Here is a 57,671-nt window from a genome sequence, read left to right as displayed (position 1 = left end):
AGGCCGCCGAGCCGCTTACCCGGGCACTCGATCGATCCGAGCGCTTCGAGGCGCTCGCACGATTGAGAGAACACTGGCCGGAAGATCCCCAGCTTCCGATCGAGAGCGAAGCCTATCTTAGAGACCTCAGGGTCCATTACGCATCCAGTCTTTCGCTCAAACTTAAGACACTCACACCTGACCGAACCGAATTCGATCCGGTGCTCTTCAGTGCGCGATCGGTTTCCGAGGCTGACGAAAGCGGCAAGGCGCTCGACGAGGAGGCCGACAGCATCCTCGCGCCAGCCGCGCAGCGTCTCTTTGCCCAGGACCGCTTTCGCAGGGAAGCTGCGGCGCGCCCCGTCTATGTGCTTCAGAACGGCGAGTACCTTTTCATCGATCCGGACCTTCGTCCGGCGCTCGATGTCGTGCGCAAGGTTCAGGATGCCCCCGAAGAGCAGCGGCGATCATTCATCCTCAATCCGCGCAAGGTCATGCGCGAAGTGCTTGGAGATAGGCAGGCCGAAGCAATAGATCTCGAAAATCTGTTCATCGACACGGAGCAGTTTTCCGAGCGGGTTGCCGGGGTCGATGTCTGGCGCGCACCCGTACTTCCCTGGATCGTTCCTTCGCAGAAGAACAAATGGATACCCGAGAAGTTCGGTCTGCGGATCGGCGAAGACTATTTCGCCCTCCCCGCAAAGAACGTCGAGGAAGTCACAAGACGTGTCGAGAGCGCTGCCGAAGCCGGTGAGCGCGATACGGACGTCGAGGGACTGCTTGAGCCTGCCGAAGAGGACGGCCCAGCGCCGCCCACGCGAATTCCCGTCAACGATCAGAGCCGTGCGGCCCTCGCGAACTTCGCGCCGTTCGCTCAAGCGGGAGACCAGACAACAGAAGCCAAGTATCCCGAAAATGAAGATACCTGGGATGCAGCGACTCAGGGGAAGCTGTTTCTTGTCGTGCACGACAATTTCGAGGAGGTGGCGTACGCGCCGCTCGGGATAACCGAAACGGTTGAAGAAGAGGCTCTACCCCCTGTCGAGCCCCCTGACCTGCTCCAGTCCACGCTGAAGTCGCATCAGAAAGAGGGTCTGACCTGGTTGGGGCACAGCGCGCTTGCCGGTCGTCCGGGAGCCCTTCTCGCCGACGACATGGGGCTCGGAAAGACCATCCAGGCGATAGCCTTCATGGCATGGCTGCAGGAGGAGGCTCGCGCCTCAAGGCGCCAGCGCGCACCCTTCCTGATTGTAGCGCCAACCGGCCTTCTCGGCACCTGGCGCACGGAAATCGAGAAGCATCTGCACGACCCGCAACTGGGCCTTCTGGTCCCCGCATTCGGCAGCAATCTTAAACTGCTGCGCGACGAAGACAGCTTCGGATCGAGGGATATCGAGACAGGCAAGGCCTCACTCGATGCAGCCAACTGGCGTGACGCCGGGGTGGTTCTCACAACCTACGAAACCCTCCGCGATTACCACTTCAGCTTCGCCCGTACGCGCTTTGGCCTCATCATCTATGACGAGATTCAGAAGCTGAAGAATCCCGGCAGTCAGGTGACGCGGGCGGCCAAAGCTCTGAATGCGGAGTTCACGCTGGGGATGACCGGTACCCCAGTCGAAAACCGCCTTCAGGACCTTTGGTCCATCATGGATGTCGTCGCCCCGGGGTTTCTTGGCGCCAGCCGAGACTTCGAGAAGAGGCATCCCACGGACAATCCCGAGGCACTGGCAAGGCTCAAGTCGCAGCTGACCGATCCAATCAGAGGGCGGCCACCCTACATGCTGCGGCGGCTCAAGGGCGAAGTGCTCGACGGCATGCCTACGAAGACCGTGCACGCCATCAAGATGGACATGCCTCCGGCGCAGGCAAGCGCCTATCGCGATCTGGTCATTCGCGCAGCGGCTGCGGGTGCAGCGGGCAATCTCGGCAAAGGCGGAATGCTGACCACGCTTGCTAACATGCGCGGCGTTTCGCTTCATCCACTCGATCCGCGCCAGGCACCAGATGATCTTGATGCCTATGCCCGGGATTCAGCCCGGCTCGCACAGACCCTCACGATCCTCGAGAAGATTGCCGCCGCCAATGAAAAGGCGCTCATCTTCCTCGAAGACCTCGCCATGCAGGAGCGGCTGGCCGGGCTCATTGCGGATCGCTTTGGCCTCGCGCGTCGTCCCACGCGGATAAACGGAACCGTCCCAGGGCCAAAACGCCAGGCGCTCGTCGAAGCCTTTCAGGCTCACCCGGGCACCTTCGATGTCATGATCCTTTCGCCAAGGGCCGGAGGAGTCGGACTGACGCTTACTGCCGCAAATCACGTCATTCACCTCTCGCGCTGGTGGAACCCGGCCGTCGAAGACCAGGCAACCGACCGGGTATTCCGCATCGGGCAGACACGCGACGTCCATGTGTATCTTCCCATGGCGGTTCATCCCGATCCCGATCTCGCGCCATCCAGTTTTGATCTTCGCCTCAACGCGCTCATCGAACGCAAGCGCAAGCTGACCCGCGATCTGTTCTTCCCGCCCGATGCCAGCGATGGCGAGCTGGGAGATCTTTTCCGCGAAGTTTCGCTCGAACGCGAAGTGACGGAAGAGGCGCCGAGTAAGGAGAACTTGTCCGACGCGCCGACGTCAGATGGCTCTGCTTCCGTTCCAACGCTAGCTACTAAGGAAGCCGAGAACGGACAGGAAGAGGTGCCGACAGAAATCAAGGCGGCTACGGAATCCGAGAGCGAGCCCGACGAAGGCCAACTTGCCGCAATCGAACACGATCAGGGCGCTTCGGAGCGACGTACCCTATCCCTTCCTCGACCAATCGCAGACGCTCAGATCAGGCTGTGGCGCAGGGGCCCGGGAGAGGAACGTCCGACCGAGGAGATCCTTACACTTTTCAGCGGGCTCCACATCGCGAAGGTCACGATCCGTGACCCTTACGCCCTGGCAACCTATTCCGCGCGGCGCTCGCAGATCGAGTTCCTGCGATCGCTGCGCAGCACGGCTGGCGCGCTCGAAAGCATCATGATCGAATATGCTCCCGAGGCCGAAGGTGACCTCGGCGACGTCCGCAGCCGCACCCAATTTGGCTCCGATTATGCAACCAGCTTTGGCGGCTCTGCTCCCAGGCTTGCCCTAGTGCGGCGAAGCAAAAGGGCGCGCGATGATGATTTCCACGATCGCTTCATCGAGGTGGATGTCCGTCATGCCGGTGGAGCCATCAAGCGGCACGAGCTGACCATCGGGCGCGGGGTCGAAGCTCTCTACAATGACCGCAGGCAATGCACCGTGACCTATGCGCCGCCCGGAACGGCCTAGAGGCAGTCATGATGAAATCGCTTTCCCGTCAGTCTGTCCCGACCCGCTGCAGGAGCGCTCTTGCTGACGGGTATCTTCAAACAAATCCGGGCGTAGTCCTGGGAGCAGATAGCTATCTGTCGGACTATCGGGAAGCCCTCATCCCGGGAGTTCATCCCGATGCCTTCGTGGCTGACCTCATGGCAGGCGCCGGCAATGAGCTTGAAGGGAAGTTCCGTGCACCGCACTCCTCGTCTGCCCTCGCCGTCAATGCCTTCGGCTGGTTCGCCGGAAAGGCGGGTCTCGCAAGTTTGGCGGGGCATGAAGGGCTTGAACTTGTCGGCTTCGAGAAGAAGTTTTCGACTGGGCTAACGCGAGCCCAACCACCGAACCTCGACGTCGTTCTCCAGGGCCCCTCTGGACTTGTAGCCGTCGAATCCAAATGCATTGAGTATCTCTCCCCAAAGGAAGCCAAGTTCTCGCCAAGGTATCGCGACGAGATCGTGGACGAACGCCGGAATAGCCCCTGGTTCGCCGAGATGATCCGCCTGATGGAGGAAGAGCGATCGTCCTACCGTCATCTCGACGTCGCACAGCTCATCAAGCACGCCCTGGGGCTGAGCTATCGGCAGGAGCGCGATGTGACGCTCGTCTACGTTTGGTGGGAACCCGCCAATGCTGATGAATTCCCGGTCTTTGCCGCGCATCGCGAGGAGGTCAGGCAGTTTGCAGCAAGGATCAGCGGCGGCGCACTGGCCTTTGCTGCAGTTTCCTATCCGGAACTCTGGGCGCAATGGGCTATGTCATCCGACGAGACCTTGCAGAAGCACAGCGCAAATCTTCAAAGGCGATATGCCCGGCCAATCTGAGTGGTCGAACGGGGAGCCATGGGGCAGGCGGACCGGATCATCTTGCGCGCAGATAGAGGCTGTTTGGCGCGACTGATGCCCTTCAGACCTCCGACAAATCAGTAGTACTGGCACACATACCGGTATGCACGTTCAAACAGCTCGGTATCCTGGTGAAGCTTGTACTTGAACAGGGTCTGGCGAAGCGCCTTCTTGACCTCACGTTCCCCGGCATGGGTATCCTGCCAGCCGTCGAAACGGACGGCCCGGACGATGTCGTCAATGTCGTCGACCACGCGCTTGATCATGATCGGGGTCTCGCCCGTCTGCACCTCTTCGAAGAGCTCGGTCAGCGCAGCCTTGCCCCGATCAACATCCTCTTCGGCAGGCGTCTCGCGCTCAGCCTGAACCACATCCTTGGCCAGTTCGAGCAGGGCCTTCAAGAATTCGATACTGAGCAGCAGGCCCTGCTGATGTCGCTCCTTCAGATCCTCAAGCCGCTGGCTCAACGCCTTGAAGGCGGGATTGACTGCATGCTTGCGCAAACGCGCAGTCAGCTTGACCGAGATCTCCTTGCTCTTCTTGTCCGGGTCCGGCGATCCCACCACGGCTTCGAGCAGCTCTGCGTCGAGCACCAGCGTCTCGAGGTCATCACGCACCGTATCGACATGTACGTGCTCGTGGATGAGCTCGATCGTCTTGGCGCCAAGCTTGTGCCACAGCAAGCGTCCCGTCCCCGTCGAAGGCTTGAGTGATTCATAGACCTGAGCGAGCCAGCGATAGTCCTTCTGAAACGCAGATAAGGTAGGATCGGGCGACAGCGCTTCCCAGATACGCGCGAGCAGGCTGAATTCGGCAGCGAACGCGTCGCGCAGATCATTGTTGGGCAGGCAGTCCTGGGCAGCAATGAGGCCTTCATAGCCTTCGAGGTCGCGGTCCACTCCCGCAAAGAAGCCAAGGCATTTCTGCACCTGGCCAGGAAGCACCGACAGCAGTTCGGCTATGTTCGAGACGGCCTTTTTCGCACTCTCCTCATCGAAGTCGAGCGCCTGCGCCACGTCATCGAAGACCCCCAGATAATCGACGATCAAACCATGGGATTTCTGGGTCCCGTAGGGCCGATTGGTGCGACAGATTGCCTGCAGCAGCGTGTGGTCGCGTAAGGGCTTGTCGAGATACATGGTCTGGAGGATCGGCGCATCGAAGCCCGTCAGGAGTTTCGAGGTGACGATGATGATCTTGAGCGGATACTTGGGGTCGCGAAACCGGTCGAGCAGCTTTTCTTCGGCGTCACGATCGCGCTTGTAAGGCGCATACTGCTTTTCTCCGCTGTTCACCGACATGACGATGTCTGACGTTTCGGGCGGGAGCAGCTTGTCCAGCTTCTCCTTGTAGAGAACGCAGCTTTCCCGGTCGAAGGTGACGACCTGAGCGCCAAATCCATTGGGCTCAACCTTTGCCTGGTAGTGCCTGACGATGTCAGCGCAAATGGCACTTACGCGCTCCGGCGCCTTGACCAGGATGGCCATCTTGGCCGCCTCCTTGCCGAGACGATCACGATCATCATCGGTGAGCCCGGCTGTCAGCTCGGCATAGGCCTCTTCGATCGCCTCCTGATCGATATGCAGGTCAACCAGGCGCGGCTCGAAATGAAGCTCCTTTGTCGCGCCGTCACGAATGGAATCGTTGAGGCCGTAGCGGCTCATGTAGCCGCCTTCATCCTCATCGGCGCCAAAGGCGTAGAACGTATTCTTGTCGCTGCGATTGATCGGCGTGCCGGTCAGACCGAACAGGAAGGCATTGGGCAATGCTTCGCGCATCTTGCGCCCCATGTCGCCCTCCTGCGTCCTGTGTGCTTCATCGACCATAACGATGATGTTGTGACGATCATTGAGGACGCCTTCAGCCTCGGCGAACTTGTGAATGGTGGTGATGATGACCTTGCGGGCATCGCGCTCAAGCAGGCTCTCGAGCTCCTTGCGACTGTCAGTCCGCACGAGATTGGCCATGTCGGCTGCGTAAAAGGTGCCCGAGATCTGGCTGTCGAGATCGATCCGATCGACAACAATCACGACCGTCGGGTTCTTGAGCGCGGGATGAAGCCTCAGCTTCTGCGAGGCAAACAGCATGAGCAGCGATTTGCCCGACCCCTGGAAGTGCCAGATCAATCCCTTGCGGGGATGACCCGCAATTACGCGCTCGACGATCCCGTTGACGCCCTCGACCTGCTGATAGCGGGCGATGATCTTGATCCGCTGCTTGCCCTTCTGCGTCGCGAAGGCGGTAAAGTTCGCCAGCAAGTCGAGAACCATAGCCGGGCGCAGCATGGAACTGACAGCCTTCTCGACTTCGGTCAGCGATTGCGGTCCGTCCTCGGCCAGCCGCCAGGGCCCCCAGATGTCGACCGGCATGCGGACTGAACCATAGCGGTATTCCTTGCCCTCAGTTGCTACCGAGAAGACATTGGGCACGAAGAGCTCCGGGATGTTCTTTTCGTAGTCCTCGTTGACCTGAAGCGCGGCGTCGAGCCAGCTCTGGCTGGAGCGCACTGGCGTCTTCGCCTCGATCAGGACTAACGGCAGTCCGTTGACCAGCAGCACCAGATCGGCGCGCTTTTCTGTCTTCCCCGCGCGAAAGGTGAATTGCTGAGTGACGACAAAGCTGTTCTGCTCGATGTCCTCGAAATCGATCAGGCGGACGGTGACATGTTCGCCATTGTGCCCAAACGGCATGGAGCGCTCGCCAAGCATCCAGGAAGCGAACTCCTCATTGGCCTTCACCAACCCGTCTGAGCGAGCTCCCATGACGATCGCGCGCAACCGGTAGAGGACGTCGTCCACGCGCGAAGGTTGTGCGGCAATGTCGGGATTCAGGCGGATCAGGGCGTCGCGAAGATAGGGCTCAACTAGCGCTTCCTGCGGCTGACGCGGTAGGTCGGAGGGGCCAACAAAATGCCAGCCCAAGCCGGGAATTGTATCATTCTGCCGAGCAAGACCAACCAACACCGTGATAGGACCAGCGCTGCCCGCGAGGCGATCGCGAACAAATGCTTCGACAGTGTTGGCCTCGTTGAAGGTCATTCGCCTGCAATCTCTTCGCTGAGAACCTTTGTCACGAAGGCTTTCAGCATTTGATAGCGATCTTCAATATTCTGCCGCTCCCGCTCAATTTGAGCGAGCTTCCTGCACCAATGCTCTTGCTCGAGCATCGCTGGAACAGGCACTTCGAGAGCGCCAAGCGCATTCAAATTTAGTGTTTTTCGAGCAGACTCAAATGCCTCGTTTATTAAGGTTTCTTGGTAAGCGGGAGCTTTCAAAACATAACCTAGGAATGAGGGCGAAACCTGGTTGTTAGTTCGAATGCGAGCGACCGCTCTAGCAATATTTGATCCGTCGTCTTCCTTTGTTGCGATGTATATACGTCCAATCGTGCCAACAATCGAAACAAGCACATCACCGGCCGCTATCTGAGAACGCTTATATTCGTTGTGTATCTTTGGAGAAATCCGCTTCAACTCAGTTCGGTTGATTTGATCCGTTTCAATGTCGCAGACCCTAATCAGGGGCACGCCATTTGCCACGTTGTCCCCTGGTTGTACCACTCCGTAACAAAGTGGCGCTCCATCGGCACATGCCGCTGAAATAGCCAATGGTCTTGCGTCGGAAAGTTGCTCAATCATCTCGTCAAGTAGCGAGAGGAATAGCTTTCGTGCGGTTTCACTTGCTTGCAGCATCGCCTCTGCTGCATCTTCTACAGCTCTCAAAGTTCCGACCAACCGAGCCTGTTCCTGAATCGGCGGCAGCACGAATTCGAACGCTTCAAGATCCGAAAAATTGATGTAAGGGTTCACCGAACCTTTTGAGTGCTCGATTGAATATTCGTGAAACTCCTCGGTCCGCATCAAAAATGGCAGCAGCTCTGGCATCAGTTGGGTCGGATCTTTCGATTCGAGTACGAATGTCGTGTTCGCCGTGATCCCCTCGAAGTCTGCTACCGCCACCTTACGTAGATACGTTCGACGCGAACCATAAAGCACCTGTCCAGGCCGAAAGTGCATATGAAATGCAGGTCCAAGATAGTCGTCACCAATCAGCCCCCATCGGCGGATGCGCAGGTCGTCGGTGTCCATGTGCTCCCCGGCGACATAGCGCTCCAGCCCGGACTCCCACGGGTCTACCTTGTCACTGACCTTGCGCACGACATCCCCGAAAGCGACGCGCGGCCATCCTGCTTTGTGTACGGTGACCCGTTCATGCATCGTCGTTATCCTCAACGTCGACTTCCTCGAGCATATCGACCAGCGCGTCCATACCGGACCAGAACTCGCGTCCTCTTGCGTCGAAGGTCTGCCAGACTGCGGTTAGGTTGGAATCGTCGACCGCGGCGGTCTTACACAATGGCTTCTTCACATGGCGGGCGATGGAGAGATTGCCTTCGACGCCCAAGACATCAGTTGTCTTGACTACAGCGGCAAAACCGGGATCGTCTTCGAACGCCTGATAAGCAGCAAGAATGCGTGCCTGATGCGCTGCGCGGAGAAAGCTTTGCGCCCGCTCGCGCGCAATTTCGGCGGCCGCTTCGATGAATAGAATTCGGCCCCGCCTTTCAGGAGCTTTCCTCGCCCGGCAAATCACAACACAGGCTTCCATCGGCGAGTTGTAGAACAGCCCCGGCCCAAGCCCGAGCACGCATTCGACCAGATCCGCCTCGATCAGCTTTCGCCGCATCTCGGCCTCTTCGTTGCGGAAGAGTACACCGTGCGGGAACAGGACGGCACAGCGTCCGGTCTTCGGATCCATGCTCTTCAGGATATGCTGAAAGAATGCGTAATCGGCGCGGCCCTGGGGTGGAGTTCCCAGGAAATTGCGCCCCCAGGCATCCGTCTCCCACGCACTGCGGTTCCACTTCTTGATCGAATAGGGAGGGTTTGCGAGCACAACATCGAATGTGCGCAGCTTGTCGCCTTCCACAAAGGATGGCGCAGCCAGCGTATTTCCGCTCGCAACATGGAAGTCGGAGACGCCGTGGATCACCAGATTCATTCGGGCGATGGCCGCCGTGATTGTGATAATCTCCTGCCCGAACAGACCCATTGTCCGGGTCTCGCCGCCGCGCCGTTGAACCTCGGCCAGACAAGAAATGAGCATCCCGCCCGTGCCGCATGTCGGATCATAGATGTCCTCGCCCGATTGCGGCTCAAGCATCTGGGCCATGAGGTGGACCAGCGTCCGGTTCGTGTAGAATTCCTGCGCCGTATGCCCGCTGTCATCGGCAAACTTCTTGATCAGATACTCATAGGCATTGCCGAGCTCGTCCTCCGGCACCGCGACAAGCGTCAGCGTGTGCTTTGAAAAATGCTCGATCAGGTTCTTCAGCGTGGCGTCGGGCATCTGGCCCTTGTCGGTCCAGGGCGCGTTTCCGAATACGCCCTGGAGCCGTTCCGGATTGGCAGCCTCTATCGCCAGGAATGCGGATAGCAGGGCCCGGCCGACATCCTTGGGAGCGATCCGGACATCGTTCCAGTGCGCGCCTTCGGGGATGACAAAACGATCGTTCGCAGTCGCACTCGCGTATCCCTTGTCGCCGGTCTGCTCGAGCGCCTCTTCATAGTCTTCATCCCAGACGTCAGACAGCCGTTTGAAGAACATGAGGGGAAAGATGTACTGCTTGTAGTCGCTGGCATCGACCAAGCCCCGCAGCAACGTTGCGGCGCCCCAGAGATAGCTCTCGAGTTCGCGCTGGGAGATCTGCTTGCTCATTGCAGCCATCCCCCCTCGGCAAGAACTTCGCGGAGACGATCCTCCGCAGCTCGTGCCTCGCCGAGCGCCGTCTTGAAGGCATGGATTGTTTCAGGCAGCCGCGGAATGTCTTCTCCGATTGGGGGAAGGACATAGCGAGAGATATTGAGGGTCCACCCCTCCTTCTTGATCTCATCAAGAGTCGCAACCTTGGCCCGATCTTCGACGTCCTCGAACGCCTTGTACCAGGACAGGATCTGATCGCTGTGTTCCTTGTCGAGGAAATTCTGCGCACGCCCTTTCCGGAACAGACTGGAAGCGTCGATAATCATTACCTTGTTCTTCCGCTCCGCGGATTTCTTGCGGCGAAGAACCACCACACAGCCAGCCAGCTGCGTGCCGTAAAAGAGATTGGGCGCGAGCCCGATGACGGCCTCGATAAGATCATCTTTCAGCAATTGCGTGCGGATTGTACCCTCGGCCGACTTTCGAAAGAGAGCGCCCTGAGGAAGGACAACTGCCATCCGGCTGTTTCCCGCAGAAGCCATGGACGCGATCATGTGCTGAACGAAGGCGTAGTCACCGTAGCTTTCAGGTGGCAGGCCATAGGCGGCCCGCCCCCAAGGGTCCGCTTCCCAGAGATCTCGGCCCCATTCCTTGAGCGAGAAGGGAGGATTGGCGATTACGCAATCGAAGGTGGCGAGTCCCCCGGTGCTCGCGTCCGTGAATGCCGGGCTTCTCAGCGTATCTTCGCGGGCAATTTCGAAATCCTCGATGCCGTGGAGCACCAGGTTCATGCGCGCGATGGCTGCTGTTGTGAGGTTCTTCTCCTGACCGAAGATCTTCCCGTAGAAGGTTCTCGGGTCTCCGCCTTTCCGCTCGACATGCTCGATCGCGCCCAGAAGCATGCCGCCCGTGCCGCAAGCCGGATCGTAGATGCTTTCACCCTCCTGAGGATCCAACAGCTCGACCATCATCCGCACCACACTGCGTGGCGTGTAGAATTCTCCCGCCTTGTTGCGACGCGTAACATCAGCGAACTTGCCGACGAGGTATTCGTAGGCATCGCCCAATACGTCGGTATCGACCTGCGAATTCCCGAGCTCGATCTCGGAGAACCCCTCGATCAGATCCTTCAAAAGCTCATCGGAGAACTTCTCCTTGTTGCCCCAGTCGGCGGTGCCGAAGACGCGGAAGAGTGTATCGGGATTGGCGCGCTCGATTTCGCGCATTGCGTGCAGCAGCACGGCGCCAACATTGGACGAAGCCTCGCGGACATCACTCCAGTGGCAACCTTCAGGCACCTGAAATCTGTGTATCTCCGGAAAATGCGACGGGTCGGCTTCGCCGTAGAGCTCGCCCGCCTCTGCAGTCTCCTCATCCCAGACGTCCGAGATCCGCTTGAAGAAGAGCAGCGGAAGAATGTACGCCTTCCAATCTGTGCGATCGACAGCGGAACCGCGAAGCGTGTCGGCGGCATTCCACAAGGCCGACTTGATGTCCCGCTCGCCGCTCAAACTGGCTTTCCCATTTCAGTCATTTGCAACACGCTTCCAGTCTTCCTTAAGTTTGCGGGGCAACTCAAGCCCAGTAGCAAGCACCTTCTTGTCTGTCTTGCGGCGACCGGTGGGGCGGGCTGAGCCGTCCCAGCCCGCTGGCGTAGGGTAGCCCCCCATGTGCAAATTACAATCAGTAATTGACATTTGGATTATATTCTATACTTCTGTGATGAAGGAGATAGTCGGCATGGGAGCTGCAAAAGCCGTCACCGCGTCAAAGCGCAAGGACCTGACCGGTCCAGCCTTGCGAACCTTTTTCCGTATTGCTGATGCCTGGGGTCTCAAAGAGTCGGAACAGATGAGCCTGCTTGGGCTCGACACCCGCTCGACTTTTCAGTCGTGGAAGCGCGGCGCGGTGGCATCCATCCCAAAGGATGCCCTGGAGCGGATTTCTTACGTCATGGGAATCTACAAGGCACTGCAGATCCTGCTACCTAAGACTGCCGATCAGTGGGTCCGCAAGCCAAACAAAGCTGTCCTTTTTGGTGGGCGACCTGCCATCGAGCGAATGACCTCGGGAAATGTCGCCGATCTCTTCGTCGTACGCCAGTATCTTGATGCGCAGCGCGGTTGATCGGTGACCGTTCCAACCAGCGAGATCGACTGGCAACCCTGCTACCGCATCATCCCCAGCCGATTCCCGCCGATAGGTCTATTCGAGGACGTCGCTGATCCAGCCGACCTTGATGCTGTCTTCGAGATCGAAGCCATGACCAATGACCGGCTGCGTGAAGAGGTGGGCGATCTGCAGCTGGTTCCGGCAGAGGACCGGGTGGCAGGCCCCGGCACCTCGCCAATCATGGCTGCCTTCACGCATCTCAACCCCTCGGGCGATCGCTTCACTGATGGCAGTTATGGCGTCTTTTATGCATCGCTCGCTCTCAAAACAGCGATTGCCGAGACCACCTACCATTGCGCACTGTTCATGGAAGCTACCGACGAACCTGCCCAAGAGCTCGACATGCGGGTCTATGCGGTCGATCTGACAGCAACCTTGCATGACCTTCGCGGGATGCGCGAGAGCCATCCCGAATACTATCACCCGACTAGCTACGGCGTGTCCCAAAACCTCGCCCGCGATCTCCGGGAAGGGGCATCCGACGGCATCGCCTATCAAAGCGTTCGCCACGAAGGCGGGGAGTGTGCAGCCGTTTTCCGACCGTGCCTACTCTCAAACTGCCGTCAGGAGCGACACATATGTTATGTTTGGGACGGAAGGTCGATCACCGACATCTATGAAAAAAGGGAACTGACCACTTCGCGCAATTAATCCTGACCGTAGCCACCTGGAACCCTGAATGTGTCCGGATCAATCGGCCAGAAGGCGAGTGATGCGCGAGCGCCACAATGCCTGCAATGCCCAGGTTAATTGTGCGACTGAACCTCATACAAAGAATTTGCCCGATGGCGGCGACATGCTCGAAAGCGACGCTGCGTATGGCTGCCCGCTGCGCACTAGACAGGTGCACATAAGTGTAGCACAAAGCGCGAGCTAACTCTTGGAATCCGCGGAAAACTGTCAATTTTCGCGAGCGCTATTTTGGTCTAGAATCCTCTCTCCCCGACCATTTTTCCTATGCCGCTTCATTGCCGAGCCCGTCTCAAAGACGGGTTACGGCGATTGACGGGCAAACATCCGGATATCGTGCCAGGCTTGCGCGATGGCCGATCGCGCGAAACCGGACCCCGGCTTTCGCCGGGGCACCGCCCCAGTCCTCAGGCGTGGGTTTCCTTGGCTTCGAGTGCCTTCAGCAGAGCTTCTGCGGTCGGGGCGCTCGAAGGCGGGTTCTGGCCGGTGATCAGAAGGCCGTCGGCGACGACGTGCGGCTCGAAAACGCCGCCTTCGCTCCAATGCGCGCCCTGTTCCTTGAGTACGTCCTCGAGGAGGAACGGCACGACCTTGGTAAGGCCGACCTTTTCTTCCTCCTCGTTGGTGAAACCGGTGACCTTGCGGTTCTTGACCAACGGGCTGCCGTCCTCGCTCTCCACCTGTTTGAGGATCGCGGGCGCGTGGCAGACAAGCCCGACCGGCTTACCCGAGCGCAGGGTCGTCTCGATGATCCGCTTGGCATCGGCATCCGCTGCCAGATCCCAAAGCGGTCCATGGCCGCCGGGAAAGAACACCGCGTCGAAATTGTCCGTGCGCATGTCGGCAAGCTGCTTGGTCGTGTCGAGCGCCATCTGGGCTTCGGGATCGTCCTTGAACCGGCGGGTGGCGTCGGTCTGGCTGTCCTCGTTGTCCGAGCGGGGGTCGAGCGGTGGCTTTCCGCCCTTGGGGCTGGCGAGGGTCAGCGAGTGGCCCGCATCTTTGAGCGTGTAATAGGGGGCGGCCAATTCTTCGAGCCAGAAGCCCGTTTTCTCGCCGGTATCGCCGAGTTCGTCGTGGCTGGTGAGGACGATGAGGATGCGCATGGAAGGGGCCTTTCGGTTGGTTGGCGCGGCAGGTGACGCGCCCGTCTCGTTCGGCTACCCAACGGCTCATGACCAAGGCTGTTTCCCTCATCGTCGAAAAGCGTTTCCAGGGGCCCGAGGGAATGGGCAACGGCGGCTATGTTTCGGGACTGGTCGCCGAAGCGGTGGGCGGGCCCGCGAAGATCCGATTGCTCGCCCCGACCCCGCTCGATCGGGAATTGCGCCTGGTGCGCGACGCGCAGGTCGTCCGGCTGCTCGACGGCGATACTGTCCTTGTCGAGGGCGAAATGCTGGGAAAACCCCTCGACCTCGATCCGATCCCGGCACCGCCCGGAGAAGAGGCCATCCGGACAGCGCGCGCGAACTTTCCCACCCGCGCGCAGCACATGGCGGTCAACTGCTTCGTCTGCGGTCCCGACCGCGATCCCGCCGAGGCATTACGATTGTTGACGGGACGGCATTCCCAAACGCATCTCGCTGCCGACCACTGGGTGCCCAATGGCGGTTTGGCCGATACGGACGGCCTGGTCGCGACCCGCTACGTCTGGGCGGCGCTCGACTGTCCGTCCTATTTCGCGACCGGGCTGGTCGATACGCCCGCGCTCCTGGCGGGGATTGCGGGACAGGTGCTGCGGCGCCCGGCGCCGGGCGAGCGATTGACCGTGACCGGCTGGCCGCTGGAGCGAGACGCTCGCAAATATCATTCGGGCAGCGTCATCCACGACGCCGAGGGACGTGCGATCGCGATGGCGCGCGCGCTGTGGATCGAGCCCAAGGGCGGGCTCTAGGTCGCGAATCCCGGATCGAGCCGGTGCGCACGGCGCAGCAACGCGGGCCAGGCAAGCATCTTGGCGATGACCCCGAGGCCTTCCTGACCCTGCTCCGCGGTCGTCTCGGGCGCACCCTGAGGCGGCGTGTTGAGGTTGGCCTCTCCCGCCGCGAGCGCGAGGTTTTGCATCTCGCAGGCGCGCTCGAGATAGTAGAGCTTGATAAAGCATTCGCCGACGCTCGCGCCGGTAGCGAGCGTGCCGTGGTTGCGCAGGATCATCATCGACTTGTCGCCAAGGTCGGCGACCAGCCGTTCGCGCTCGTCCATGTCCACCGCGACGCCCTCATAATCGTGAAAACCGATGTCCTTGCCGAGCAGCATGGCGTGCTGGGTCAGCGGAAGCAGCCCGTCCTTGTGCGCGCTGACCGCGACGCCGTTGGGGGTGTGGAGGTGCATGACCGCCTGCGCATCCTCGCGCGCCATATGCAGCGCGGAATGGATGACGAACCCGGCAGGGTTGGTCATGAAGGGCGTCTCGTCGACGGCGTGGCCGTGCTCGTCGACCTTGACGAGGCTGGAGGCAGTGACCTCGTCGAACATGAGATTGTAGGGATTGAGCAGGAAGTGATGCTCGGGCCCCGGCACGCGCGCCGAGAGGTGGGTGAAGATGAGGTCGTCCCAACCGAAGTGCGCGACGAGCCGGTACGCGGCGGCGAGATCGACGCGGGCGGCCCATTCCTCGTCCGACACCTTGCCCTTGAGGCTCGGAATGTCGGCGCTGTCGATGGGGGCGCTACCGGTCATTCCGGCGGTCATCTTGTCGGCGCGGTTCATTGGGGCTGCTCCTGCTTGTCCGGGTGTGCGGCGGCGAAGGCGGGGTGGGCGCTGGCATTCTCGTCAGCCTGTCGAAGATGCGGATAATCCTCGATCGGGACCGAAAAGCGCCGGGCATTGTAGAGTTGCGGCACGAGGCAGATGTCGGCGAGCGTGGGTTCGTCACCGAACAGAAAAGCGCCGGCGCGCGGCGCAGCGAGTGCTTCCAGTGCATTGAAGCCTTCGCGGACCCAGTGGCGATACCATTCGTCCTTGGCATCCTCATCGCAGCCCAGCGGACTCTTCAGATATTTGAGCACTCGCAGATTGTTGAGCGGGTGGATGTCGCAGGCAACGAGCGTGGCGAGCGCGAGCACGTGCGCGCGGTCGGCGTCGTTCGACGGCATGAAGGGCGGGTCGCCGTACGTCGCGTCGAGATAGTCCAGGATGGCGAGGCTCTGCGTCAGCCGGTGGCCGTCGATTTCGAGCATCGGCACGAAGCCCTGCGGATTGAGCTGTTTGTAGCGCTCGTCCTTCTGGGCACCGCCCGCCAGATCGACCTTGATCTGGTCGTAGTCCACGCCCTTCAGGTTGAGGCCGATCCGCACCCGATAGCTGGCCGAGCTGCGATAATAATCATGGAGAACTGGCTTCGTCATGCGCGGAAGACTGCGCGTGTCGGGCGATGACGTCAATCGGCGAGCCCGAGAAAGGGTTCGACATGTTCGGGGCGTATGCGCGCCGGGCGGCCCGCCTCGCGGTCGATCATCGCCCAACTCGTGACGGCGCGGACCATGAGCTTTCCGTCCTTCGAAAATTCCATGTGCCGGTCGAACCTCGCGCCGCGGGGCGCATCGCCGACCCAGGTCCGCGCGGTGACGCTTTCGCCTTCGTGCAGCGCGCGCAGATAGTCGATCTCGTGCCGCGTCACGACCCAAAGGTAACGCGCATGCATCTCGGGGTCGGCGGCGGCGAACCAGTGCGCGGTCGCGACCTCCTGGATCCACTGCACCCAGACGGCATTGTTGACGTGGCCAAGCTCGTCGATGTGCTCGGCGCGCGCTGTCAGTTCGTAGGTGAAGACGGGATGTTCGGTCATGATGCGGGCGCCTCCTCGATCATGGGCGCGTCCAGTCCGGCGGCGGCATAGAGCGCGCGAAGCCCGGGCGCGCTCGCACCTCGTTCGAAGGCGATGGTGCGCATGAGCCGCGCGGCAGCGGGACTTCCGCCGATGGCCTCGTAGTGGAGGATCCAGTCCTCGGGCGTGACTTCGCTGTCGTCGCGATTCTTGTCGATGAGCGAGCGCCAGAAGGAAAAGAAGTCGCCGCCGCGCCGGTTCGCCGCTGCCTCCGCAACGCGCGCGAACAGCAGCCCGCAGGCGTAGAAGGCCAGGCTGTCGCCACGTTCGGGTGCGCCCCGGATCGGGCCTGCGGTCGTTTCGCGAAGGCAGTCGCGCCAGGCGGTCGCTTCGGCATCGCGCAGGCGCTCCTCGGCGAACCGCGGATCGACGATCGCGCTCGCGCGAAGCGCCATGAGATCCGCCCCGCCTTCGCTGGTCCAGGCATCGCCGGGGCGCCCATAGCCGACGAGATTACCGAGCCAGAAGTGCGCGGCTTCATGGGCGATGAACTGGCGCGTGTGCGCAGCCACCGAACGCGAGGCAGCGAGAAGGCCCTCGCCCTCCAGTCGCATGACGATCTGGTTGGCGACGACACTGCCCGACAGGCTGTAGGTGCCGGGCGTCGCCCCCGCCCACTGGACGAGCAGTTCGGGCCGGCCATCCTCATGCGGCCCCAAACGATCGGCGTAGAGGTCGAGAATGGCGGGAATGTCGGCCTCGAGCGTCGCGCTCAACCATGGCGGAAGATCGGCATGAAGATAGGTCGCGATCTGCGCGTTGCCGCCCGCCTTCATCGGTCCGTCGATGACGTAACGCGCCGCTTCGATCGGCAGCGCCTTGCCTCGCAGGGCCGAGCGAACGAGCGGGTGGCCGCCTTCGTACGCGGGAAGCGTCGTCCAGTCGGCGCCGAGCTGGCGTACCGCGGCGATGCTGGCGGCCGGGCGCATCGTGAAATGATCTGTGAACAGGGCACGGCTTCCTGCTCCCAGATCGATGACCGGCTGATAGTCGCCGACGAGCATCCGGTCGAAGGGTGTGAAGGCGATGGTGATCGTACGCGGCAGATCCTTGCCGTCGGTGGCGATCAGCGCTTCGTGATGGCCGATGCGGACGAGGTCGACACCGGGCGTGAGGACCTTCCAGCTCTCCGAACGCCACCGTTCGCCGTCGCGCCGCGCGAGCGCGGAGCGCAGGAAGATCCACACGGGCGCGTCCTTGCGAAGAGCGAGCGTCAGCCGGTAGCCGCCCGACACGTCGGGATCCGGAGCGAGCGTCGCCTCCATGATCGATGGCCCGTCGCGGGCCGCTTCGAAGGGTGTCGGCCCCGCAGACGAAGCGGCGGCCGCCCCTTCGGGAGCCGCCGCCGCGAGGAAGAGGGATGCGAGACCGAGAGGGGTCATTCGCCTCCCAGCTGGTCGATCACGAAGCCGTAGGCCTCGGCGGTCTCGTAGAGCGCATTCCAGCGCCCGGACTTGCCGCCATGGCCCGCGCCCATGTTGATTTTCATGAGCAACAGATTGTCGTCGGTCTTTTCGTGGCGCAGCTTGGCGGTCCACTTGGCGGGCTCCCAATAGGTCACGCGCGGATCGTTGAGCCCGCCCGTGATCAGCATCGAGGGATAGGCCTGCGCCGTCACCTGGTCGTAGGGCGAATAGGCGAGGATGGTCTCGAAGGCGGCCTTGTCCTCGATGGGATTGCCCCACTCGTTCCACTCGCCCGGCGTCAGCGGCAATTCGGCATCGAGCATGGTGTTGAGCACGTCGACGAAGGGCACGTCGGCGACGACCGCGCCGTAGAGCTCGGGCGCCTGATTGACGATCGCGCCCATCAGTTCGCCGCCCGCGCTGCCGCCCTGCGCGGCGACATTGCCGGCCTTGGCGTAACCGGCGTCGATGAGGCCCTTCGTCACGTCGACGAAGTCGTTGAAGGTATTCTCGCGCTTGTCGAGCTTGCCATCGAGATACCACTGGTATCCCATGTCGTCGCCGCCACGAATGTGCGCGATGGCATAAGCGAAGCCGCGATCGACAAGGGACAGGCGCGCGGTCGAGAAATAGGGCGGAATGGCGCTGCCGTAGGCGCCGTAGCCGTAGACGAACAACTTGCCCGATCCGTCGAGGGCGAAGTCCTTGCGCCGTACGACCGAGACAGGAACCATCGCGCCGTCGCGCGCCTCGATCATCATCCGATCGGTGACATAGTCGTCGGCGTTATAGCCCGAAGGGATTTCCTGCACCTTGAGCGTGGTGAAGTCTCCGCTTGCGGGATCATATTCGAGCACCGTCGACGGCGTGACCATCGATGTGTAGCCGAGCCGGTAAGCGGGTGGGGCATAGTCCGCATTGCCCGAGAAGCCTGCCGAATAGGCCTCCTCGTCGAACGGCAGGCGGGTCATGTCGCCGTCCGCGTAGGAGCGAAGATAGAGCTGGTCGAGCCCGTTGAGACGGCCGGACACGAGCATGTGATCGCGATGCGCGCTGGCGTCTTCGAGGTAGAATTCGTCCGATCCCGGGATAACCGTATTCCACTTGGCAGGGTCTGCCGGGTGGGCCTCGGCAAGCCGGAAGTTGACGTGATTGTCGTTGGTCACGATCCAGAACTTCCCGTGCGCGGCGTCGACATCGTACTGGATGTCGGGGCGGCGGCGCATGATCAACGTCGGTTCGGCTTCGGGTCGGTCGGCGGGGATGAAGCGGATCTCGTTCGAGATATTCTCGCCGGTGTTGATGAAGATCATGCTCTCGTCGGTCGACTTGTCGAGACCGACGGTGAAGGCGGGGTTTTCCGTCTCCTTGTAGACCAGCCGGTCCGCCTTCGGATCGCCGCCGAGCGGATGATAGAAGGCCTCGTAGGTGCGCCAGTTCTCGTTGGCGACGGTGTAGAAGAAGCCGCTACCCGCCTTGTCCCAAACGGGCCCGCCAAGCGCGCTTTCACTGACGGTCTCGAGCGTCTTGCCGCTCGCGATATCCATGACCTCCAGCGTGTAGCGTTCCGACCCGTTGCGATCGACCTGGACGAGCGCGAGCTTTCCGTCGGGGCTCACCGAAAAGCCGCCGAGCCGGAAATAGTCGAGACCTTCGGCCTTTTCATTCTCGTCGTAGAGCAGGGTGCCGTCTTCGGGCACGTAATCCGCTTCGGTGCCGGTGTAAGGCTTGCGATACCAGAGGCGATATTGGGTGCCCGGCTTGAACTCGGACCAATAGACGAAGTCGCCGTCCTTGGTGGGGACCGACTTGTCGTCCTCCTTTACCCGCGCCTTCATTTCCTGGAAGAGCGCCTCGATCATCTCCTCGCGCGGAGCTTTCCACGCTTCGAAGTAGGCATTTTCTTCCTTCAGATAGTCGAGCACGTCCTCGTCATCGATCGTCGGATAGCTCTCGTCCTTCAGCCAGGCATAAGGGTCTTCCACGGTGATTCCGTGCAGGGTGAAGCTGCTGTCGCGCCGCTCGGCGACGGGGGGCTTGGGCATTTCGGTCATGCTCGCTTTCTGGGCATTGGCCGGGGTCGCCGCAAGGGCGGCGGCGAGGGCTATCGTGGTTGCGAGGCGCATCATCGTGGCGGCTCCTTCAAAAGTCGTGAGACGAACACTAGGTCGTGACGTGATGGCATCAAGGCCCAATCGGACGTAAGATGCAAAGCGAAATTCGACGAACGAGGATGATGAGATGAGTACCCACGAAGACCGGCTGAAGGCCCTGCGCACGCAATTGAAGGACGACAATCTGGACGGGTTCGTGGTGCCGCTGACCGATGAACATATGAGCGAATATGTCGGCAGTTATGCGCAGCGGCTGGCATGGCTGACCGGGTTCGACGGGTCGGCGGGCGCGGCGGCGGTGCTTCCCGAAGAAGCGGCGATCTTCACCGACGGGCGCTACACCATCCAGGTGCGCGAGCAGGTCGACGGCGACCTGTTCGCCTACGAAAGCGTTCCCGACACCTCGATCGCAGCATGGTTGCAGAAGCATGCTCCCGAAGGCGGGCGGATCGGTTATGATCCGTGGCTGCACACCCGCGCCTGGGTCAAGCAGGCAACAAAGAGCCTCGCCGCGCGCGGCGCCGAGCTGGTCGCGGTCGAGCGCAATCCCATCGATGCCGTATGGTCGGGACGTCCCGAACCCTCCAAGGCGCATCTCGTCAGCTATGACGACGCACTGGCCGGCAAATCGTCCGCACAGAAGCGCACCGACATCGCCGCGACACTCGAGGAGCATCATGCCGACGCCGCGGTGCTGGCAGCGCTCGATAGCATCGCCTGGACGTTCAACGTGCGCGGTGCGGACGTCGACCACACCCCCGTCGCGCTCGCCTATGCGATCGTCCACAAGGATGCCACGGCCGATCTCTTCATCGAGGGGGAGAAATTGTCGGACGAGGTCAAGCGTCACCTCGGCAACGGGGTGCGCGTCCACGAGCGCGATGCGTTCGAAGGCTTTCTCGCCAGCGCGGACATGAAGGGCAAGGCCGTGATCGTCGATCCCGAACGCTCGGTGGCGGCGATTCCTCAGGCATTGGATGCCGCGGGTGCCAAGATCATCGAGGCACGCGATCCCGCCGTGCTTCCCAAGGCCATCAAGAACGAGGCCGAGATTTCAGGACATCGCTCCGCGCAGGAGCGCGACGGGGCGGTGATCTCGAAATTCCTCAAATGGCTCGAGGAGGAAGCCCCCAAGGGCGAACAGGACGAACTGTCGGTCGCGGCCAAGCTCTATGAACTGCGCGAGGCGACGGGCAAGCTGAAGGATACCAGCTTCGACACCATCTCGGGCAGCGGCCCGCACGGCGCGCTTCCCCATTATCGTGTCAACGAAGACAGCAACCGTCGGCTGGAGAACAACGAGATCTATCTCGTGGACTCGGGCGGGCAATATCTCGACGGCACCACCGACATCACGCGGACCGTCATCGTCGGCACGCCGACCGCCGAGCAGATCGATCGCTATACGCGGGTGCTGAAGGGCCACATCGCCATCGACACCTGCCGCTGGCCGGCCGGCATCACCGGCGGCCGCCTCGACAGTTTCGCGCGGCAGTTCCTCTGGCAGGTCGGCCTCGACTATGGCCACGGCACCGGCCACGGCGTCGGCGCATTCCTCGCGGTGCACGAGGGTCCGCAGCGGATTTCCCCGCCGGGCGGTGCCTATGCGGGTACGGAAGAACCGCTCCGCGAAGGCATGATCCTTTCCAACGAGCCCGGCTACTACAAGGCGGGCGAATATGGCATGCGGATCGAGAATCTCGTGCTCGTCGTGAAGGTCGGCGAGACCGACGACGGCACCGACATCCTCGGTTTCGAGACGCTCACCTTCGCGCCGCTCGACCGCCGGCTGATCGATGTCGACATGCTCAGCCCCGCCGAGCGCCAGTGGGTCGACGACTATCATGCCAAAGTGATGGAAAAGATCGGTCCGCAGCTCGAGGGCGAGGAGCTCGACTGGCTGAAAGGCCAGTGCGCTGCCCTGTGAAGCACAAGCTTGCCGACGCGCCGATCCACCTTTCCAAGGGGGGCGGCGCGTCGGTGATGGACGCCATCTCCGGCATGGACTGGTACGAAAACTATGCGGCCCGCACCCGATCCGACGGGGTTGACGGGCGACTGGTCAGCGAGTTCGCGATGGACGGCGACTGGGACCATTGGGAGATGCACCCCGACGGGTCGGAGATCGTCTACTGCCTGTCGGGGCGCTTTCGTCTCCATCAGGAGAATGCGGGCGCCACCGACCTTGAGCCTGGCGACTATGCAGTGAACGCGGCGGGGGTGTGGCACACCGCCGACGTGATCGAGCCGGGGCGCGCCTTGTTCATTACCGTCGGGCAGGGAACGCAGCACAAACCGCGCTAGTCGCGGCGGGTTTTTTCTTCGGACTGCTCCTTCGCCTGCCCCTTGCGGCGGCGAAGGTTGGCGCGCAGCGCTTCGGCGAGGCGTTTCGCCTTTTCCTCTTTGGATTCGCTCATGGCCACGCTTCTAGTCGCTTGACAGAATCATGCGCAATGGCGATAGGCCGCGCCACTTCCGCTAGCGATGCTGCCGTAGCTCAGGGGTAGAGCACTCCCTTGGTAAGGGAGAGGCCGAGAGTTCAAATCTCTCCGGCAGCACCAGCGGGCTTCCTCATCCCTCGTCGAGATCGCCTTCTCGGATGCCGCCGATGACGGTCATGATCGTCTGGTAGACGCTCGATACGGTCATTGCGAGGCTGGCGAGCACCAATACCGTCATTCCGAACATGATGTTGAAGAGGATCCCGAACCAGTTGGTCGGGATCTCGTCATATTCGCCGATCGGAAAGACCATCAGCAGAAGCAGCAGAAGGCTAAGCATCAGCGCAAGCGTCGCGAAACGCGAAATGCGCTTCACGAGCAGGCTCAAGCGGTCGTCGAAGCTGATCGTATCCGAATTGTTGATCATGCCGAGCAGCGTCAGCATGAGTGCGAGAATGGTGGCGGAGGATCCTGCACCGGTCGAGGCGAGATAAAGCCCGCTGTCGGTCAGCGAATCGATGAGGTCGCGTGCCTGGGCGCCCGAATAGACCGCGCCGACCGCAATCCACGCTCCAATGCCCAATACGCAGAAGAAGATGAAGGTGAGCCAATTCCACGTCGTGGGCGGAACGCTGGCAATCTCGGAAATGGGTTTCATGGTCTCCCCCGCAGATCAGTCTCGTCGCAGCCGCCAACGGGTCGGGACGGTGCCGCGTTCCGATCAGATATCGTCGCTGGGGGTGATGGCGCGGATCACGGAGCGAAGCGTGGAATAGAGGAGGACGGCAGTGGCGGAGAGCAGCGCGATCACCAGAACGGTCAGGCCGAACAATAAATCATAGAGCCGCATGAACCAGTTGGCGGGCATTTTCTCGAACTCACCGATCGGGAAGACGAGCGCGAGCAGGAGCGTGAGGCTGGCGAGCAGCGAAACGATCGAAAGCTGGGAGACGCGATCGACCGACTGCCATACCGGCTGGTCGAAGTCCGTATCGACCTTGCGGATCATCCCAGTGAGCGTCAGCATCAGGGCGATGATCGTCGCTGAGGCGGTCGCGGCGGCGGATCCCAGATACAGCCCCGAATCGGTGAGCGAATTCATCAGGTCGAGCGCCTCGCCCGTCGAATAGACGGTGCCGATCGCCCAGCGCGCAAGGACGCCCAGAAGAACGAAAACGACGAATACCGAAAGACTGGCGCGATACCGTTTGAGCATGTCAGGCATATGGACATAAGGATGTACCGAACGCCAGTGTTCCGGCCTGTCGGACTGATCGATATCAGTCCCGCCCGCGGCACGCCTTTACGGCACAGCCCCGAACCGACAAGATGCGCACTCACCCAAACGACAGGATGGTACATGGTCGGAGAAACCAAGGCGGCAGACCGCTCGAGCCACGAGCTTGCCGAGGATCGCACCGATCTTGCCGAGGATCGCACCATCATGGCGGTCGAACGCACGATGGCGAGCTGGATGGGCTCTGGCATGGGGATGATTGGCCTCGGGCTAGGTCTCCGCGCATTGTTCGGCGCCTTCGAACCAAGCTGGGTCGCCAAGGCGATGGCGACCTTCTTCATGGTCATGGCGATCATCATCGTGCAGTCGGCCAAGAACCGCATGTGCAAGGCCATCGCGCGCATGAGCCCCAGTTGGGTCGATGCGCCCAACACGCGCGGAATGATGCTGGTCGCCTACGGCATTTCCGCGGGCGCGGTGCTGGTGGGCGTGGGCATCTGGTTCTTTTTCGAATAGGGTCGACAAGATGAGCGATGACGAGATGATCGACGACGGCAGCCGCCCCGGTTTCGGGATCGCGCTCGTGATCCTGTTCGCCGCGATCTTCCTGATGGTCGTCTTCCTGTTCCGCAACGAACTGGGCATCCCCATTCCCGACGTGTCGGTTTCGCAGCCCGAGAGCATTCCCGAGGGCGCTATATCGGTTGCGGACCAGCGGGCCGCGGACAGAGCGGAGACGCCGTCCCCCCGTTGACAGGAACGCTGCCGCGTCCCACCCGTTCGCCCCCATGAACGGAGGACGCATGGGGCTCGACTATCTCACCGGCCTGGGAGGGCATTTCGAAAGCGAGGCGCGGAAAAGCGCCTTGCCGGTCGGGCGCAACAGTCCGCAGCGACCCGCATTCGGTCTCTATGCCGAACAATTGTCGGGCAGCGCCTTCACCATGCCCCGTACGGAGAACCGCCGCAGCTGGCTCTACCGGATGCGCCCAACGGCGGACCATCCGCCTTATGAGCGCTACGATGGCAATCCACGGCTGACCGCGCAGGGCTCGGACGCGCCGCTCGCCCCCAACCGCCTGCGCTGGGACCCGCCCGAACTGGCTGCGGGCAAGGACTTCATCGACGGCCTGGCGACGATGCTTTGCACACGCGACCCCGCCGATCTCGAGGGCGTGGCCATGCATCATTACCGCGCCGATGTTTCGATGACCGACCGCAGCTTCATGGATGCGGACGGGGACCTTTTGTTCCTCCCGCAGGACGGCGCGCTGCTTCTGGTCACCGAACTCGGCCGGCTCGATGTCCCGCCGGGGCATATCGCGCTGGTACCGCGGGGGATCCGCTTCCGTGTCGAAGTGCCCGAGGGCGGCGCGCGCGGCTATGTCGCGGAAAATTACGGTGCGCCCTTCCGACTGCCCGACTTGGGACCGATCGGCGCCAACGGGCTCGCCGCACCGCGCGATTTCGAGCATCCGGTCGCTGCCTTCGAGGACGTCGAGGGCGATCACCAGCTCGTCCAGAAATCCATGGGGCATCTATGGGCGACGAGGATCGACCATTCGCCTCTCGACGTGGTGGCGTGGCACGGCAATTATGCACCGTGGCGCTACGATCTGTCGCGGTTCAATACGTTGGGGACGGTCAGTTTCGACCATCCCGACCCTTCGATCTTCACCGTGCTGACCAGTCCCTCGCATATGGAAGGGCGCGCCAACGCCGATTTCGTCATCTTTCCGCCGCGCTGGATGGTGGCGGAGGATACGTTCCGGCCGCCCTGGTTCCACCGCAACGTCATGAGCGAGGCGATGGGACTGATCCACGGCGCCTACGATGCCAAGGCCGACGGTTTCTCGCCGGGCGGGCTGTCGCTCCACAATCTGATGAGTGGGCACGGGCCTGATGTCGAGACGTGGCGCAAGGCGAGCGAGGCGGAGCTCGAACCGCACAAGATCGACGGCACGCTGGCCTTCATGGTCGAGACGTGCTGGCCCTATCGACCGACCGATTTCGCGCTCTCGTGCGCGCAACCCGATTATGACGAGGCCTGGAAAGGCTTCCCCAAAGCAGAGGTACCCGATGCAGATTGACGCCACCCATTCGCCCGAACTGAAATGCTGGGTCGCGGGGGCCGACGGCCATCCCGACTGGCCCGTGCAGAACCTTCCCCTCGGCGTTTTCACGCTGCGCGATAGCGAGCCGCGCATCGGCACCGCGATCGGTGATCATATCCTCGACCTCGACGCGCTGGCGGACACCGACCTGCTCGACGAAGACTGGCGCGAAGCGCTCAAGGAGCCGACGCTCAACGCCTTCTTCGCCCTGGGTGCGGAAGCGATGCAGGGGCTACGCGAGACGCTGTCGAAACTGCTGACCGACGAGGCGCATCGTGGCGACGTCGAGCCGCATCTAATCGCGATGGCGGACGCGGAGATGCAACTTCCCGCGCACGTCGGGGACTTCACCGACTTTTACGTCGGAATTCACCACGCCAACAATGTCGGCAGCCTGTTTCGCCCCGACAATCCGTTGCTGCCCAACTACAAGCATATTCCGATCGGCTATCACGGTCGTGCCAGCTCGGTGCGCGTGTCGGGTCATCCGGTCGTGCGACCCACTGGGCAGAAGAAGCCTGCCGAAGAGGGCGGCGCGCCGACCCGCAGCCCGTCCGCCCGGCTCGATTACGAACTCGAAATGGGGATCTGGATCGGCGAGGGCAATGCGCTGGGCGACCCCATTCCTGTCGGCGAGGCGGAGCAGCATATCGCGGGCTATTGCCTGTTGAACGATTGGTCGGCGCGCGATCTGCAGGCATGGGAATATCAGCCACTGGGGCCGTTCCTCGCCAAGAGTTTTCTCAGCACGGTCAGCCCGTGGGTGGTTACACCGCAGGCACTGGCGCCATTCATGTCCAGCGACACGGCGCGCACCGAAGCCGACCCCGAACCCCTCGATTACCTCAAGGGCGGACCGGAAAAATCGGCGCTCGGGATCAAGCTCGAAGTCTTGCTGTCCACGAAAAAGATGCGCGAGGCGGGCGAGGAGCCGCACGTGCTGAGCGAAGGCGACGCGGCAAGCGCGATGTATTGGTCCTCCGCCCAGATCGTGACGCATCATGCGTCCAACGGCTGCAATCTCCAGCCGGGCGATCTCATCGGTACGGGCACGCTTTCGACCGAAGACGCCAAGGGCTACGGCTCGCTGCTCGAACTCTCGAACGGCGGCAAGCAGACGATCGAGCTTCCCAACGGCGAGACGCGCACGTTCCTCGAGGACGGCGATGATGTGACGCTGCGGGCGTGGTGCGAGGCCGAGGGCGCGGCGCGTATCTCGCTCGGCCAATGTTCGGGCCGCGTTCTGGCCGCGCGGGGATGATCCTCCTCCTTCTCCTGGCTGCCGCGGTCGGTTTCCTCACTGGCGCGCGGACGTTTGTCCCGATCGCGATTGTGGCATTCGCGGCGACCTATGGGTGGCTCGACCTCACGGGTACCGGGCTGGGATGGCTCGGGAATGTTGCCCCCGTGGCAATCCTCATCCTGCTGGCGATGGGAGAGTTGTACGGTGACAAACAACCCGACGCGGGGAACCGGACGAACCGGGTTGCCCTCGTCGGACGGATCGCGGTCGGTGCGCTGGCGGGCGCGGCGCTCGCGTTGGGCGCACAGGCAGGCGCGTCCGGTCCGGCCGCCGCGGTCGCGGGCGGTGTCGGCGCAGCAATCGGCACCTGCCTTACCTTCCGCGCTCGGGCCGGACTGATCGAGCGGCATGGGCGGATCGCGGGCGCACTCATAGAGGATGCATTCGTTACCCTGGCGACCTGCTGCATCGTCTGGGCCGTGGCCTAAAAGACGGGATGGGAATGCGGCATCGCGCTTCCCACTTGGGTATCGATGAGTAACGGGGACAAACGCGAACGCGCCGTTCCTGCGGGCCGTGCAGCCCGCATCGGCCAATTTACCAGGCTGGGCGCAGGTGTCGTCGGCGGGATGATCGGCGAGGGTGCGCGGCGTCTGTCCCGCGGCGAGGGGCTCAGCGCGCGGGACCTCATGCTGACGCCGGGAAATATTGCGCGCGTCACCGAGCGCTTGTCGCACCTTCGCGGTGCGGCAATGAAGCTGGGGCAGATGATCTCGATGGACGCGGGCGACATGCTTCCGCCCGAACTGGCGCAAATCCTTTCGCGGCTGCGTGACCAGGCGCATCGGATGCCGCCGCAGCAGTTGAATATGTTGCTGAAAGCACAATGGGGCGAGGACTGGCGGCGTCGCTTTCGCCGCTTCGAACCGACGCCGATGGCCGCCGCCTCGATCGGACAGGTGCATCGCGCGGTGCTTCCCGACGGCCGCGAGCTTGCCATCAAGATCCAGTATCCGGGGGTCGCCCAGTCGATCGACAGCGATGTCGACAATGTGGCGACGCTGCTGCGCGTGTCGGGTCTATTGCCCAAAGAGCTCGATATCGCACCGCTGCTCGACGCCGCGAAGGAGCAACTGCACGAGGAGGCAGACTACGAACGCGAGGCACGCGAACTGGTCGCCTACGCCGAGCGGTTGGCGGGAGATGCGCGCTACGTCCTTCCCGAGATGGTGTCCGAACTGACGACGCCGCAAATCCTCGCCATGACCTATGTGGAGGGCGTACCGATCGAGCGCCTTGCAGGCGAGCCGCAGGACGTGCGCGACAGCGTGATGGGAGAGCTCATCGAACTGGTGTTGCGCGAACTCTTCGAATTCGGGGTGATGCAGACGGACCCCAACTTCGCCAATTACCGCTTCCAGCCCGCAACCGGGCGGCTGGTGCTGCTCGACTTCGGCGCGACCCGCGCTCTCGGCGATTCCATCGTTTCTGCCTATGCCGACGTGCTGCGAGCGGTCCGCTCGCATGACCGGCAGGGCGTGATCCACGCGGCGCTCGCGGCGGGTTTCCTCAACGAGGCGGCGGCAACCCGCCATGCCGACCGGATCGGCGCGATGATCGATGTCATCCTGCGCGAGTTCGACGGCGAAGGACCGTTCGACTTCGGCGACCGCGCGTTCGTGGGTGGCCTGCGCGAGGATGGGATGCGCATCGCCGAGGACCGCGCGTCCTGGCATCTGCCGCCACCCGAGACACTGTTCGTCCAGCGCAAGATTTCGGGCACCGCTTTGCTCGCGGCCAATCTCAAGGCGCGGGTCGAGGTGCGCCCGATGATCGATGCTGCACTTCGGGCGCGGAGCTAGGCGAGCCCCTGGTCGAGCACCCGGGTCAGCCCGAGGATCGTGTCGATAAACGGCGTCTCGATGCCGTGCTGGCGTGCGATGGAGCGAGGCGCGGCGACGAGTGCTTTCCATTCCAGAGGGCGTCCGGCTTCGAGGTCCTGGAGCATCGAGGTCTTGAAGACGCCGAGCGTGCGCGCGACGTCGAGCCGCGCTTCGACGCTTTCGCTAATCGGGCAGCCGATCGCCTCGCCGATGGTGCGGCACTCCTCCATCGCCCCGGTGATGAGCGACACGACATCCTCGTCGGCGAGCAGCCGGTCGACCGTTTCGCGGGTCAGCGCGCTGATCGGATTGAGCGTCAGGTTGCCCCATAGCTTGTACCAAATGTCCGAGCGGATATGGTCGCTCTGCTGGGCGGGGACGCCTGCGTCTCGGAACATGCTGACCAGGTCGATGACGCGCTGCGACACCGCACCGCCTGGTTCGCCGAGCAGGAGCGTGTCGGCCTTCTTGATGCGGATCCAGTCGCCTTTGCGGTCGACGCTGGCATGGACCACGTTGCCGATCACCTGCCCGCGCGGCACCGAATGAAGCACCGAGCCGACGGGGTCGATGTCGGCGACGGGCTTGTCGCCCATGAACCAGAAGGGAACGCCATTCTGCAGCGGCAGGACGAGCGTATGATCATCGCTGTTGGCGGCGATCAGCGGCGCGACCTGCTGGAGATACATCGCCTTCACCGCGACGAGCAGAATGTCGGGCTTGGGCGCCAGTTCGGAAAGGACGGGCAGCTTGACGCGGCTTTCCTCGCCGTTCTCGACAAGGACGATGATCTCATCGTGCGTGTCGCGGCGCCTCTCTTCACGCAGGATCGCGACGTCGTGACCCGCAGCCTTCAATCGCCCGCCCAGCCAGCAGCCGATCGAACCCGCACCGATCAATCCAATATATTTCTTGTCGCTCATTCACGCCCGCCTGACTGTTCGAACATCAAAGTCAGGCGGGCGCGGGGAGTTCCGTCGAACGGCGATTAGAGCGCTGCGCCCTCCGCCGGGCGGCGGGCATACAGACCGAAGCCCGCGATGATCGCGTAGCAGACGATCGGTAGCGCCAGCGCCACGCGCAGGCTGCCCGAGGCGTCGGCAATGACCCCGAAAAGGAGCGGAACCACGGCACCGCCGAAGATGGCGATGTTGATGATGCCCGATCCGTCGGCCGCGCGGCTGCCGAGCTTTTCGCAGGCGAGGCTGAAGATCGTCGGGAACATGATCGAGTTCATCAGGCCGACGGCGAGCAGCGAATAGGCTGCGACCTCGCCGCTCGTGTTGGCCGAGATCAGGATGAGCGCGATCGCGCCCAGCGCATTGAACATCAGGATCTTGCCGGGCGAGAAGACCCGCAGCAGCCCCGAGCCGATGAAGCGGCCGACCATCGCGCCGCCCCAGTAGAGGCTGATCAGCTTTCCGGCCTCGCTCTCGGGCAGGTTGAGGACGTCGGCCTGCATCAGATAGTTGACGATGATCGAGCCGATCGCGACTTCCGCGCCCACGTAGAGGAAGATGCACAATGCACCGTAGCCGAAGCGCGTGCGCTTGATGAGGTCGAAACCCGCCAGCCCCGACGAAGGCGAATGCTGCTCGCCCTTCAGCCGGTTGCGGAACATCCACACCGCCAGCGCCACGACCGCGATCATCGCGGCGAGCCCGAGATAGCCTTTCCAGATCGCCGCGCTCTCGGCCTGGCGATATTGTTGCAGCTCGACGCCCGACAATTGATCGGCGGTTACCGTCGCAAGGCTGCCCAGGATGACGATCGCGCCCACGTAGGGGAAAACCGTCGTGCCTAGCGAGTTGAACGCCTGCGCGAAGGTGAGGCGGCTGTGCGCGGTCTTCTGCGGGCCGAGCAGGCTAATGAGCGGGTTGGCGACGACCTGTACGATGACGACCCCGCTCGCGAGCACGAATAGCGCGAACAGGAAAATGCCGTAGGTGGCGGTCTGGCTTGCGGGGATGAAGAGGAGGCAGCCGACCATCATGGTCACGAGCCCCGCCACCGCGCCGCGCATGTAGCCGATCTTCTTGACCAGCTTGGCACCCGGGATCCCGATGACGAGATAGGCGGTGAAGAAGCAGAACTGCACCAGCATCGCCTGCGTGTAGTTGAGCGTGAACAGTTCCTTCAGCTTGGGGATGATGACGTCGTTCAGCGACGTGATGCCGCCGAAGATGAAGAAGAGCGCGAAGACGAAATAGTTGAGCCCCGGCGCGTCGATGCCGGCATCGTTCTCGATCGCCGGACGCGGATCGGTGCTGCTCGCGGCATCGGGTGTCACACTGACCATCGGACATTCCTCCCCAAGAAAACGGTCTGATTAAGAGGCAGCGTGAACGATCACATCGCGCCCGTCCATCCTTTTGTGGGAGGGTCCCCGATCAGTCGATCGAGCGGATGCGGGCGACCGCGATTGCCGAAACGATCGCGGCGACAGAACCGAGCCCCAGCAGGAGCCGGAGCGACGAGCCCTCCAGCATCGTCTGGGCGAACGCGAGGGCAAGCGCGGGAGCGATGATCGCGGGAAGCGTATTGGTGAGGTTCATGAGTCCGAGCAGCGCGCCCCGGTTGGCACGCGCCGCAACGATCTGCGCAACCATGGCGCTGTCCACCGACAGGAAGGCGGTCAACCCGGCGGTGAAAAGCGCATAGGCGATAATGATGAGTGGCCAAGAGGGTGCGAGGGCGAGACAGGCGAGCGCCGCGGCAACGAGCAGCGCGGACAGGATCAGCGGTTGCCGCCTGCGCCGTATCCGGTCGCTGAGGCGCCCCGCCGCCAGTCCCGCTCCGATGGCGATCAGATTGGCGAGGAAGGTCAGCCATCCAACGGCGGACGACGTGTCGCCCGCCCCGAAGCCTGCGGCGCTCGATGCGACCGTGTCGACATAGAGGAAAAGATAACCAAGGAGGCTGGCGGCGCCCAGTTGGACGAGCAAGCGCGCTATCCACGCCATGGCAAAGTCTCCCCGCAACAGATCGAAGCGCAGGGGGGCCGCCAGGGTCTCGTTCGAGGGCGGGGCGGGCGGCCAGCGAACCAGCAGTGGCAGGAACAAGAGGGCGATCGAAACCGCAACCAGCGCGAACGGCCAGAGCGCGTCACGATTGCCGAGCCAGCCCAAGGCGCTGATCCCGAAGCCCGCGATCGGCAAGGCCATGTTGAGCCCGCCGGCGACGAGGCCCTTGCGGGCGTCGGGAACATGGTCGGCCAGCAGGACGCCCATCGGTGCGAACATGATGTTGAAGGCAAGCTGGAAGGCGATGAGCGCGACAAGGAGTGCCACTGCGCTCATCGCGGTGGCGAGCAGGACGTAGCTTGCCAGCACCGCACCGAGCCCGAGCGCGATGAGCCCGCGACGGTCGCCCGCTGCGGCGAACCAACGATCGCTCCAGTGCCCCGCCGCGATGTTGGCGAGGCTGGCAGTGACGCCGCCGACCAGCAGCAACACGGAAAGTAGGGTCAGCGGGTCGGCGGGCGCGACCGCCTCGACCCGGCGTGGAAGGAGCAGGACGAGAAGGGGAAGGAAAGCAAGGAACGCGCCGACATTGGCGAGAATGTAGCGGCGCTCGAAGCCGTTCACCGCGGAGCCGGCCCCGTCGTCTCGCGCTCGACCAATGTGAAAGGCTCGATATGCACACCCGCGATCTTCTCGCCTTCGGCGGCGTCCATCAGCAGTTCGCTGGCCTTGGCAATGAGCGCGGCGGTCGGTTGGCGAACGGCGGTCAGCGGCGGCATGGCGAAGCGCACCCCCGGCGTATCCTCGAAGCAGAGCAACGACAGCTGCGCGGGGATTTCGACGCTGTGGCGGCGCGCGGCATGCATGACCCCGAAGGCCATCTCGTCATTGTCGGCGATGATCGCGGTCGGGAAGTCGTCGCTGGCGAACCACTGGCGGGCAATCTGCTCGGCGCGGTCGAAGGCAAAGCCGCCTTCTTCGATGCGCGGCGCGATTCCCGCTTCGCTCGCGGCCGCGGCGTAGCCCTCGTTGCGCGCGACGCTCGTGCGATACCGCGGGTCGCCGGCAACGATCCCGATGTCGCGATGACCCAATGCGACGAGATGATCGATGACGGCGCGTCCCGCCGCGGCCTCGTCCATGTGGACACAGGGCGCATCGATGTGCTCGTGCGGCATGCCGATGCGTACGAACGGTCGCCCGCGCTCCTCGAGCATCCGGACGAGCGAGAGATTTTCGCTGTGCGGCTGCGTCAGGATGACACCGTCGGGGTGCAGGCTCGTCACGATGCGCTTGAGCTGCCGGACCGCCTCCTCGGTTTCGGTTTCGACGAGCTCGAACATCATGTGGAAGCCGCGCTCTTCGCAGGCGAGCATCCCGCCATAGAGCATCTGGTCGACCCAGTCGTTGCCGCGCCCCGCCGACCAGTTCTCGATCGTACGCGCGCGATCGTTGATGGCCATGATAAGGTAGGAACGCGCCCCGCCCATGCGCCGCGCCGCCATGTTGGGGACGTAGCCAAGATCGACAATCGCCTTATCGACGGCCTCGCGCGCGGCCGCGCTCACGCTCGACTGGCGGTTGATGACGCGGCTCACCGTCTGGCGCGACACGCCAGCCGCGCGCGCGACGTCCTCGATCGTGATGCCCTGCTTCTTCACCCAAGCTCCTTGATTGGCGCGCTTACCCCATCATGCGGGCTTTCGTCCATCATCCGATCTTGTGAACGCTCACAGTTTTGCTAGGCTCGGGGTAAGGAAGAGGAGAGATCAATGCGCCGCATCGCCACCGCCACGAGCCTGATGGCTCTTGCCCTGACTGCCTGCACGACCACCCCGTGCGAACGCGCCGCGAGGCTCGCCTCCGCGACCAGCGCGGCCCCGGTCGCCGCGCCGCAGGGCGTGACGGACGAGGATGCGATGGTCGCCGACCTGCTGTCTCGCATGAGCGTCGAGCGCAAGGTCGCGCAATTGATCCAGCCGCAGATCAACAGCTTCACGCCAGAGGACATGGAGCGCTACCGCTTCGGCTCCTACCTCAATGGCGGCAACGGCGGCCCTTACGGCGACGAGTTCGCACCCGCATCCGAATGGCTGCGCTACGCCGACGAAATGTACGACGCCTCGGTTCGCCCGACGGCGGGCGATGAACCCGTCATCCCCACCATGTGGGGGACGGACGCGGTGCACGGCCATACCAACGTCATCGGCGCCACGATCTTCCCGCACAATATCGGGCTTGGCGCCACACGCGATACCGACCTCGTGCGGCGCATCGGCGCCGCCACCGCGGTCGAGATCGAGGCGACCGGGATCGATTGGAATTTCTCGCCCACGGTGGCCGTCGCGCGCGACGACCGCTGGGGCCGCAGCTATGAAAGCTATTCGGAGGACCCTGCCGTCGTCGCGCGCATGGGCGCAGCGCTCGTCGAAGGCCTTCAGGGCCGCATCGGCGACGGCGAGCGACTCGGCCGGGGACATGTCATCGCCACCGCCAAGCATTTCTTCGGCGACGGCGGGACCGACCAGGGGGTCGACCAGGGCGACGTCAACATGGAGCTGGGCGCGCTGAAGTCGGTCCACGCCGTACCGTATCCCGCAGCCATCGCTGCGGGTGTGGAGACGATCATGGCGAGCTTCAACTCGGTCAACGGGCGCAAGATGCACGGCAACAAGCCGCTGCTCGACGACTATCTGCGCGGTGAACTCGGCTTCGACGGGGTCGTCGTCGGCGACTGGAACGGTCACGGACAGGTGGCCGGCTGCACGGTCACGGATTGTCCCCAGTCGCTCCTCGCAGGGCTCGATATCTACATGGTGCCCGACGACTGGAAGGGCCTCATGGACAATCTCGTAGCACAGGTGAACGACGGGACGGTCCCGATGGCGCGGCTCGACGAGGCCGCTGGCCGCGTGCTGCGCATGAAGCTGCGCGCGGGCATCCTCGGGCCCGATGCACAACGGCCCAGCGAGCGCGCCAATGCGGGAGATTATGCGAAGGTCGGCGGAGCGGCGCATCGCGCCCTCGCCCGTGAGGCGGTCGCCAAGAGTCAGGTCGTCCTCAAGAACGACAATCTGCTCCCGCTTCGGCCGGGTTCCAACGTGCTGGTCGCCGGGAGCGCGGCCGATTCGATTGCGCAGGCAGCGGGCGGGTGGACGCTGACGTGGCAGGGCGGGACCGAACTCGACAACGCCACTTATTTTCCCGGCGCGACCTCCATCTGGGCGGGCCTGTCGGAGATGGCGAATGCCGGTGGGGGTAGCGCCACGCTGTCGGCGGACGGCTCCTATGCAGAGCGCCCCGATGTCGCGGTCGTGGTCTTCGGGGAGGAACCCTATGCCGAATTTGCCGGCGACCGGAAGAACAAGGTCTTCGCCGACGAAGAGGGCCTCGAACTGCTGCGCCGCTATCGGTCGGACGGCATCCCCGCGGTGGCGGTCTTCCTTTCGGGGCGGCCGTTGTGGATGAACCGCGAGATGAACGCCTCGGACGCGTTCGTCGCAAGCTGGCTACCGGGTGGCGAGGGCGCAGGCGTCGCCGATGTGCTGTACGGTCGCATGCCCGCCACCGGGCGTCTGTCGTTCAGCTGGCCTTCGACCTGCGACGGCAGCCCCGTCAACGCGGGCGATAGCAACATTCTCTTCCCCGTCGGCTACGGCCTGTCGCTCGATGCGCCGAGCGCTGGCGGGATGCTCGACGAGGGGTGCGCGCTGCTCGAGGCGGCCTCCTCGGCCTGGTTCACCAACGGCAAGCTCGAGGACGGCGTCAGCGCCACCGCGGGTGCGGTCGCCTTGCCCAACCTCATCGGCTCCGCCAACGGGATCGTGGTACGCGGGGTCGACCGTGATCGGCAGGAAGATGCACGCGAGATCGTCTTCGCGCCCGACAGCCGCCTGTCGCTTTCGCAAAGCGGGCAGGGCGGCGGTGCGTACCGCATCGCCTACGAAGTCGAGACACCGCCCGCGGGGCCGGTCATGCTGATGGTCGGCGGCACGGAGATCGACATTCGCGAGCGGCTGGCGCTGAGCGCGGGCAAGGGCTGGCGCGAGATGATCATTACCGATGAATGCGCGCCGGGCCTCGGTGACACGCTGACGTTGCGTTCGGTGGCGCCGTTCCGGATGAAGATCTCCGCGATCGCCCGGCAGGAGGTGCCGCCCGAAACCGACTGCTCCTTCTAGAAACCTCGCGGGGCGGGCGCGTCAGCCCGCCTTTCGCGGCGCGGGGCAATAGGTCGACAGGTAGCGGTCGTGGGTCGGCATGGTGCCGACCGAATAGCGGATCGATTCATCGATCGCATTATATTCGCTGCGCAGTTTCGCGAGATCGATCGAATGCGCCATCGCGCTGGGTCGTCCGGGCGTGATGCCTTGATGGTACATGACCGCCGTCCAGCTCGTCTCGGTGAAGAGTTCGTCCTCCTCGCGCAGCACCTGGGCATTCAGCGTGAAGAGATCGATCTTCTCCTGGAGCGTGTCGGGGATGCTCATGTTGCGGCAGTAGTTCCAGAACTCGCTGTCGTCGCGCTTGGTCGCCTTGTAATGCAGGATCAGGAAATCCCGGATCCGCGCGAACTCCTTGCCCATGATACGGTTGAAGCTCGTTTCCTGCGCTTCGCTAATGCCATCGAGGCTGAGGATCCCCGCGACTTTCGAGATCGCGCTCTGGATGAGGTGGATCGACGTGGATTCGAGCGGCTCCATGAACCCGCCCGATAGCCCGATCGCGACGACATTCTTGTTCCAGAACTTCTTCCGGCGCCCGGTGACGAAGCGCAAATGGTTGGGCTCGGCCATCGTCTCGCCATCGACATTGTCGAGCAGGATCTGCGTCGCTTCGTCGGCGTCCATATATTGCGAACAATAGACGTGACCGTTGCCGTTCCTGAGTTGCAGCGGGACGCGCCACTGCCAGCCCGCCGAATGGGCGGTCGCGCGGGTATAGGGAAGCACTGTCCCGTCACCCGTCGTGGGGATGGCCACCGCACGGTCGCAGGGCAGCCAGTGGGTCCAGTCCTCGTAGCCCGTCTCGAGCGCCTGTTCGATGAGGAGACCGCGGAACCCCGAGCAATCGACGAAGAAATCGCCCTCGATCTCTTCTCCGTCTTCCATCTCGACCGCGCGGACAAAGCCGCTTTCGCCGTGCAGGTGCGAGGTCGCGATCTTTCCCTCGCGGCGCACGACGCCGCGCGCTTCCGCATAGCCGCGCAGGAATTTCGCGTAGGCGGTCGCGTCGATATGATAGGCGTAATTGACCGCCGGCAGTTCTTCGCTCTCCGACTGGTGGTGGAATTTGCGGTGCATCGCCGCCACCGTCTCGGGGCTGAACTGGTGCAGCGGTCGCGGATCGCCTGCCTGGCGATAGCGTAGCCACAGATCGTGAAACGACACGCTGTCCACCGCATAGCCATATTGGCCGAAGGGATGGAAATAGCTGTCGCCGACCGTTTCCCAGTTCACGAAGTGGATGCCGAGCTTGAAGCTGCCCTGCACCGCGGCCAGCAACTCGGCCTCGTCGATCCCGAGGCGGTTATTGAAGTCGATGAACGGCGGGATGGTCGCTTCGCCGACCCCGACCGTGCCGATCAGCTCGGATTCGACGAGCGTTATCTCGATCTGCCCGCTCTGCGCGAGACGCGACAGGGCGGCCGCTGCCATCCAGCCCGCGGTGCCGCCGCCGACGATCACGATCTTCTTGATGGCCATCGCTCATTCCCTCCCGACTGGCGGCGCTGTAACTTCGGTGCAACAGTGAAGCGCTCCACTCTACCCTAAGGCATCGCGAAATAAGGGAAAAGCAGCCATTTGTGAACGCTCAATGTCGCGCTTGTGAACGATCACACGGTTGATTAAACGTGAAGGATCACAGTTTTGCGCGGGTCAGGCGCGCAGGAGAGTTCCCAGGGGAGGATAAGTTGGTGACCGAAGACAAGAACAAGTTCGCCATGCGTATGTTTGGCACCGCATCGGCCTTTGCGATGAGCATGATGCTCGTCAGCCCCGCCTACGCGCAGGATGCCGGCACGCCCCCGCAGGAAGAGGAAGACGGCACCGACCAGCCGGTCGAGGAAGAAGATGATTCGATCGTCATCACCGGCTTCCTTCGCAGCCTCGAGACGGCGCAGGACATTAAGCGCGAGGCGGACACGTTCGTCGACGTCATCACCGCCGAAGATATCGGCGCGCTCCCCGATCGTTCGGTCGCCGAATCGCTGCAGCGCGTGCCCGGGGTCAACATCAGCCGCTTCGTGCAGCGCGACGACCCCGACCGCTTCTCGGTCGAGGGCTCGGGCGTCATCATCCGCGGTCTCCCCTATGTCCGCTCCGAACTGAACGGCCGCGACATCTTCTCCGCCGACGGTGGCCGCACGCTGGGCTTCAACGACGTGTCGCCCGAGCTTCTCGGCCGCGTCGAAGTCTTCAAGAACCTCACCGCCGACATGATCGAGGGCGGCATTTCGGGTACGGTCAATCTCGTCACCCGCAAGCCCCTGAACAGCCCGGGCTTCAAGCTCGCCGGCACGGTGGAAGCGAATGTCGGCGATCTGGCCGAAGAATGGTCGCCGGGTTTCTCCGTGCTCGCGTCCAACACTTTTGAAACGCGCTTCGGCACGTTCGGCATCCAGGGCGCCTACGCCCAGCAGGAGCTGATCACGCGGACCGACGCGAGCCAGATCACCGACCCCTGCTATCGCGCCGACACGCTCGACGGCCCCTGCCTTCGCGCCGCCTTCACCGACAGCGGAGGGGTTGCGGGCGACGGCGTCCTCGGACCCGACGAATTCCCGCCCGCCAATTCGGTCATCGCGCCGAAGGGGGCGGGCGTTCGCACGACCACGATCGGTCGCGATCGCCGCGCCTATTCGGCGGTCGGCCAGTTCGAAAGCTGGGACGGTCGCCTGCTGGCCACGCTCGAATATCTGCGCGCCGAAAGCGACTCGGATACGAGCGAATTTGCGACGCTGGCGCTCGTGAACAGCCCCGACAATTTCCCTGTCATCGTGCCGGGCACGACGCCCATCTTCGAAAATGGCCAGCTCGTGTCCGCCTACTACACGCAGGCCTCGCTCGAGGGCAGCGTCCGCGTACCGGGCATTCCGACCGAATTGCTGCGTCTCGACACGGTGTCGGAAGCGATGACCGAAGACGTCTCCTTCGATCTCGATTACGAATTTACCGACCGACTGCGCTCGAACATCGAGGCGCAGTGGGTCAATTCGAACCGCAACGACGACGGCGTGATCGTCGCGATGCGGACCTTCTCCGATCTTTATTTCGACAATCGCGGCGAAACGCCGGTCGTCAAATTCTTCGAAGTCGGCCAGGCCGCGGGCGAAGTGCCGGTGTCCTCGGCGTCGGACGACGAGCGGACCTTCTACTGGTTCCACCTCGACGGTCGCGTGCGCAACAACGGCGACCTCTTCTCGCTGAAGAACGATTGGGAATATGACATTTCCGACAACGGCTTCCTGCGCCAAGCCAAGTTCGGTGCGCGCTGGGCCGAACGCAACCGCACGACCCGCTCTGCCACCTATCAGGTATGGTCGAACCTCGGGGACACGTGGACCTCGCGCAATGGCGACTGGAGCTGGGGTCAGAATAACCGCGATCGCTTCTACGGCGAAGGCGGCGGCGCCTATGTCGTCGACTTCCCCGAATATGCGAACCTCTACGATCCGTTCGGCGACAACTTCCAGCGCGGCGCAGTCGATCAGCCGATCGGGCCCGCCTATTTCTTCGGCCCCGAAGACCTCGTCGGCCTCTACCTGAGCGGCGAAGCGGAAGACCAGTTCAACGAGATCAAGGACTTTACGCTCACGTCGGAACGTCGCGACGTCATCCAGACCGACGATCAGGGTCGCCCGATCTTCAACGAAGGGCAGATCAGCCAGGTTCGGGAAAACACGCTCGCGGGCTATGCGCGCTTCGATTACGGCACCGAATTCAGCAACGGCTGGGTGCTCGATGGCAACTTCGGCGTCCGCTACGCGCGCACCCGGGTGATCAGCGACGGCCAGGTTGCCTTCCCCGAAGCCGACACGCTTGACGCGCCCAACGTTATCAACGGCGTGAATTTCGGCGGTGACGGTGACGGTGTCGTCGAGCTCGAGGACATCCTCAACCGCTGCGAGAACGTCCCCGAAGGACAGACCCAAGGCGGCTTCTGCGACCTCGAAGGCGCGCGTCTCGACGAGTTCATCGCCGCCTTCAACGGCGCGGTCGTTCCCGATGACGCGGATATCGAATATGACGACTGGCTGCCGAGCTTCAACGCGCGGCTCGATCTGGGCGATGGCATCATCATCCGCGGCGCGGCATCGAAGGGCATCTTCCGTCCGGATCTCGCTTCCTATCGCACGGGCGGTTTCGTCGGCGACAACACGCGGGTCCTGTTCGACAGCAATCGGCTCCTGACCGGTCCGCTCTTCGCCATCAATACGGGTAACAGGTTGCTCCGTCCGACGACGGCGTGGAACTACGATCTGTCCTTCGAATGGTATTGGGACACGGTCGGCTCGCTCACGGTTACAGGCTTCATGAAGCAGATCGACGATGTCGTGGCATTGGGTGCGGAGGAACGCAATTTCACCAACCCGATCACGGGCATCGACTACAACTTCCGCTTCGACAGCGTCTACAACCTCGAATCCGGAACGGTTAAGGGCGTCGAAGTCGCCTATCAGCAGGTCTACGACTTCTTGCCCGGGCCGCTCGATGGGCTCGGGACGCAGTTCACCTACACCTATGTGGACGGCGGCGAGTTCCGGAACAGCGAGGCGGGCGCGGAGCAGAGCCCGTTCGCGCAGGACCTGAAGCTCGCCGGCATCTCGGAGCATACGGTCAATGCGGTCGTATTCTACGAAAAGGGTCCGATCTCGGCGCGTGCGGCTTATAACTGGCGGAGCGACTTCCTCCAGACCCCGCGCGACGTGATCTTCCCCTTCTCGCCGATCTACGGCGAAGCGACGGGCCAACTGGATGCATCGCTGTTCTTCTCGGTCAGCGATAATCTCAAGCTCGGCGTGCAGGGCGTGAACCTTCTCGACGAAGTGACGCGCACCACGCAGCTGATCGATTATGACGGCACGCGGGCGACGCGCTCGGCGTTCCGCAACGATCGTCGCTTCACCTTCCTCGCGCGCTTCGACTTCTAGTCGAGCCCTCGACCCGAACCATGAGGGGCTCCGGCAGCGATGCCGGGGCCCTTTTTGCGTGAAATTGCGATGACCCTCGCCGATTTCCCGCAGATCATGTATCGGGACGGCGACCATGCGGTGACGGTTTGATCGCGGTCAAAGCATCGATCTCGCTACCGGACTAAGGCGAGCGGAAAAGGAGTTGCGAAACCCATGTTCGACCAGGCCGACGCGCTGCTTCTGGCGCGCATCCAGTTCGCCTTCACGGTCAGTTTCCACTTCATTTTCCCCGCCTTCACCATCGGGCTGGCGAGCTTTCTTGCGGTGCTCGAGGCGCTGTGGCTGAAGACCGGCAAGCCGCACTACATGGACCTGTTCAAATATTGGCTGAAGATTTTCGCCATCACTTTCGCGATGGGCGTCGTGTCGGGCATCGTCATGTCCTACCAGTTCGGCACCAACTGGTCGGTCTTCTCCGACAAGGCGGGAGGGGTCATCGGACCGCTCATGGCCTATGAGGTGCTGACCGCCTTCTTCCTCGAGGCGGGCTTTCTCGGCGTCATGCTGTTCGGGCAGAAGAAGGTCGGCAAGGGCCTGCATTTCTTCGCCACGCTGATGGTAGCGCTCGGGACCTTCGTCTCGGCCTTCTGGATCCTGTCGGTGAACAGCTGGATGCAGACGCCGCAAGGCCATCTCGTCAACGAACTGGGGCTGTTCGTCCCCGGTGAAAGCTGGCTGCCGATCATCTTCAACCCCAGCTTCCCCTATCGCCTCGCCCACACCATCACCGCCGCTTATCTCACGACCGCCTTCATCGTCGGGGCGGTGGGGGCGTGGCACCTCCTCAAGGACAACACCAGCCAGCACGCCCGCACGATGTTCTCGATGGCGATGTGGATGGCGGCACTGGTGGCGCCCGCGCAGATCGTGATCGGCGACATGCACGGGCTCAATACCTACGAGCACCAGCCGGTAAAGGTCATGGCGATGGAAGGGCATTACGAGAGCCATCCCGACGGGGCGCCGCTCTACCTGTTCGGCATTCCCAACGAGAAAACGCAGACACTCGATTATGCTTTCGGCATTCCCAAGCTCTCGAGCCTGATCCTCGAGCACGACCTCGACGCGCCGATGAAAGGCCTCGACACGGTTCCGGACGAGGACCAGCCGCCCGTGCCGATCGTCTTCTGGGCGTTCCGCATCATGGTCGGGCTCGGCTTCCTGATGGCGGGTCTTGGGCTCTTCAGTCTCGTCCAGCGTTTTCGCGGGCGCTTGTATGACACCCCTCTCTTGCATCGCGCTGCCATTTTGATGGGCCCGTCGGGTCTCATCGCCGTTCTGGCGGGGTGGATCACCACCGAAGTCGGCCGCCAGCCCTACACCGTCTACGGTTTGCTCCGCACCGCCGACAGCGCCAGCCCGCTCGACGCCCCGGCGGTCGCGGCCTCCCTCATCGCGTTCGTGGTGGTCTATTTCGCGGTCTTCGGCATCGGCGTCTGGTACATCTTCAGGCTCATGGCCTCGCCGCCCCATCCGGGCGAACGCGGACCCGCAGGAGCGGGCGAACCGCCCATCCGGACCGCAGGGATTACGCCGGGGCCGACACAGAATCCGACCCACGAGGACAGCGGGGAGCCGCTTCCCGACGGCGACGATCCGCACGGCAAGGAGCGTGTCTGATGGTCGACTATAATGCTGACCTCACCACCATCTGGGCGTTCATCATTGCCTTCGCGGTATTCATGTACGTCGTCATGGACGGGTTCGACCTCGGCATCGGAATTCTCTTTCCGCTGCTCGGGGAAGGCGAGGAGCGCAGCCAGGCGATGAACGCCATCGCGCCCGTGTGGGACGGTAACGAGACGTGGCTGGTGCTAGGGGGCGGCGGCCTCTTCGCCGCCTTCCCGCTTGCCTATGCGATCATCCTCCCTGCCACCTACCCGCTTATCATCGCCATGCTCCTTGGCCTCGTCTTTCGCGGTGTCGCCTTCGAATTTCGCTGGCGCGATCCGCGACACGAACGCTTCTGGGACTTTGCGTTTTTCGGCGGCTCGATCATCGCTGCACTCAGTCAGGGGATGATCCTGGGTGCCCTGCTACAGGGCATCACGGTCGAAGGACGCGATTATGCCGGTGGCTGGCTCGACTGGCTGACACCCTATTCGATGCTGACCGGGGTCGGCGTGGTCGCGGGCTATGCCCTGCTCGGTGCCGCCTTCCTGGCGATCAAAAGCGAAGGCCGCGTCGAGGACCATGCGTTTCGCCTTGCCAAGCCCGCCGCTTTCGCGACGCTCATGATGATGATTGCGGTCAGCGTGGCTACGCCGACGCTGGCGGGCGCTTATCAGGACCGCTGGTTCTCGATGCCGAACATCATCTTCACCGCGCAGGTCCCGCTCATTACCGGCATCCTGTTCTTCGCGCTCCAGCGCTCGCTGCGCAAACGCCGGACCTACCGCCCCTTCATCATTTCACTGGGCATTTTCCTGATGGGCATGATCGGCCTCGGCATCTCGATGTTCCCTTATGTCGTCCCCGACAGCGTCACGATCTGGGAAGCCGCCGCGCCCGAGAAGAGCCAGGTCTTCATGCTGGTGGGCGTCGTCATCATCATGCCGATCATCCTCGCCTACACCGCCTGGGCCTATTGGGTTTTCAGAGGCAAGGTCGGCGAGGGCTATCATTGATGGCGGACAACGCGCCTGGCCCCTGGTGGAAGCGGCTCGGCTGGCTGGTGCTCATCTGGGCGCTGTCCGTCGGCCTCATCGGCATCGTCGCCATGATCATCCGTTCCTGGTTGGGGCTGGACTGAAGCAAGTCGCGTTCGCGTGCGGCGCCGCGAGATGCCAGATGAAAAGGGCATCGAAGTACGGGCCCTCGGACTCGCATTCAATCCGTGTCGCGACGGACGAGAGCAGATTTTACTTGGAGCCTTTCTCGGAGCGCGATGGCTCGTCGGAGACGGCGAATGACGAGGGGAACTCGATCCTCGCGAAGAAGCCATCGTCCGACCCTGTCGACAGCGTGGCCGCCAGGCGAGACGTCAGCGCCCGGATCATCTTCCATCCCAGCGAGTCCGATTTTTCGGGCTTCACGTCATTGGCGAGACCGACACCATCATCCTTCACCAACAGCACCCATTTAGGCTCGCTATCGCCGTCATTCTCGCACTCGAAGGTGATCGAAATCCGGCCCGTACTCCGGCCGGTGAAGGCGTGCTTGTAGGCATTGGTGATCAGTTCGTTGACGATCAGGCCGAGATCGACCCCCGCGCTACCCGAGACGTTCGCCGCATCGCCGAAGACGTCGATCGAGATATCGAGTTCGTCCGACGAGAATGCGGCCGTCGCATGCTTGGCCACCTTGTCGAGGATCGGCAGCAACGACACGCGGTCCGCCATGCTGGAGCGTTGCAGCTCCTGGTGGACGTTCGCCACCGAATGGACCCGCGCTTCGAGTTCGGTCATCGCCAATCGTGTTTCGTCCGACGTCGCTGCGCGTTTGCTCAGTTGGATGAACCCGACGATCAACGCGAGGTTGTTGCCGGTTCGATGATGCACCTCGGCGATCAGCAATTCGCGCTCGGCCATCGCTTCGGCCAATTCGCGGTTCTGCCGCGACAATTCCGCCAGCGGGTCGGTCTTGCTCAGTCCCTCGATGTTCTGACGGATGCGCGCGGCGAGATCGTTCCGATCGATCGAGGCGCTCGGAAGCAGGAAAGCCATTTCCACCCTCGTGCCCTCCGACGTACTCTGCAGGTCGAACCTGTCGGCAAGGCGCTTCACCCCCGAGAGCCCGAGCCCCAAGCCGGACGATCGAGCGGAAGATGCGGCACTGTTGAGCGGATGGCGATTGGTATCGAGTTTTGTCCGGTCGGGAAGGCCTTCGCCCTGATCGACGATCCGGACGACGAGCAGGCAGCCCATCGGGTCGCTCCGCAACAGATAGTGGGCGCGGCCGCCGCCTGCGTATTGCAAGGCGTTTCGGGCGATTTCCAGGACCGCGGTCACGGCCCGCGTCTTGGCGAAATTCTCCAACCCACATGTCTGGGCGATCGTGCCCGTCACCTGCCGGATCCGCGAGATGTCCGTTTCGGCGGCAATCCTGACCGTCAGCAGTTCCATGTCACAATGTCCTCGCGTGTGACGCCCGGGCAACGAGAATGCTCGCATCGTCCCGGCCACGTACGAAGCGGGCGAGCAGGCTTGCGGCAATGACCGGCGCGCTGCGCTGCATCAGGCTTGTCATTTCATCGAGGGTGCGCAGCGTGGTGAGACCGTCCGAATGCATGAGAAGGACGGTGTTGTCGCCGATGTCCACGGTCTCCTCGTGCGGGCTCGAGCGACGCCCGCCAAGCAGCCCGTCGCGGACCGCAAGCCGGCGGATGGTCTTGCCTTGCACGAGGATCGAGCTGACGTTGCCGATCCCGGCGTAGCGTAGGGTGTTGTTCGATCGGTTCATGGCGACGACGGCCCCGACCGCACCCCGTGTTCCGGCGATCGCGTCGGAAATCTGCGTAAGGATGTCCGCAGGATCCTTCCCGGTCGCCTCGAAAAAGGCCTTGCGGGCCGCCAAGGCTGCAATCGAGGCCTTCGCCCCGTGACCAAGCCCGTCGGCCAGGAAGTAGAAGCATTCTTCGCCAGCGGACCGGGCGGCCACGACATCTCCGCAGCGACGCTCGCCTGGGTAGGCGAGCTTGAGTCCAGAATGGTCGCACGGATCGCTCGCGCGCACCGCCTGCCGCCGGAACTCCGCCGCCACGACGGTCTCACCCGGCTGGCTGAAGATGTCGATCCGGTCGGCAAGCCGTTTCATCGCGCCGAGACCGGTCCCGGGAGAACCTTTGGTCGTTTCTCCATCGCGCATCATCCGGTCGATCCGTTCGATGCCGGGCCCCTGATCGTAGCCGACGATATGCAGGCGCTCCAGCGAGGGTGCGCCGAACACCTCGACCAGCAACTGGCCACCGCCGCCGTGACGCAGGATGTTCTGGGCGATCTCGGTCGCGACGATGGCGGCATGCTCGACCTTGATCGAGTTCAGCCCGATCGCGTTGGCGGTCCGCCGCGCCCGACGCCGCGCTTCGGCGACGGCACTGGGTTCCTGTATTTTCAGCCAGCCGATCATCTCAGCTTGCACGAACCGACCATGCGCACCGTCGTTCCTTCCCCGGCGATGCTCTCGATCTCGAACGTCTTGGCCAGTCGTCTGGCGCCGCCAAGACCGCGGCCCATGCTGCCCCGGCGTGTGGTGAACCCGTCGACCATCGCTTCCTCGAGATCTGCGATGCCATTTCCGATATCTCGGCAGATAACGCCGATGTGACACGCGTCGGGGAAGACGAACACCTCGAGCGTGCCGCCGTTGGCATGGGTCAGCGCGTTGCGCACCACCTCGCTGACGGCGGTGACGAAACGCGTCTGCATGAGGTCGTTGCTTCCGTTCGACTTCATCGCGTCGGCGACCTTCGAGCGCGCCCGCACGACGTCGCGATCGCTTGCGAGTTCGACGGTCGCGACCTTACGAGCCTTTGCGAAGTCCATCGACCAATCCCGACTGGCGCATCTTCTCGAGCGCATGGGACAGGGTAAGCGCGGTTTGGTTCTCGGGCAGATACATGCCGAGTTCCACAAGGGTCATCGCAACCGCCGGGCGCATTCCGACCACATAGGTCTGCGCATCGAGCAACCGTGCGATCGACGTCAATTGCGCGAGGACGCGTCCGACGAACGTATCGACGATTTCGAGCGCGGAAATGTCCACCACGACCCCGCGGCACTGCGTCGAGGCGATCCGGCGCGAAAGCGCGTCCTGAAGGTCGATGATGTCGCTGTCGGTGATGTCGCTCGTGATCGAAACCAGCAAGACCCCCTCGACGGCGTAGATGGCGGCTGCGTTCATTTTTTCGAAGGTTCGTTGCCGTCGATCGGTCGAATGGCGACGCCCACCGCCGTAAGGGCGTCCATCAAGGCGCTCCGCAGCGACGACCGCGTCCGTACTTCTCCGACGTCGACGCCCAGTTCGACCATCGTCTGCGCGATCTTGGGGCTGATCCCGCTGATGATGCAGCGCGCGCCCATCAGCCGCACGGCGGCAGCGGTGCGCAGAAGGTGCTGCGCGACCTGCGTATCCACCGTCTTCACACCGGTAATATCGAGAATCACCACTTCTGCCTGTCGCTCGACGATCGCCTGCAGAAGATTCTCCATGACTTCCTGCGCGCGCAGGCTGTCGAGCGTGCCGATGAGCGGCAGCGTGAGCACCTTGTCCCACAGTTCGACCACCGGCGTCGACAGTTCCATCATCTCGTCGCGCTGGCGCTCGATGACCTGCTCACGTTCCTGAATGAATACTTCGTTGGTGTAGATCGCGAAGGCGTCGATCGCCTTGGACACCAGAAGAACTTCCTCGATGAGCTTTTCGGGATCGCCCTCGAGCTTCTCGGAAAGCCGCCCGAACAGAGGCGTCTTGAGGGCGAGGATGAGCGCCGCCATCTCGCCGGGGCGCACCCCGCGTTCGACGCGCTCGTGCGTGATCTCCGACAGGATGCCGCGAAGGTCCGCCCAGTTTTCATCATGCAGGTCGAACTCGCCTTCCTTAGACGCATCGCGCACGCCGAGGCGGAACGATCGCAGGAGGCTCGCCGCCTGGTCGCGTTCCTCTTTCTCCGAGAACAGGTCGATGCGCTTGGCGCCGTCTTCGTCGGCCTGCTCGATCCATTCGCTCAGTATGCCTTCCGCATCCTCTTTGAGCACTTCGAGGGTTTTCTGGAGGATTTTATCAGGCATTTGAATCTCACTCGTCAGAACTTGATGGGGTTAGCAATCGGCTCGAATTGCACAAGTCAATCACGCTTAGGACATTTACCGTCAATGAGCCATCCAGCAAACCGATCAAATTTGTCCGTTTTCGGGCAGAATGCTGACGGACGCTTCTCGACTGCGGTTATGTCCACAAGCGATGGCCGGAAGCTATTTTCCAACAGCCCGCCACCCATCCTCGTCGCCAAAACACGCCGAACCGCGTCCTCGTGAGCTCGATAAGAGCCGAAAAAGCGCACCGCTTGGGCACTGGTCTCGGAATGATCCCGCTTTTCCAAATTTTCGATTGTGGTGTTCCATGGGTGACAAAAATGGGCACTCAAATTGCTGGGAAATTTCTGTTTCGAGGCCCAGACGTCTCGCCTCGGGAAAGTGAATGGCGGCTCTTGGGCCGTAAGCAGTCGGTCCGCTCTTAGGTCAGGAAGTCGTTAAACCTGCCTTTCCGCTACCGCGCGATCTACGCCAAATTCCTCACGCTACCGGCTTTTCCGTTCCTGACCGATGATGTGGTTCCTTATTCGGGCGCAGTTTATAATGCTGCCTGGTGGGGTTTTGCTCGTCCCGCAATCGTACGACGCGAGAAGAATCTAATGACCGAACGCGTCGGTTAGATGGGTTTATGCGATCCACCTAATTCGTGACTTATTTGCCGAGCTAACGAAGTGCCAGGAGCGGGCGGGCGTCTAGCGACCCCATTGCGGACATTCGGATTGGAGGCCGCGCCCTATTTTGATGGTGACACTTGGACGATCTGGAACCGCGTAGTGGGCCAAGTTCCATCGGGACCGCATGACGCGGCAGCCGCCGCCAGCCCAGGGACAATCGTCAGGGCGATCACCAAGGACACCAGATTACATTCGACGATGGTTCGCAGTTGCGACGGGAAGAGGGCGGTCATGCTCGATTTCCGCAGCCCATTCCGTAGTGGAAGCTGGCCTCCACCTCGGCGCGTTCGCCAGTCTCGCTGTTGACGAGGTCGCCGTGGACCATGCCGCGCATTTGTCCGTTGTGCCCGCGGCCTTCATGCGTGGTCAGGACGAGCTTACCGGTGCCCTCGAAGACGTTGGGGACATTGCCATATTCGAACTTGGTGCCGCCGTTCCAGAGAGCCATTTCCTCCAGCTCGAAAGTTCCGGTCTCGTCTTGTGAGGGGACTTCCTTCGCCTTGAAGGACAACAGGAAGACGTCTGGTCCAGTCGGATTGTCAGCGTCGCTGGCGCTGAACGCCATTCCCTGTCCACCGATGCAGCCGCCGCCAAGCGACATTTCGCCAGGCCCGAAGCGCCGCTGCAGCTCGATGTCGCCCGATGCACGGACGGTCAGCGCGCGAAAGGGCGAACCGTCGGCATGTCGTTCCGCATCGGCACCGGCTTGTTCGGACTGCGCGGCCTTCGGTTCGTCGATATCGGCATCGGTGCTGGAGCCACCCGCATCGCCGCATGCAATCAAGGAGGAGAGGAGAAGAGCCGCACCGCAAGATGGAAGAAGTTTCATGGTCGTTCCTTTCAGGAGAATGCGGCGGACGTAGGTGGGTTTGCCCGCGGCATGGTCGCGGCCAAGATGATCTACTTCATCGTCTTTCTTGCTTCTTCTTGGCGTTCGGATAATCGACCCCGAGCAAAGACATGCGGCTAGCGTTTGCCGGCGCGATCCGGTTTCTCGTTGGTTTGGGCACATTCAGTTCTCCTGTTTAATGGCCGTGTGGGAAGCATCGCCCGCAGCGCCCCCTTCGTCGACTGTAAGCGCGCCCACCAGTTCGCGCGCGACCGGCAGCAATGCGCTCAACCTCGCGCTACGATCGAGATTCTTGTTATCGAGCTGGGCCCAGATGACGACATCGCGCGGGTCGGGATCGTCATCGATGACGAGGTGGACGCGGGGTACCGCGAGAAGGTTGGTGCTGGCCCCGTCGTCCGCCAAGAACTTCGCGCCGGTTTCGTCGGTGTCGACCGGGTCGAGACTGGAATAGCTTGTGAGTTCGAGTAGCCGAGCGCCGAGCTCGGGGCCGCGTACACCGTGGGCGTCGAACTGAGTGTGTTCGTAACCGACGGCAGCCAACGTCATGCCGCGTATCGACCCGCCTTCCGCCGTATCGTTGACGAACCAGTCGCAAGCGAGTGGATCGCTGGTGAGATTTTGTGCTGGCGACCCGAGCCCGTCCTCCGCCGTTGATTGCGGTAAAAAGGTGCAGATGTCTGGGAATTCGGACTCGGAAAGCTGTGGGAAGGGCGAGTTCGCTGGGCCGACCGCAACTTCAGGCGGCGGGTCCGCACTGGACGGCGTCGGAGCGGCAACATCGTCGCATCCGACCAGGCTCAAAGCACCGAGCAGGAGGGAGGCGAGCCGCTCACTCATACCTTGCCTCGTGGACATAAGCGCTGCTGCAATGCCGCCTCGCTCTCGGACGGATCGCCGAGGGTCTGGTAAGTGGTGGCATCCTTCGCAGTGTAGCCATCGACCTGTCCCCGCAGGATCTGCGCGAACCAGTTGAAGGTTGCTTGGCCCCCGGCGTAGCTGGGGCGCTCGTTCTTGACCGCTTTGAGCAGCTGCCAGATCGTTGGCGTCATCGGCTGGCACTGGCCCAGATTGTCGACACCGGGCTCGTTCGAGCGGACGGCAGGCATCCAGATGTTCGGCCAGAGATGGTGCAAGAGGAAGTTGGTCCACCCCACGTCTGTACGCTCGGCCTCGTCGCGGTTCGTAATCGGCCCCACATTGCCGGAGCGAGCGCCCGATCGAAGTTCGCTCGAGCTAAGCGGCCCGTAGAAACGCAGGCGCTGGTCGGCGGTCCGGCGGTAATAGGGCTGGCCGTCGAACAATTCCTTCGTGAGTTGCTGGCCGGTGGCTTCGGCGAAGCCCTCCATGAAGCCGCTGCAGCGCGTGGCGCGCTTGTCGCGCGCCGCCTTGTGATGCGACGCCCAGATGCAGTCCTTGCTGATCTCGCCTCGCATGAAGGCCATATGCCAGCCGTGCATATATTCGTGGATGAGGACGCCGATATTGTTCCAGTCATTGTCGTCAATATGACCGCGCAGGACGTAATAACTGCCGTTGTCGTTGCCGCCCATGCCAACCGTGCGGTCGGGATAGACGAAATTCATCTGCTTGTCGGGGCGCAGTTCGAGGCGACCGAGCCGTTCCTGTAGGCGACGATACGCCGTCCAGATGAAGGCGCGACGATTGAAATCGCGGTTCGGATCGCCGGCCCTGTCGGTGTCGAGGACCGTTGGACGGGTCAGGAGGAAGCGCTGGCAATCCTTCCCGCTATGACTCGCGATCGTCTGCCATTCAGGCTGCGTGGCTCTCGGTGCGTTGATTGCGAGCATTCCCGGCTGGAGCAGCCTCACCTGCACGTCGAACTGAATGTCGGGCCTGCCGGGCGCCAATCCGTTGCCGTCCCGGTCGAATGTCCAGCTGCCGTCATATTCGCCGTTGCCATTGGAGCGCACGGTCGCGCGACCCGCGCCAGTGCCGCCGCGTCGCTTGACCCGAACCTGCGCCATCTTGAGCGGCTCGATCACGCCGTTGTGCTGGACCGCGATCGATCCAGAAAAGCGATAGTCGCATTTTTGTGCATTGGCAGGTGCGGCAAGCGCCAGGGTCGTTGCGGCGGTTGCAAATATTGAGAGGAATATACGCATAGGCCTTCTCCAAAAGTCGCTTGTGGTCTTCACCGGGACGCGAGGGTCAGCCGTCGCTGTCCTCTTCACCATCGGATTGATCGCTACCGGAAGTCGGGGCGGTCGCTCGCTCCCACGTGTCGACCGCCTTGCCGATGTCCGCTGTGCTGCAAGCGCCAAGGGCACCGAGTAGGGCGATCGCGAGCGTGAGGCTTTTCATTTTGCTATTGGTCATGGTCGTTCTCCTTCGTCATTGATGATGCTGATCGTTGCGGTGGGCGTGCATCCTCAGCCTGCTTGGGCCTGCGCCCGCTGCCACAGCAGGTGGGCCAATCTGGTGGCCATCGGCTCGATGGATTGCTTGCGTTCGGCAGGGGTGAGATTGGGATTGTCGAGCTGCGCCCACACCACAAGATCATGCGGTCGTCCGCTCTCGTTGGGGTCGAAATGTAGGTCGGGAACGATCAGTAGATTGGCCGTCGATCCATCGTCGACGACGAATGCCGACCCCGCTTCGATATCCTCGACCACGTCCAGACGCGTGAAGCTGGTGGCCCGAAGGAGTCTCGCGCCGAGAGCTTCGCCGCGAACGCCATGGGCGTCAAAGCGCTCGTGACCGTAGGATACGATGGCGAGATGTACCCCGCGCGGCTCGCCGCCGATGGGAACGTCGGCGGCATACCAGTCGCAAGCATGGGGCTCTGAAAGTATCTTGTCTGCCGGCGCATCCAGACTTTGCTGCGCTGCCTGCTTGTCGAGTATGGCGCAAAGGTCCGGGATGTCATTGCCGACGACCGTTGCGAACGGTTCCGAGCCGACGCCTTGCGCATAGGCTGCGGCTATCGAGGTGGCACTGTCGGTCGCGCCAGGTGCGTCGCAACCCGCCGTCAGCATGCAGCCAGCCAGCAAGCAGAGCTTGAACTTCATGCGTGCGCTGCTCATGATTCTCGAGCCTTGGCGACGAGTGCCTCCGCGTAGGCGCCAGCCGCTTCGCGAAGCGCGCCAAGTCGCTGTGGCATGGGCATGTTCGGATTGTTCAGTTTGGCGAGCACGACAAGCTCGCCACCGGGGAACTCACTCCCCGTCCGGACCATATCCACCTTTGGGAGGATGATGAGGTAGGTCGTCGCTTCCTCATCCGCCATATAATGGCGTCCTCCGGCCTGCAGCCCGAGCGGATTGAGCCCATCATGGTTCGTACGCGTGGCGATCGCCTCGCGGATTTCCCGTTCGTTCAGCTCCCTGCTCGAAAAGAGGTGAGTCGGCCAATGGCTGGCCGTCAGGGTCATCATACGTACCGGTTGATCGAACGACGTTCGCGGCTCGAGCGCCAACCAATCGCATCCCATTGGGTCATCGTTCGTTTCGCGGACATTCGCTCCGAGACCTGCCTCGGCCATCTCCTCGGTCAGCGTAAGGCACGGGTCAGGCACATCGGCCTGCGCAATTGCCGGATAGTCGGTCGAGGGGCCGCTCGAAGCGCGAGAGCTTGCCGAGGACGGAATTGATCCACGCGCGTCGGAATGTTCGGAACCCGCCGACCCATCGTTGCCGCACGCGGCAAGCGTAAGGGCGAGCGTGCCGACGAGTGAGAGCAAGAGATTGTTCGGTTCGATAACTAGCGACATTGGCAATTCCGGCAGGTGAAAGGATGCCGTCATCTGTCCGCCACGCTGATTTGGTCGCTACCAAGAAACATTGATTTTGAGCGGATTTTTTCCTTATGTTTTGCTTATGCGTGTCGGCATGTGCGCAGGCGCGTGCGAAGGGGTGTCTCATGAGCGATCCGCATTCATCCTCGCCCCAAAGCTCGACCGAGCCACTAGACCTCGCCCATGCGCAAGACGTTGCGATCGGCGACATCTTGATCCGCCCCAGCCTCCGCATCGTCGTGCACGGCAACAAGCGCGTCGAAGTCGAACCCAAGGTGATGCAACTGCTGCTCGCCTTCGCGCGCAACCCCGGCGTGGTTCTGTCGCGCGATGATTTGTTCGACCTGTGCTGGACGGGACAGTTGGTCGGAGAAGGGTCGCTCAATCGGGCGTTGTCGCTGCTCCGTTCGGCCCTGCGCGATGTCGGCAGCCGGTCGGTCTCTCTGCAGACCGTGCCGAGGGTGGGTTATCGTCTCGTTGCTTCCGTAGTCGAACCGGCTTCCCGCGACCTTGACTCGACGCCGAAAGTTTATCGCCGACCGGAGATGCTGGCGCTCGGGCTGGTCTTGCTGGTCGCCGCAGCGATCGCATCCTTCGTTCTACTTAACCCCGACCGTTCCGATCAGGACCGCATGGTGCGGCTGCTCGTACTTCCCATTGAAACCGAGCAGCAAGAAAGCCCATTCCTGGCTCAAGGTTTGCGCGACGAGATCAGGCGCGAACTCGGTGCCCATCCTTCGGTCGTGGCGCTGACGCCAAGCATGGCCGATATGACGGGAGCCAGCATTGACGAGGTGCTGCGCAGCGCCGAAATCTTCGATGCTGGCTATGTGCTGCGACTTACTGCTCAGCCCTCCCGCGGAGCACTTGCGGTAAATGTCCAACTTTTCGAGCGATCGAGCGGCGACATCGTGCTGGAGCAGATCGTCGCACGAGACAACAGTCTGTCCGCGAGGATACCGGAACGTCTGGCGCGCTATGTCACTGAGTCCATGGGACTCGAGCCCACCGGCCGGGAACTGGTTGGGCTCGAAAGAGACGACGACCTTGAACAATATATGCTTGCCAGCGGGTACCTCCACACACGCGATCCAAAGCGAATGGAGGACGCGCGACGGATCCTGCACGGCGTTGTCAAGCGCAACCCCGAGTTCGCGGACGGTTGGGGCTTGCTTTCGAAAGCATACACGCTGTCGCCAGAAAGCGATCCCAAACGAGCCAATTCCGATCTCCAGCGCGCAGAAGAATTCGCGCTTCGCGCACTGTCGATTTCTCCCCAGTCGGTCGAAGCGTTGAAGGTTCTGGGCCTGCACAACGGCCCTCCCGACGAGAAGATCGAGGCCCTGAAGAGGGCGGTGGAATTGGATCCGGGGGATTCCGAAGCGCTCTATTGGCTTTCGCTCGCGCAAAAGGGTCGGGTTCCACCTCTTGAAGAACTGAGCGTTCTTAAATCGGTCGTCGCCAACGACCCCCTTTGGAACCGCTCATGGCAAGTGACGACCGACGCATGTCAACTCGGCGCGACTGAAACCGCGCTTTCGATGGACGATCAGGTGGCGACGGCGGCCACCGAAACGTGGCAGCGTGACTTCGCGCGTGCGCGGCAAGCAAAGCATCGCGGCGAATTGGCCAAATTTTATCGCGAGACGGAAAAGCTATTGGCCCAGACCTCCGGGGGCGACCGGGCAATCGCTCAATTTTATTTGACATCGGCGCGGCTGCTACTTGAGCAGCCGTCAATTCCGGGGACGATCGGTACCACCATAGGCGCGCGAACGGCGCGCGGTGATTTTCCTAGCAGGGTAGAGCTTGAGGATGCGGGCTTTTCGGACCACGATGCCTGGCATTCTTTCGGCCACAAAGACATTATCCCGGGCTTGATGCTCATCGCGGGCCGACGCGACGAGTTGCTGGCGTCCTACGATGCGGTCTTCGACACCCCTGCCACCTTTATGGAAGAGATGGTCGGCCACACCAACGGTCTCTGGCGCGGCCCCCATCTCGCTACTTATTTGGCTTTCGCCCTCCGCGGAGGCGGAAGAAAGGGAGAAGCCAAGGAAATGGCTGCGCTCGCTAGGAAAGTGTTGGAGAGCCGACAGATCGACGGAAATCCGACGGGCATGCAGCCCGCCATGGCGCTGGCGCAGCTCGAAGCTCTTGAAGGCAACAACGAAGCGGCCGCCGCGGCATTCGGCCATGCCATCGACTTCGGTTGGCCGCACTGCGCGATGTCAACAATGCCGAGCGTCATCGGTCCGCTAAGCGAAGACCCACTCTTCAGTCAGGTCAAGACGACGCCGCGGTTTCGGGCTTTGCTGACAGCTGTCCGGGGCGAGCTTGAAGCCGAGAGACGAAAACTCGCCGCAGGCCCGCCTCGAGATTGAACCGAATACTTTCCGGCCTGCCATGTCGCTTGAGCGCTTCCTTTAAGAATCGCAGCGCGGCCTTCTTGTCGCGTGCGACTGTGACGTCGTTCCCCAGGATCTTGCCTTCGTCATCGACCGCGTCAGTGATAGCGGTGATTGCCGTTCACCATCACGAGAATTTTGTCGAGGTGCCACGTCCAACGTAGGAACTCGCGTATGCGCGACCCGACCAACTCAAAATGCGCTTGAAATAAGAGAGAAAGCCCAGACCAATTCGCAAATTCGCTGCCAAGCCCGAACCAGTCATGATCTCACTTAACGGCCGCCATTGCTGGTGAAAAAACGGCATCCATACGGACTCCTTCCGGCCCACCTCAAATCATCGCGACAATGTTCGCTGGCTCACTCGGGACGACAAGCCAGACCGTGGCAAACCCACCCCTAATCGGACATTCGCGGTGCTCATTCCCGGAGCAAAGCTGCCGGTCCGCTTTCAGACATCCGCGGGGAAAGCCTGAACGTCTAGAATTGAGGCGCTAAGCTGACATGAAAGCGGCCTCTATGCTTAGAAGTTCTCAGCTGTCTTGATTGGGGTGACCAAAAAATGGCGAATTTCGGTCAATCTTGAAAGTGGTGCCGCTTACAGGACTCGAACCTGTGACCCCCTCATTACGAATGAGGTGCTCTACCAACTGAGCTAAAGCGGCAGCGCGGCGGTGATTCCGCCGACGGATGCGCGCCTCTAGCAATAGCCGCGGCGCGGTTCAAGCGGCGAGTGCGGGCCCGCACGGTTGAGGACCGCTTAACCCTTTCTTCAACGCTCCTCCAATACGGTGGAAGTCCATACGCAAAGCCGATCAAGCGTGAAGGGATGGGACCGATATGCATGCCGATCAATCGCAGTTCGAAGACGTCAACAAGGTCGCGGTGCAGGACCGTCGCATGCAGGTGCGCGCCTACAATTTTTGGTATTCGCTGCTGAAAGGCCGCGATTTCCCCGCGATCGACGATCTCAAGCCGAGCGACCTGCAGGCCTTTGCGGCCAATTCGGTGCTGCTCGACTTTTCCCAGAGCCGTGAGGACCCGGCACTTCCCTACGTCGGCAATGCCATCCGTTCGCAGTGCGGCGTTGGCGAGGAAGTGTCGCAATTGTCCGATGTCCCGGCCCAGTCGCTGCTCGGTCTCGTCGCGACACATTACGATCGGTTGATCGAAACGCGCACGCCTGTCGGGTTCGAAAGCGCTCCCGCCGACGAGCTTCCCGACGATCAGCCCCTCTACCGCGGGATCCTCATGCCCTTCAGTTCGGACGGGAAGACGATCGACTTCGTCTATGCGGTGCTCAACTGGAAGACACCCGAGGAGCGCGCCCAACAGCGCCGCGAGGCCGAGGAGGCGCGCCGCAAGGCCGAGGAGCGTTACGAGGACTTGGAAGCCGACGCACAATTGCCGGAACCCGAGGCCGTCGCAGCGACGGCGCCGGTGGTCGATCATTTCGAGGACGGTCCGCTCAATGACGAGGACATCGCGAAGGACCAGTTCGCAGACGCGCCGGTCGTCGAATTCGCGACAGAAGACGAGGGAGAAGAAACGAACGAGACCGAGAACGACCGCGACGACGAAGACGCAGATACGCCGGTCGGGGTTGTCGCCTTCGCGCCCGTTGCGCCGAGCGAGGAAGAGCGAGCTGCCGACGCCCATTATGCGGGGCTCGCTGACGTCGATGTTCCCGACGAGGTCTTGGCTGCCGACAACGAAGCCGAGGATCCCCGCAAGCCCAGCGGGCCGTTCGCGGCGCTGTCCGGCAAATTCAGGAAGATGCTGAATCACGACCCGTTGGGCGGTGTCGCGATCGGCGTGGACGGACTGGCCCTTCCCGACGCGGAAACGGCGGTGGAAAGCGCGGTCGAGCCCGAAACACAATCGGCACCGGCCGAGGGCGTAGAAGGCTCGTTCGTCGAGGATCGGCAGAGCACCGAGGATGGGGTCGAGCGCGATCACGGCGTCGAAAATTCTCTTGCGCTCGATGACGAGCTAGCGGACGCCCCTGCCGAAGCCGAAGCCGAAGCCGAAGCCGAAGCCGAAGCCGAAGCCGAAGCCGAAGCCGAAGCCGAAGCCGAAGCCGA

The 57,671-nt window shown here is 62.5% G+C and carries 48 protein-coding genes, 2 tRNA genes and 1 pseudogene (1 of these 51 running past the window's edge); 21 read left to right on the top strand and 30 right to left on the bottom strand.

All coding sequences use genetic code 11. The annotated features are described in order from the left end of the window. On the top strand, positions 1 to 3,293 hold the 3' portion of the coding sequence (locus WJS89_RS06470) for a DEAD/DEAH box helicase (protein ID WP_346340131.1). 466 nt of this gene lie to the left of the window's left edge; the window shows 3,293 of its 3,759 coding nt (coding positions 467–3,759); its start codon lies beyond the left edge, outside the window; its stop codon occupies positions 3,291 to 3,293. Between the two features lie 8 nt (positions 3,294 to 3,301). After that, positions 3,302 to 4,141, top strand: a complete 840-nt coding sequence (locus WJS89_RS06465) for a PGN_0703 family putative restriction endonuclease (protein WP_346340130.1) — start codon at positions 3,302 to 3,304, stop codon at positions 4,139 to 4,141. A gap of 98 nt (positions 4,142 to 4,239) precedes the next feature. Here the strand turns inward: WJS89_RS06465 and WJS89_RS06460 are convergent, their stop codons facing one another. Genes WJS89_RS06460 through WJS89_RS06445 form a run of 4 tightly spaced genes read right to left on the bottom strand, consistent with a single transcriptional unit; the run spans position 4,240 to position 11,375 of the window. Further along, positions 4,240 to 7,200 (bottom strand): type I restriction endonuclease subunit R, encoded by a 2,961-nt coding sequence (locus tag WJS89_RS06460; RefSeq protein WP_346340129.1) that lies wholly within the window; start codon positions 7,198 to 7,200, stop codon positions 4,240 to 4,242. Further along, positions 7,197 to 8,378 (bottom strand): restriction endonuclease subunit S, encoded by a 1,182-nt coding sequence (locus tag WJS89_RS06455; protein WP_346340128.1) that lies wholly within the window; start codon positions 8,376 to 8,378, stop codon positions 7,197 to 7,199. The genes WJS89_RS06460 and WJS89_RS06455 overlap by 4 nt, the downstream gene beginning before the upstream one ends. After that, complete coding sequence (locus WJS89_RS06450) at positions 8,371 to 9,879, bottom strand: type I restriction-modification system subunit M (RefSeq protein ID WP_346340127.1); 1,509 nt, start codon at positions 9,877 to 9,879, stop codon at positions 8,371 to 8,373. Before WJS89_RS06450 ends, WJS89_RS06455 begins: the two co-directional genes overlap by 8 nt. After that, on the bottom strand, positions 9,876 to 11,375 hold the full coding sequence (locus WJS89_RS06445; protein ID WP_346340126.1) for a type I restriction-modification system subunit M: 1,500 nt from the start codon (positions 11,373 to 11,375) through the stop codon (positions 9,876 to 9,878). Before WJS89_RS06445 ends, WJS89_RS06450 begins: the two co-directional genes overlap by 4 nt. A 229-nt stretch (positions 11,376 to 11,604) precedes the next feature. Here WJS89_RS06445 and WJS89_RS06440 point away from each other — a divergent pair, with 229 nt between their 5' ends. Next, positions 11,605 to 11,991: an MbcA/ParS/Xre antitoxin family protein gene (locus tag WJS89_RS06440; RefSeq protein WP_346340125.1), complete on the top strand. Its 387-nt coding sequence runs from the start codon at positions 11,605 to 11,607 to the stop codon at positions 11,989 to 11,991. Between the two features lie 3 nt (positions 11,992 to 11,994). After that, positions 11,995 to 12,687, top strand: coding sequence for an RES family NAD+ phosphorylase (locus tag WJS89_RS06435; RefSeq protein ID WP_346340124.1), 693 nt, complete (start codon positions 11,995 to 11,997; stop codon positions 12,685 to 12,687). A 446-nt stretch (positions 12,688 to 13,133) separates the two neighbouring features. On the opposite strand, the gene WJS89_RS06430 is transcribed toward WJS89_RS06435, so the two are convergent. After that, on the bottom strand, positions 13,134 to 13,829 hold the full coding sequence (locus WJS89_RS06430) for a type 1 glutamine amidotransferase domain-containing protein (protein WP_346340123.1): 696 nt from the start codon (positions 13,827 to 13,829) through the stop codon (positions 13,134 to 13,136). A 68-nt stretch (positions 13,830 to 13,897) separates the two neighbouring features. Here WJS89_RS06430 and WJS89_RS06425 point away from each other — a divergent pair, with 68 nt between their 5' ends. Then, on the top strand, positions 13,898 to 14,617 hold the full coding sequence (locus tag WJS89_RS06425) for a hypothetical protein (protein WP_346340122.1): 720 nt from the start codon (positions 13,898 to 13,900) through the stop codon (positions 14,615 to 14,617). Here WJS89_RS06425 and WJS89_RS06420 read toward each other — a convergent pair. The 5 genes from WJS89_RS06420 to WJS89_RS06400 are packed head-to-tail and all read right to left on the bottom strand — an operon-like array spanning position 14,614 to position 20,009. After that, positions 14,614 to 15,402 (bottom strand): class II aldolase/adducin family protein, encoded by a 789-nt coding sequence (locus WJS89_RS06420; RefSeq protein WP_346341176.1) that lies wholly within the window; start codon positions 15,400 to 15,402, stop codon positions 14,614 to 14,616. The two genes, WJS89_RS06425 and WJS89_RS06420, sit on opposite strands and share 4 nt — an antisense overlap. A gap of 26 nt (positions 15,403 to 15,428) precedes the next feature. After that, positions 15,429 to 16,070 (bottom strand): maleylacetoacetate isomerase, encoded by a 642-nt coding sequence (maiA, locus tag WJS89_RS06415; protein ID WP_346340121.1) that lies wholly within the window; start codon positions 16,068 to 16,070, stop codon positions 15,429 to 15,431. Between the two features lie 32 nt (positions 16,071 to 16,102). Continuing rightward, entirely contained in the window at positions 16,103 to 16,510 is a 408-nt protein-coding gene (locus tag WJS89_RS06410) for an acyl-CoA thioesterase (protein ID WP_346340120.1), read from the bottom strand. Further along, positions 16,507 to 17,931 carry a gluzincin family metallopeptidase gene (locus WJS89_RS06405; protein ID WP_346340119.1) on the bottom strand — a complete coding sequence of 475 codons (1,425 nt, stop codon included), beginning with the start codon at positions 17,929 to 17,931 and terminating at the stop codon, positions 16,507 to 16,509. The genes WJS89_RS06410 and WJS89_RS06405 overlap by 4 nt, the downstream gene beginning before the upstream one ends. Further along, on the bottom strand, positions 17,928 to 20,009 hold the full coding sequence (locus WJS89_RS06400; protein ID WP_346341175.1) for a S9 family peptidase: 2,082 nt from the start codon (positions 20,007 to 20,009) through the stop codon (positions 17,928 to 17,930). Before WJS89_RS06400 ends, WJS89_RS06405 begins: the two co-directional genes overlap by 4 nt. 187 nt (positions 20,010 to 20,196) lie before the next feature. Between WJS89_RS06400 and WJS89_RS06395 the strand changes: the two genes are divergently transcribed. The 3 genes from WJS89_RS06395 (at position 20,197) to WJS89_RS06385 (ending at position 22,630) form a co-directional block, all read left to right on the top strand. Beyond that, positions 20,197 to 21,996, top strand: a complete 1,800-nt coding sequence (locus WJS89_RS06395) for an aminopeptidase P family protein (protein WP_346340118.1) — start codon at positions 20,197 to 20,199, stop codon at positions 21,994 to 21,996. Further along, complete coding sequence (locus WJS89_RS06390) at positions 21,993 to 22,373, top strand: cupin domain-containing protein (RefSeq protein WP_346340117.1); 381 nt, start codon at positions 21,993 to 21,995, stop codon at positions 22,371 to 22,373. Before WJS89_RS06395 ends, WJS89_RS06390 begins: the two co-directional genes overlap by 4 nt. A 182-nt stretch (positions 22,374 to 22,555) precedes the next feature. After that, a tRNA-Thr gene (locus WJS89_RS06385) sits at positions 22,556 to 22,630 on the top strand. A gap of 10 nt (positions 22,631 to 22,640) precedes the next feature. Here the strand turns inward: WJS89_RS06385 and WJS89_RS06380 are convergent. Both WJS89_RS06380 and WJS89_RS06375 read right to left on the bottom strand, forming a co-directional pair. Beyond that, positions 22,641 to 23,168: a hypothetical protein gene (locus WJS89_RS06380; protein ID WP_346340116.1), complete on the bottom strand. Its 528-nt coding sequence runs from the start codon at positions 23,166 to 23,168 to the stop codon at positions 22,641 to 22,643. 63 nt (positions 23,169 to 23,231) lie between these two features. Next, positions 23,232 to 23,726, bottom strand: coding sequence for a hypothetical protein (locus tag WJS89_RS06375; protein WP_346340115.1), 495 nt, complete (start codon positions 23,724 to 23,726; stop codon positions 23,232 to 23,234). A 144-nt stretch (positions 23,727 to 23,870) separates the two neighbouring features. Between WJS89_RS06375 and WJS89_RS06370 the strand changes: the two genes are divergently transcribed. Genes WJS89_RS06370 through WJS89_RS06345 form a run of 6 tightly spaced genes read left to right on the top strand, consistent with a single transcriptional unit; the run spans position 23,871 to position 28,966 of the window. Next, entirely contained in the window at positions 23,871 to 24,263 is a 393-nt protein-coding gene (locus WJS89_RS06370) for a DUF202 domain-containing protein (RefSeq protein ID WP_346340114.1), read from the top strand. 10 nt (positions 24,264 to 24,273) lie between these two features. Next, entirely contained in the window at positions 24,274 to 24,501 is a 228-nt protein-coding gene (locus tag WJS89_RS06365; RefSeq protein ID WP_346340113.1) for a hypothetical protein, read from the top strand. A gap of 34 nt (positions 24,502 to 24,535) precedes the next feature. Beyond that, on the top strand, positions 24,536 to 25,837 hold the full coding sequence (hmgA, locus tag WJS89_RS06360; RefSeq protein WP_431993797.1) for a homogentisate 1,2-dioxygenase: 1,302 nt from the start codon (positions 24,536 to 24,538) through the stop codon (positions 25,835 to 25,837). Then, positions 25,827 to 27,122: a fumarylacetoacetase gene (gene fahA, locus WJS89_RS06355; protein WP_346340112.1), complete on the top strand. Its 1,296-nt coding sequence runs from the start codon at positions 25,827 to 25,829 to the stop codon at positions 27,120 to 27,122. The genes hmgA and fahA overlap by 11 nt, the downstream gene beginning before the upstream one ends. After that, positions 27,119 to 27,592, top strand: coding sequence for a DUF4126 family protein (locus WJS89_RS06350; protein WP_346340111.1), 474 nt, complete (start codon positions 27,119 to 27,121; stop codon positions 27,590 to 27,592). The genes fahA and WJS89_RS06350 overlap by 4 nt, the downstream gene beginning before the upstream one ends. A gap of 45 nt (positions 27,593 to 27,637) precedes the next feature. Beyond that, positions 27,638 to 28,966 carry an ABC1 kinase family protein gene (locus tag WJS89_RS06345; RefSeq protein ID WP_346340110.1) on the top strand — a complete coding sequence of 443 codons (1,329 nt, stop codon included), beginning with the start codon at positions 27,638 to 27,640 and terminating at the stop codon, positions 28,964 to 28,966. Here the strand turns inward: WJS89_RS06345 and WJS89_RS06340 are convergent. The 4 genes from WJS89_RS06340 to WJS89_RS06325 form a co-directional block, all read right to left on the bottom strand. Then, positions 28,963 to 29,910, bottom strand: a complete 948-nt coding sequence (locus WJS89_RS06340; RefSeq protein ID WP_346340109.1) for a ketopantoate reductase family protein — start codon at positions 29,908 to 29,910, stop codon at positions 28,963 to 28,965. The two genes, WJS89_RS06345 and WJS89_RS06340, sit on opposite strands and share 4 nt — an antisense overlap. 65 nt (positions 29,911 to 29,975) lie before the next feature. Beyond that, a complete protein-coding gene (locus WJS89_RS06335; protein ID WP_346340108.1) occupies positions 29,976 to 31,286 on the bottom strand; it encodes a sugar MFS transporter in 1,311 nt (436 codons plus the stop codon). 91 nt (positions 31,287 to 31,377) lie between these two features. After that, complete coding sequence (locus WJS89_RS06330; RefSeq protein WP_346340107.1) at positions 31,378 to 32,574, bottom strand: MFS transporter; 1,197 nt, start codon at positions 32,572 to 32,574, stop codon at positions 31,378 to 31,380. Continuing rightward, entirely contained in the window at positions 32,571 to 33,611 is a 1,041-nt protein-coding gene (locus tag WJS89_RS06325; RefSeq protein WP_346340106.1) for a LacI family DNA-binding transcriptional regulator, read from the bottom strand. The genes WJS89_RS06330 and WJS89_RS06325 overlap by 4 nt, the downstream gene beginning before the upstream one ends. Positions 33,612 to 33,722: 111 nt before the next feature. On the opposite strand from WJS89_RS06325, the gene WJS89_RS06320 reads away from it, so the two are divergent. Then, the gene (locus WJS89_RS06320) at positions 33,723 to 36,131 is read left to right on the top strand and encodes a glycoside hydrolase family 3 protein (RefSeq protein WP_346340105.1); all 2,409 of its coding nucleotides are present in this window, start codon (positions 33,723 to 33,725) and stop codon (positions 36,129 to 36,131) included. A 21-nt stretch (positions 36,132 to 36,152) separates the two neighbouring features. Here WJS89_RS06320 and WJS89_RS06315 read toward each other — a convergent pair whose 3' ends face one another. Next, entirely contained in the window at positions 36,153 to 37,655 is a 1,503-nt protein-coding gene (locus WJS89_RS06315; RefSeq protein ID WP_346340104.1) for a tryptophan halogenase family protein, read from the bottom strand. A gap of 212 nt (positions 37,656 to 37,867) precedes the next feature. Between WJS89_RS06315 and WJS89_RS06310 the strand changes: the two genes are divergently transcribed. The 4 genes from WJS89_RS06310 (at position 37,868) to WJS89_RS06295 (ending at position 43,898) form a co-directional block, all read left to right on the top strand. Then, a complete protein-coding gene (locus WJS89_RS06310; protein WP_346340103.1) occupies positions 37,868 to 41,104 on the top strand; it encodes a TonB-dependent receptor in 3,237 nt (1,078 codons plus the stop codon). Between the two features lie 195 nt (positions 41,105 to 41,299). Then, the gene (locus tag WJS89_RS06305) at positions 41,300 to 42,766 is read left to right on the top strand and encodes a cytochrome ubiquinol oxidase subunit I (RefSeq protein WP_346340102.1); all 1,467 of its coding nucleotides are present in this window, start codon (positions 41,300 to 41,302) and stop codon (positions 42,764 to 42,766) included. Beyond that, on the top strand, positions 42,766 to 43,773 hold the full coding sequence (gene cydB, locus WJS89_RS06300) for a cytochrome d ubiquinol oxidase subunit II (RefSeq protein WP_346340101.1): 1,008 nt from the start codon (positions 42,766 to 42,768) through the stop codon (positions 43,771 to 43,773). The genes WJS89_RS06305 and cydB overlap by 1 nt, the downstream gene beginning before the upstream one ends. Further along, on the top strand, positions 43,773 to 43,898 hold the full coding sequence (locus tag WJS89_RS06295) for a DUF2474 domain-containing protein (RefSeq protein WP_346340100.1): 126 nt from the start codon (positions 43,773 to 43,775) through the stop codon (positions 43,896 to 43,898). The genes cydB and WJS89_RS06295 overlap by 1 nt, the downstream gene beginning before the upstream one ends. Positions 43,899 to 44,007: 109 nt before the next feature. Here WJS89_RS06295 and WJS89_RS06290 read toward each other — a convergent pair whose 3' ends face one another. The 11 genes from WJS89_RS06290 to WJS89_RS06240 all read right to left on the bottom strand — a co-directional run bounded on the left by WJS89_RS06290 (position 44,008) and on the right by WJS89_RS06240 (position 53,155). Beyond that, positions 44,008 to 45,210 carry a sensor histidine kinase gene (locus tag WJS89_RS06290; protein ID WP_346340099.1) on the bottom strand — a complete coding sequence of 401 codons (1,203 nt, stop codon included), beginning with the start codon at positions 45,208 to 45,210 and terminating at the stop codon, positions 44,008 to 44,010. 1 nt (position 45,211) lies between these two features. Further along, positions 45,212 to 46,225: a SpoIIE family protein phosphatase gene (locus WJS89_RS06285; RefSeq protein WP_346340098.1), complete on the bottom strand. Its 1,014-nt coding sequence runs from the start codon at positions 46,223 to 46,225 to the stop codon at positions 45,212 to 45,214. Continuing rightward, positions 46,210 to 46,629, bottom strand: coding sequence for an ATP-binding protein (locus WJS89_RS06280; protein ID WP_346340097.1), 420 nt, complete (start codon positions 46,627 to 46,629; stop codon positions 46,210 to 46,212). The genes WJS89_RS06285 and WJS89_RS06280 overlap by 16 nt, the downstream gene beginning before the upstream one ends. Further along, positions 46,607 to 46,987 (bottom strand): STAS domain-containing protein, encoded by a 381-nt coding sequence (locus WJS89_RS06275; protein WP_346340096.1) that lies wholly within the window; start codon positions 46,985 to 46,987, stop codon positions 46,607 to 46,609. The genes WJS89_RS06280 and WJS89_RS06275 overlap by 23 nt, the downstream gene beginning before the upstream one ends. Continuing rightward, on the bottom strand, positions 46,984 to 47,874 hold the full coding sequence (locus tag WJS89_RS06270) for an STAS domain-containing protein (RefSeq protein WP_346340095.1): 891 nt from the start codon (positions 47,872 to 47,874) through the stop codon (positions 46,984 to 46,986). The genes WJS89_RS06275 and WJS89_RS06270 overlap by 4 nt, the downstream gene beginning before the upstream one ends. Before the next feature lie 927 nt (positions 47,875 to 48,801). Continuing rightward, positions 48,802 to 49,401 (bottom strand): hypothetical protein, encoded by a 600-nt coding sequence (locus WJS89_RS06265; protein ID WP_346340094.1) that lies wholly within the window; start codon positions 49,399 to 49,401, stop codon positions 48,802 to 48,804. A gap of 183 nt (positions 49,402 to 49,584) precedes the next feature. Next, positions 49,585 to 50,262 carry a hypothetical protein gene (locus WJS89_RS06260; RefSeq protein WP_346340093.1) on the bottom strand — a complete coding sequence of 226 codons (678 nt, stop codon included), beginning with the start codon at positions 50,260 to 50,262 and terminating at the stop codon, positions 49,585 to 49,587. After that, positions 50,259 to 51,548: a hypothetical protein gene (locus WJS89_RS06255; protein WP_346340092.1), complete on the bottom strand. Its 1,290-nt coding sequence runs from the start codon at positions 51,546 to 51,548 to the stop codon at positions 50,259 to 50,261. Before WJS89_RS06255 ends, WJS89_RS06260 begins: the two co-directional genes overlap by 4 nt. 46 nt (positions 51,549 to 51,594) lie before the next feature. Continuing rightward, the gene (locus tag WJS89_RS06250) at positions 51,595 to 51,762 is read right to left on the bottom strand and encodes a hypothetical protein (protein ID WP_346340091.1); all 168 of its coding nucleotides are present in this window, start codon (positions 51,760 to 51,762) and stop codon (positions 51,595 to 51,597) included. 53 nt (positions 51,763 to 51,815) lie between these two features. Further along, positions 51,816 to 52,469, bottom strand: coding sequence for a hypothetical protein (locus tag WJS89_RS06245; protein WP_346340090.1), 654 nt, complete (start codon positions 52,467 to 52,469; stop codon positions 51,816 to 51,818). Beyond that, a complete protein-coding gene (locus WJS89_RS06240) occupies positions 52,466 to 53,155 on the bottom strand; it encodes a hypothetical protein (protein ID WP_346340089.1) in 690 nt (229 codons plus the stop codon). Before WJS89_RS06240 ends, WJS89_RS06245 begins: the two co-directional genes overlap by 4 nt. Before the next feature lie 149 nt (positions 53,156 to 53,304). Here WJS89_RS06240 and WJS89_RS06235 point away from each other — a divergent pair, with 149 nt between their 5' ends. Then, on the top strand, positions 53,305 to 55,563 hold the full coding sequence (locus tag WJS89_RS06235) for a winged helix-turn-helix domain-containing protein (protein ID WP_346340088.1): 2,259 nt from the start codon (positions 53,305 to 53,307) through the stop codon (positions 55,561 to 55,563). Here the strand turns inward: WJS89_RS06235 and WJS89_RS12440 are convergent. Next, positions 55,466 to 55,693, bottom strand: coding sequence for a DDE-type integrase/transposase/recombinase (locus WJS89_RS12440; RefSeq protein ID WP_431994015.1), 228 nt, complete (start codon positions 55,691 to 55,693; stop codon positions 55,466 to 55,468). The genes WJS89_RS06235 and WJS89_RS12440 overlap by 98 nt on opposite strands. Before the next feature lie 483 nt (positions 55,694 to 56,176). Beyond that, a tRNA-Thr gene (locus tag WJS89_RS06230) sits at positions 56,177 to 56,252 on the bottom strand. Positions 56,253 to 56,427: 175 nt separating this feature from the next. Here WJS89_RS06230 and WJS89_RS06225 point away from each other — a divergent pair. Beyond that, positions 56,428 to 57,671, top strand: a pseudogene (locus WJS89_RS06225) (hypothetical protein); the annotation flags it as partial.

It is taken from the genome of Sphingomicrobium aquimarinum (assembly GCF_039655735.1).
Lineage (GTDB): Bacteria > Pseudomonadota > Alphaproteobacteria > Sphingomonadales > Sphingomonadaceae > Sphingomicrobium > Sphingomicrobium aquimarinum.
The sequence above is the reverse complement of the archived record's forward strand: the minus strand, read 5'-3'. Positions and strand labels throughout refer to the sequence as shown.

Coding starts and splice junctions, on each gene's coding strand:
- WJS89_RS06295 (WP_346340100.1), top strand. CDS start 43,773: ATGGCGGACAACGCGCCTGGCCCCTGGTGGAAGCGGCTCGGCTGGCTG.
- WJS89_RS06405 (WP_346340119.1), bottom strand. CDS start 17,931: ATGACCCCTCTCGGTCTCGCATCCCTCTTCCTCGCGGCGGCGGCTCCC.
- WJS89_RS06425 (WP_346340122.1), top strand. CDS start 13,898: ATGACCAAGGCTGTTTCCCTCATCGTCGAAAAGCGTTTCCAGGGGCCC.
- WJS89_RS06400 (WP_346341175.1), bottom strand. CDS start 20,009: ATGACCGAAATGCCCAAGCCCCCCGTCGCCGAGCGGCGCGACAGCAGC.
- WJS89_RS06280 (WP_346340097.1), bottom strand. CDS start 46,629: ATGGACTTCGCAAAGGCTCGTAAGGTCGCGACCGTCGAACTCGCAAGC.
- WJS89_RS06410 (WP_346340120.1), bottom strand. CDS start 16,510: ATGACCGAACATCCCGTCTTCACCTACGAACTGACAGCGCGCGCCGAG.
- WJS89_RS06375 (WP_346340115.1), bottom strand. CDS start 23,726: ATGCTCAAACGGTATCGCGCCAGTCTTTCGGTATTCGTCGTTTTCGTT.
- WJS89_RS06240 (WP_346340089.1), bottom strand. CDS start 53,155: ATGTCGCTAGTTATCGAACCGAACAATCTCTTGCTCTCACTCGTCGGC.
- WJS89_RS06350 (WP_346340111.1), top strand. CDS start 27,119: ATGATCCTCCTCCTTCTCCTGGCTGCCGCGGTCGGTTTCCTCACTGGC.
- fahA (WP_346340112.1), top strand. CDS start 25,827: ATGCAGATTGACGCCACCCATTCGCCCGAACTGAAATGCTGGGTCGCG.
- WJS89_RS06260 (WP_346340093.1), bottom strand. CDS start 50,262: ATGAGTGAGCGGCTCGCCTCCCTCCTGCTCGGTGCTTTGAGCCTGGTC.
- cydB (WP_346340101.1), top strand. CDS start 42,766: ATGGTCGACTATAATGCTGACCTCACCACCATCTGGGCGTTCATCATT.
- WJS89_RS06465 (WP_346340130.1), top strand. CDS start 3,302: ATGATGAAATCGCTTTCCCGTCAGTCTGTCCCGACCCGCTGCAGGAGC.
- maiA (WP_346340121.1), bottom strand. CDS start 16,070: ATGACGAAGCCAGTTCTCCATGATTATTATCGCAGCTCGGCCAGCTAT.
- WJS89_RS06395 (WP_346340118.1), top strand. CDS start 20,197: ATGAGTACCCACGAAGACCGGCTGAAGGCCCTGCGCACGCAATTGAAG.
- WJS89_RS06305 (WP_346340102.1), top strand. CDS start 41,300: ATGTTCGACCAGGCCGACGCGCTGCTTCTGGCGCGCATCCAGTTCGCC.
- WJS89_RS06340 (WP_346340109.1), bottom strand. CDS start 29,910: ATGAGCGACAAGAAATATATTGGATTGATCGGTGCGGGTTCGATCGGC.
- WJS89_RS06250 (WP_346340091.1), bottom strand. CDS start 51,762: ATGACCAATAGCAAAATGAAAAGCCTCACGCTCGCGATCGCCCTACTC.
- WJS89_RS06345 (WP_346340110.1), top strand. CDS start 27,638: ATGAGTAACGGGGACAAACGCGAACGCGCCGTTCCTGCGGGCCGTGCA.
- WJS89_RS06265 (WP_346340094.1), bottom strand. CDS start 49,401: ATGAAACTTCTTCCATCTTGCGGTGCGGCTCTTCTCCTCTCCTCCTTG.
- WJS89_RS06270 (WP_346340095.1), bottom strand. CDS start 47,874: ATGCCTGATAAAATCCTCCAGAAAACCCTCGAAGTGCTCAAAGAGGAT.
- WJS89_RS06275 (WP_346340096.1), bottom strand. CDS start 46,987: ATGAACGCAGCCGCCATCTACGCCGTCGAGGGGGTCTTGCTGGTTTCG.
- WJS89_RS06450 (WP_346340127.1), bottom strand. CDS start 9,879: ATGAGCAAGCAGATCTCCCAGCGCGAACTCGAGAGCTATCTCTGGGGC.
- WJS89_RS06455 (WP_346340128.1), bottom strand. CDS start 8,378: ATGCATGAACGGGTCACCGTACACAAAGCAGGATGGCCGCGCGTCGCT.
- WJS89_RS06335 (WP_346340108.1), bottom strand. CDS start 31,286: ATGGTCAGTGTGACACCCGATGCCGCGAGCAGCACCGATCCGCGTCCG.
- WJS89_RS06440 (WP_346340125.1), top strand. CDS start 11,605: ATGGGAGCTGCAAAAGCCGTCACCGCGTCAAAGCGCAAGGACCTGACC.
- WJS89_RS06245 (WP_346340090.1), bottom strand. CDS start 52,469: ATGAGCAGCGCACGCATGAAGTTCAAGCTCTGCTTGCTGGCTGGCTGC.
- hmgA (WP_431993797.1), top strand. CDS start 24,536: ATGAACGGAGGACGCATGGGGCTCGACTATCTCACCGGCCTGGGAGGG.
- WJS89_RS06255 (WP_346340092.1), bottom strand. CDS start 51,548: ATGCGTATATTCCTCTCAATATTTGCAACCGCCGCAACGACCCTGGCG.
- WJS89_RS06320 (WP_346340105.1), top strand. CDS start 33,723: ATGCGCCGCATCGCCACCGCCACGAGCCTGATGGCTCTTGCCCTGACT.
- WJS89_RS06365 (WP_346340113.1), top strand. CDS start 24,274: ATGAGCGATGACGAGATGATCGACGACGGCAGCCGCCCCGGTTTCGGG.
- WJS89_RS06315 (WP_346340104.1), bottom strand. CDS start 37,655: ATGGCCATCAAGAAGATCGTGATCGTCGGCGGCGGCACCGCGGGCTGG.
- WJS89_RS06290 (WP_346340099.1), bottom strand. CDS start 45,210: ATGGAACTGCTGACGGTCAGGATTGCCGCCGAAACGGACATCTCGCGG.
- WJS89_RS06370 (WP_346340114.1), top strand. CDS start 23,871: ATGGTCGGAGAAACCAAGGCGGCAGACCGCTCGAGCCACGAGCTTGCC.
- WJS89_RS06430 (WP_346340123.1), bottom strand. CDS start 13,829: ATGCGCATCCTCATCGTCCTCACCAGCCACGACGAACTCGGCGATACC.
- WJS89_RS06460 (WP_346340129.1), bottom strand. CDS start 7,200: ATGACCTTCAACGAGGCCAACACTGTCGAAGCATTTGTTCGCGATCGC.
- WJS89_RS06235 (WP_346340088.1), top strand. CDS start 53,305: ATGAGCGATCCGCATTCATCCTCGCCCCAAAGCTCGACCGAGCCACTA.
- WJS89_RS06420 (WP_346341176.1), bottom strand. CDS start 15,402: ATGACCGGTAGCGCCCCCATCGACAGCGCCGACATTCCGAGCCTCAAG.
- WJS89_RS06380 (WP_346340116.1), bottom strand. CDS start 23,168: ATGAAACCCATTTCCGAGATTGCCAGCGTTCCGCCCACGACGTGGAAT.